Consider the following 55701-nt stretch of genomic DNA (forward strand, 5'->3'; position numbering starts at 1 on the left):
GCCGACGACCCGCTCTCGGAGGAGGCGCTGCAGGGCGCGCTGGCCGGCGTACCCGTCGTCTGAAGGAGCTAGCCGGGGAGTGGGCCCGGCCGGTCCAGCCGCGCGTCCTCGTGCAGCGCCTCGGCGGCCAGGATCGCCTCGTCCTCGAGGGCCGGGACCTCGAACACCGCACGCTCGGCGTCCTCTCGCTCGGGCGAGGGCACGGCGTGCAGCTGCTCCTCGTCGGCGGCGACGAGGGATCCGTGCACCGTGGACAGCACGAGCGCGGCGGCCAGCACCGTGACGGCGCCGAGCACGAACGGCACGTGGACGTTGGTGACCTCCACCAGCTTGCCGGCGGCGAACGGCGCCAGCCCACCGCCGATGAACCGGACGAAGCCGTAGGTCGCCGAGGCGACCGGCCGCGGGACCGGCGAGACGCTCATGACGGCCGTGGTGACCAGGGTGTTGTTGAGCCCGATCACGATCCCCGACGCGACGACCGCGCCGATGACCACCCATCGGTCGGCCGACCAGACGGCGATCGTCAGCGACACCGCGGCCATGAAGGCGAAGCTGGCGTAGAGGGTCCGGGGCGTGCCGAACCTGGCCTTGAGGGCCGGCGCCCCGAAGACCGCGAACACCGCGACCATCAACCCCCAGCCGAAGAAGACCAGGCCCAGGTGGATCGGTGAGAGGTCCATCAGGAACGGGGCGTAGCCCAGGATGGTGAAGAAGCACCAGTTGTAGAGCAGACCGGTGAGGCTGGTCATGGCCAGCGGGCGGTGTCGCAACGCGACGAGTGGCTCCTTGATCGACGACGGGGTCTCCGGCCTGGGCGTCGGGTCGACCAGCACCACCGTCGCCACCAGCGCGATCAGCATCAGCACGGAGACGCCGAAGAAGGGCCCTCGCCAGCTGATCTCGCCGAGCAGCCCGCCGACCAAGGGTCCACACGCGATCCCGACGCCCAGCGCGGTCTCGTAGAGCACGATCGCACCGGCGAAGCCACCCGCGGCGGAGCCCACGATGACCGCCAGCGAGGTGGCGATGAACAGCGCGTTGCCGAGCCCCCAGCCGGCGCGGTAGAGCACGATCTCGTGGATGCTGCCGCTGGCTCCCGCGATCGCCGAGAACGCCACGATCAGCACCAGTCCGGCGACCAGCGTCCTCTTGGCGCCGATCCGGCTGGACACCCAGCCGGTCACCAGCATGGCCACGGCGGTGACGACGAGATAGCTCGTGAACAGCAGCTCCACCTGCGCGGGCGTGGCCTCCAGCTGGGACGCCAGCGACGGGAGGATCGGGTCGACCAGGCCGATGCCCATGAAGGAGATGACGCAGGCGAAGGCCACCACCCAGACGGCCTTCGGCTGCCGGAAGGGGCTCGCTGCCACGGACGTCGGGTGCGATACGGCGGCTCCGGACGCTGACATGCAGGGGCCTCCTGGGCGATCGCAAGGATCCATAGACTGTTCTATCTATCCAGAAGCATAGAGCCATCTATGTATTCACCGCCAGCACGCCTATGCTGTGGCCATGTCGCCGGCGTCGTCGTCACCGTCACGGTCGGCGCCGCAGGCTTCCGGAGAGGCGGAGCGGGTCGCCACCGACCTCTACGGGTTGCTGGTGGCCGCGCTCCGCGCCGTACCCCGCGACCTCAGCCTGACCGCGCTGTCGACCCTGGCGAGCGTCGAGCGCGCCGGGCCGCAGCGGCTCAGTGACCTGGCGGCGGCCGAGGGCGTGGCCCAACCGTCGATGACCGCGCTGGTCAGCAACCTCGAGCGAGCGGGCTACGTCGAACGCGCCCCGGACCCCACCGACGGACGGGCGATCCTGGTCCGGGCGACGGCCCGCGGCGCCCGACTGATGGCTCGGCGGCGCCGGGCCGGCGCGGCGGCGATGGCCGAGCTGATCGAGCAGCTCGACGACGACGAGCGGCGCAGCCTGCTGGCCGCCGGCGACGCCCTGACCCGGCTGCGGGCCCTCGACGAGGAGCGCCGCGACCGCCGCCGACGGGGATAGCCCCGGGCCCGGTGGCCGGGCCGGCTCAGGAGGCCGAGTCGTCCTCGGCGCCGCGGCGAGCCTCGAAGCGCTCGGCGGCCCGGTGGGCACGGGTTTGGACCTTGCGGGCGAACGCCTCGCGAGGCCGGTTGAGCAGGAAGACCGACAGCACCCCGGACAGCAGGAACGACACCAGCAGCGGCCACAGCACGGACGCCTCGTGCCCGAAGACGAGGATCCACAGGCCGAGGACCACGGCGAGCACCGCGACGAACAGCAGCAGGCGCATCAGGGTGTAGACCACGAACTCCTTCACGAGGCCCACCCTAGGTGGCAACCACGAGGCGTCTACCCTGGAGGTGTGCTGAAGGTGATGATCGTGGTGCTCATCCTGGGCGCGGTCATCTATGCCGTCGTTCGCCTGGTCCAGGGTCCGGGCCCCGGCCGCACCCCCGCGAGGCCGTCGCGCCCGGTCGCCCCCGACGACGACCCCGACTTCCTGCGCGACCTCGACCGGCGCCGCCGGCAACGCGACGATTCCGACCCCTGAGCCGCGCCGTCCGACTACCGTGAGGCCCATGCCTCGCCTGCTCGCCGTCGCCGCGCCTCTGGCCGCTCTCACTGCGCTGCTGAGCGGCTGCGGTGCTGACGCGCCGACCCCCGCCAGCGAGTCGCTGCCCTCGTGCGACCAGGTCTGGGTCGCGGGCGAGGACCTGCCCGAGGACTACGCCGGCTGCAAGGACGGCGACGGCGTGCTCCAGGTCTCGGAGATCAAGGAGTGCACCAAGACCGACCAGCGCTTCACGGCGTACGGCGACACCTACTACGCCATCCTCGGCGCACCGATCCACGACGACGGCCAGACCTCGTCGACCTACCAGGAGCTCTACGCCGGCTGCTTCGGCACCGACTGGTAGCCCGCCCGGCCGCCGGAGCCCGCGGCGTCAGCGCTCGACGACCACCGACGTGCCGACCTCGGGCGCGGCGTAGGAGTGCTGCGACGTCGTGGAGAAGTAGTTGATCCCGATGAAGTTGAACCACAGCGTCGCGGTGCCGAGCAGCGCCAGCCAGGCGGCGTTGCGGCCCTTCCAGCCGGCCGTGGTCCGGGCGTGGAGGTAGGCGGCGTAGACCACCCAGGTGATGAACGCCCACACCTCCTTGGGGTCCCAGTTCCAGTAGGAGCTCCACGCCTGGTGGGCCCAGATCGGCCCGGTGATCAGCACCGCGAAGGTCCACACCGGGAAGCCGAACGCGTGCAGCCGGTAGGACACCCGGTCGAGCACCGGCAGCTCGGGCAGCCGGGCGAGGTAGCCCGCCGGTCGATCGCCGGCGCGCGCCTTGAGGAGGTAGAGGGCGGAGGTGAAGCCGCCCAGCGTGAACGCCCCGGTGGCGATGATCGCCGCCACCACGTGGATGACCAGCCAGGTGGAGTTGAGGGCCTCGGTGAGCGGCGCGACGGGCTCGTAGAGCCACACCACCGCCACCATCAGCAGGGTGACCACGAAGCCGGTGACCAGCGGCCCGAGCCACGAGAGACCCAGCCGGCGGTAGAAGACCAGATAGAGCAGCGCCACCACGAACGTGCCCGACAGGGTGAACTCGTACATGTTGCCCCACGGCACCCGGTTGGGGTCGGCGGCCATGCCGCGGCCCAGGAGCGCCACGGCGTGCAACCCCACGGCCAGCCCGGTGAGCAGCAGCGCCAGGCGCGCGAACATCGCGACCCGCCGGCTCACGTCCGCCGGCTCGCGCTCCAGCACGGCGACAGCGGACCCCTGGGGTGACTCACCGGCAATGGCTCTCCGTGCGGCGGCGCCGACGGCCCCTGTCGCACGTCGCGCGACGGAGCCGACCGGCACCTTGCGCAGCGCGCTCCACTGCACCAGGTGCGCCAGCAGGGCGAGGAAGTAGACCACGCCGGCCGCGGCGACCGCCTGGTTGGAGATCGTCTCCCACTGTGCGTTGCTCACGCCTCCGGCTCCTCTCGCTGCGGGTCGCCCGGCCGGTCGGGGGCCGGCTCACCGCGCAGTGCGGCCACGATAGCCGCCACCTCGTCGGCCGGGTCGCCCCCCTCGGTCCGGTCGAGCCCACCGACCTCCACCAGGGTGCCGCCCTCGCCCGTGCGGGCCCGCACCCACAGCCGTCGCGGCCGGATGAACAGCGATCCGAGCAGCCCGAGCAGCGCGGCGATCACCCCACCCAGTGCGAGGTGGATGCCCGGCTGGCGGCTGATCTGCACCCGCACCCAGGGCTGCAGCCCGTCGAAGCTGACCTTGCCGAGACCGTCGGGCAGCTCGACCGACTCACCGGGGCGCAGGTCGACCCGGAACGGCGCCCCGTCGTCCTTCTTCAGCATCGTCATCTGTGCGGTGTCGAGGGCATAGACCGACTGCGGCGTCCCGTTGGACAGGCCGAGGTCACCGGTCCACACCGTCATCGAGATGAACGGGTCGAGTGCCTCGCCGAACGTGGAGTAGGGGCCGTGGTCGTGGTCGAAGGCATACGTCGGGTAGAGCTCACCCTGCAGCCCGATCTGGGTCGGGCTGGCGTTGGCGGCCTTGACCACACCGAAGGAGCGGAACGTCCGTCCGTCGGTGGGCAGGAACGGCCTCGGACCGCTGGCCGCGACGTTGCCGTCGCCGTCGGTCACGGTGATCACCGGCGCATAGCCGTGGCCGATCAGGAAGATGTCGGTCCCGCCGATCGACAGGGGGTGGTTGACCCGCAGGTCGTAGTGCTCCTCCTGCGCGCCGGGCTCGGTGCGGTAGGTCAGCGGCGCCTCGAACTTCTGCGCCATCCCGGCCCGCGGCCCGGTGTAGAGCCACTGGGCGGAGAAGTCGTCGACGGTGAACGTGAACGGCTCCATGACGTCGGGGTCGAACAGCCGGCCCGGGGCGAGGTCGTCGTACGACGTGAGGGTGTTGGAGAACCCGTCGCCGACGACGATGATCGCGCCGCCCTTGTAGCCGTAGAGGCTGCCCAGGCCGAACCCGGCGAGCACCACCAGCAGCGCCAGGTGGAAGACCAGGTTGCCCGCCTCGCGCAGGTGGCCCTTCTCGGCCGAGACCGCCCCGTCGCCGTCGGCGAGCCGATAGCGGCGCCCCCGGAGGACCCCCCGGGCCCGGTCCAGGACCTCCTCGACGCTCTGCTCCGAGGTGTACGACGCGTGCGCGGGCAGCCGGTCGAGCCGACGCGGTGCCGAGGGTGGCGCGGCGCGCAGGGCCCGCCAGTAGACCCCGAGCCGCGGCACGATGCAGCCGACCAGCGAGATCATCAGCAGCAGGTAGATCGCGGAGAACCAGGCGGAGCTGTAGACGTCGAACAGGCCGAGCCGGTCATAGATCGGCGTCAGGGTCGGGTGCTGGTCCTGCCAGCGCGAGGTCTTCAGCGAGTCCACGCCCTCCTGCGGGATCAGCGACCCCGGCACCGCGGCGAGCGCGGTGAGCAGCAGCAGGAGCAGGGCGGTGCGCATCGAGGTGAGCTGCCGCCAGATCCAGCGGGCCAGCTCACGGACCGACAGGTCGCGGGGCCGCGGTTCGGGGGCTTCGGGGGCCTCGGGCTCGACGGTGGTCGTCACACCGACACCTCGAATCCGCCGATCAGGTGGATCTGCAGCCAGGTGACCAGGTGGCCCCACCACCCGGTGACGAGCAGCAGCCCGACCGCGATCATCATCAGCCCGCCGATCCGGGTGACCCACACCTGGTGCTCGCGGACGAACCGCACGGTGCCGAGCATCCGTTCGTAGGCGACCCCCGCGACGATGAACGGCAGTCCCAGCCCGAGGGCGTAGAACGCCGAGAGCAACGCGCCGCGCGCGGCCGTGCCCTCGTTGATCGAGAGGCTGGTGATCACGCCGAGCGTGGGACCGATGCACGGCGTCCAGCCGAGGCCGAACAGGAAGCCGAGGAACGGAGCCGCGGCGAGACCGACCGCCGGCACCCGGTGCACCCGCCAGTCACGCTGCAGGAACGGGACGGCGCCCAGGAACGCCAGCCCGAGCAGGATGCTCAGCACCCCCAGCGTGATCGTGAGTGCGTCCTGCCAGCGGACCAGCCACGCCCCCGCCGCGCCCGACGCGACACCGATCAGCACGAAGACCGTGGAGAAGCCGAGCACGAAGAGCAGCGACCCGGCGAGCATCCGGCCGCGACGCTCGCGGGTGACCTCGGCGTCCTGGAGGTCGGCGCCGGACAGACCGGTGGCATAGGAGAGGTAGCCCGGCAGCAGGGGGATCACGCACGGCGAGAAGAACGAGACCAGCCCGGCGATCAGCGCCACCGGCACGGCCAGGGCCAGGGACCCCGACAGCGCCTGCTCGCGGAACCAGTCGCCCACGGCTCAGGCCTCCCCGGCGTCGGTGATCACGTCGCGCAGCGTCTGGGCCGAGGGCAGCGGGCCGCTGATCTGAGCCGCGATCCGCCCCTGCGCGTCGAGCACCAGCGTGGTGGGGGTGGTGCGGAGCAGGGCGACCGGGAACGCGAGCAGCACCTGGCCCTTCGGGTCCCAGAAGGTCGGGAACGGCACGTCGTGAGCACGCACGAACGCCTGCGCGTCGTCGACCGAGGAGTCACCGACGTTGACGCCGACGAACCCGGCGTCGACCTCGGGGTCGTCGGCGACCTCGACCAGGTCGGCCGCCTCCGCCTGGCACGGGCCGCACCAGGAGCCCCAGACATTGACCACCACCACCTGGCCGCGCAGGTCGGCGAGGTCGAGCGGCTTGCCGTCCAGGTCGGTGCCCCGGGCCTCGACCGGGGCGTCGCGGTCGGCCGCGGGGAACTGAACGACCTGGCCGTTGCCGGAGATGTAGCCCTTGTCGCCGGTGCTCCCCACCGAGTCGCAGCCGGTGAGTGCCAGGGCGAGCATCAGGACCGGGAGCAGCACCCGCCTCACGGACGCTGCTCCTCGGCGCCACCGGCGGAGAAGGTGTCACGCTTGTCCTTGACCGGGATCAGGTCGCCGGCAGGCTCGGAGTAGCTCACCCGGTCGAGCCGGCCGCCGGTGAAGTGGAACGACGTCAGGGAGCACAGCGTGCACTGCCGCTGGCGCGGGTCGTGCAGGAAGGGCGGCCCTCGGCGGAGAGGCGGGCGACCAGATCGGCAGCTGGTGGCTGACCAGCACCGCCTCGTGCCCGGCGGCCGCGGCTCGGGCGTCGAGCACGGCGGCGCGCATCCGGGCGGCGACCTCGGCGTAGGGCTCGCCCCAGGAGGGCTTGAACGGGTTCCAGAGGTGTCGCCAGCTGACGTCGCAGCAGCGCCTTCGGGACCGGGCCGTCGCCCTTGGCGAAGCTCAGCCCTCGAAGACGTTGGTGGACTCGATGATCCGCTCGTCGCTGGCGATCTCCAGACCCCGGGCCGCGGCGAGCGGCGCCGCCGTCTCCTGGGCGCGCTCCAGCGGAGACGCCACGAGGTGGACGATGTCGCGTTCTCCGATCGTGTCGGCGACCCGCTGCGCCATCCGGCGGCCGAGCTCGGAGAGGTGGAAGCCGTCGCGGCGGCCGTAGAGCACGCCGTCGGGGTTGTGCACCTCGCCGTGCCGGAGCAGGTGGACGGTCGTCTCGAGACGCGACTCGACGCTCATGCGGCGCCTCCCGCGGCGGCCGCGACGCGGGCGGCCTCGGGGAGCGCGTCGAGGATCGTCTGCACGGCGCGGTCGTCGTGGGCCGCCGAGACGAACCACGCCTCATAGGCCGACGGCGGCAGATAGACGCCCCGGTCGAGCATGGCGTGGAAGAACGCGGCATAGGCGGCGGTGTCCTGGGCCGAGGCGTCGGCGAAGTCACGGACGGGCGAGTCGGTGAAGAACACGGAGAACATGGTGCCGGTGGCCTGCACGCGGTGGGGGCAGCCGGCCGCGTCGAGCGCGTCAGCGGCGGCCTGCTGGATGGTGGCGGCGGTGGCCGCGAGGCCGGCGTAGACCTCCTCGGTGGCCAGCCGCAGCGTGGTCAGCCCGGCGGTGGTGGCGACCGGGTTCCCCGACAGCGTGCCGGCCTGGTAGACCGGCCCCTCCGGGCTCAGCCGGGCCATCACGTCGGCGCGGCCCCCGAACGCCGCCGCGGGCAGCCCGCCACCCATCACCTTGCCGAAGGTCATCAGGTCGGGACGCCAGCCCTCGACCGCGCCGTCGAGGCCCCACTGCCCCTGGCGGGTGACCCGGAAGCCGGTCATCACCTCGTCGCTGACGAACAGGGCGCCGTGGGCCCGGCAGGTCTCGGCCAGGAACGCGTTGAAGCCCGGGTCGGGAGGCACCACGCCCATGTTGCCCGGAGCGGCCTCGGTGATCAGGCACGCGATCCGGTCGCCGTGCTCGGCGAAGGCGGCCTCAACGGCCTGCCGGTCGTGGTAAGGGAGCACGATGGTGAGGGCGGTCGACGACTCCGGCACCCCCGGGGTGCCCGGGACGGCGAAGGTCGCGAGCCCCGACCCGGCCGAGGCGAGCAGCGCGTCGACGTGGCCGTGGTAGCAGCCGGCGAACTTCACGACCAGGTCGCGGCCGGTCGCACCCCGGGCCAGCCGGATCGCCGACATCGTCGCCTCGGTGCCGGAGGAGACGAAGCGCACCTGGTCGACCGGGGTGCGGGCGACGATCTCCTCGGCGAGCTCGACCTCGGGCTCGGTGGGCGTGCCGTAGGACGTGCCGCGGGCCACGGCCGCCTGGACGGCGGCCTGCACCTCGGGGTGTGCGTGACCCAGCAGCATCGGCCCCCAGGAGCAGATCAGGTCGACGTACTCGTTGCCGTCGACGTCGGTGAGCCAGGCCCCCTGGGCGCTGCGGATGAACCGCGGGGTGCCGCCGACCGCGTTGAAGGCGCGGACCGGGGAGTTGACCCCACCCGGCGTCACCACCCTGCCCCGCTCGAAGAGGGCGCGCGACTGGATGGGCTCGGACCGACTCACCCCGACATTGTGGCCGACGCCCCCAGCGCCCCCCTCATCGGTGCGGGCTGGGGTGTTGCTGCTTCACCATGCTGAGTGGGCGAAACCGCACTTCGCACGACGAATTGGCCGTGCCACGTGCAGCTCCACCTACTCAGCATGGTGAAGCAACAAACCCTCACAGGAAGTCGCGCGGGTCGAACTCGTCGATGGGGATGATCCGGATCCGCGGGAGGCTGCCGTTGAAGGCGCGGACGTCGTACTCCAGGTCGAAGAACTCCACCCCGAGCTCGCTGAAGCCCAGGTTGCAGAACTCCCGGAACCCCATCACGCCGACCCGGCGGCCGTCGCAGACGTCCTTCAGCTGCGGCAGGAAGTCGCCGTCGTGGCTGACCAGCACCACGTCGTCGCCGGTGTCGCGCAGCGCCTCGAGGGTCCGCTGGATGGCCAGGTCGACGACCTTCTGGTTGCCCGCGCCGGACAGCGGCACCGGCTTGTAGCCGATCGCCAGCAGTGCCTGCACGAACGACATCGGCAGCGGGTCGTTGGCGGCCAGGAAGAACAGCCCGACCACGTCGTCGGTGTCCCAGTGGTCGCGGCAGAACTGCAGCAGCCGCTCCCACCGCGGCCGCTCCTCGGGCTGCGGTCGGCGACCGAGGATCGAGGCACCGAGGGTGGCGTCGACGTTCTCGCCGTCGACGAGCAGGACGGTACGCCGGGTGGCGGCGCCGGCGGCTGGCTCGGACATGACCCCGACCCTAGCGGGCCGGCCGGTCGACCCGCCCCGGTCAGCGCAGCAGCCGCGCCGCCTCGGCGGCCCAGTAGGTGAGGACCACGTCGGCGCCCGCCCGGCGGATCGACGTCAGCGTCTCGAGGATCGCGGCCTCCCGGTCGATCCAGCCGCGGGCGGCGGCCGCCTCGACCATGGAGTACTCGCCCGAGATGTTGTAGGCGGCCACCGGGACGTCGACGGCGTCGCGCACCCGGCGCAGCACGTCGAGATAGGCCAGCGCCGGCTTCACCATCACGATGTCGGCGCCCTCGGCGACGTCGAGCAGCGCCTCGCGGACGCCCTCGACGGCGTTGGCGGGGTCCTGCTGGTAGGTCCGCCGGTCGCCCTCGAGGCAGGAGTCGACGGCCTCCCGGAACGGGCCGTAGAACGCGGAGGCGTACTTCGCGGAGTAGGCCAGCACCCCGACCTCGGCGTGCCCGGCCGCGTCGAGCGCGGCCCGGATCACCCCGACCTGGCCGTCCATCATCCCGCTGGGGCCGACCATGTCGACGCCCGCGTCGGCCTGGGCCAGGGCCATGTCGGCATAGAGCTTGAGCGTCTCGTCGTTGTCGACCCGGCCGTCGGGGGTGAGCACGCCACAGTGGCCGTGCGAGGTGAACTCGTCGAGACACAGGTCGCTCATCACGGTGAGCGCGTCGCCGACCGCCGACACCACGTCGGCGATGGCGAGGTTGAGGATGCCGCCCGGGTCGACGGCGCCGGTGCCCCGCTCGTCGCGGGTCTCGGGGACGCCGAACAGCATCACGCCGCCGAGGCCCAGCTCCGCGGCCTCCTCGGCAGCCCGCACCAGCGTGTCGCGGGTGTGCTGGACGACCCCCGGCATCGACGCGATGGGCCGCGGCTCGGCAAGCCCTTCGCGGACGAACATCGGCAGCACCAGCTGCCCGGGCGCCAGCGTGGTCTCGGCCACCATCCGGCGCAGCCCGGGGGTACGCCGCAAGCGACGCGGGCGGACCACGGGGACGGCCACCGGGTCGCCGGGCAGGCGACGGGCGGCGGCCTCCTGGGCGGCCACGGCTACTTCGAGCTCGCCCGGCGCCGGGCCGAGGGCTTGCGCTCCGACGGCTTGGTCACCGGCAGCCCCTCGTCGAGCAGCGCCCGGCGCCGCGCGGCACCGAAGTCGGCGAGCGCGTCGACCAGCACCTCGACGTCGGGCTTGGCGGCCAGCACGTCGACCCGCAGGCCGTGCTCCTCGGCGGTCTTGGCGGTGGCCGGCCCGATCACGGCGATCACCGTCGACGCGTGCGGCTTGCCGGCGATGCCGACCAGGTTGCGCACCGTCGAGGACGACGTGAACACCACCGCATCGAACTTGCCGGTCTTGATCGCGTCGCGCGTGGGAGCCGGCGGCGGTGCGGCGCGGACCGTGCGGTAGGCCGTCACGTCGTCGCACTCCCAGCCCTTGTCGATGAGCCCGGCCACGAGGTTCTCGGTGGCGATGTCGGCGCGCGGCAGGAACACCCGGTTGATCGGGTCGAGCAGCTCGTCGTACTCCGGCCAGTCCTCGAGCAGGCCGGCCGCCGACTGCTGCCCCGTCGGCACCAGGTCGGCGCGCAGCCCCCAGGCGGCCAGCGAGGCCGCGGTCTTGTCGCCCACGCAGGCGATCTTGAGACCGGAGAAGGCGCGGGCGTCGAGGCCGTACTCCTCGAACTTCTCACGCACCGCCTTGACCGCGTTGACCGAGGTGAACGCGATCCACTCGTAGCGGCCCTCGACCAGGCCGTGCAGCGCCTTGTCCATCTGCTGCGGGTTGCGCGGCGGCTCGACGGAGATCGTCGGCACCTCCTCGGGCACCGCGCCGTAGCCACGCAGGCGGGCCGACAGCGAGCCGGCCTGCTCCTTGGTGCGGGGCACCAGCACCCGCCAGCCGAACAGCGGCTTGCTCTCGAACCACGAGAGCGCCTCGCGCAGGTCGACCACGTGGCCGACGACGACCACCGCGGGGCAGCCGACCACGGCCGAACGGGCGTCGGCGGCGAGCTGGGCCAGCGTCGAGGTGACGGTGGTCTGCTGCGTCGTGGTGCCGTGCTGGGTGACCGCGACCGGGGTGTCCTCGTCGAAGCCGGCCGCCACGAGCGAGTCCGAGAGCTCGGCGAGGTGCTCCCCCGCGCCGAGGACGACCAGGGTGGCCGGGTGGGCGTAGCGGGTCCAGTCGAGCTTGGGGGCATAGGCCACGACCGCGACCTCGCGGGTGGACTTGGTGGTCAGCGGGATGCCGGCGTACGCCGGCACGGCGCCGGCGGCGCTGACCCCCGGCACGATCTCGAAGGCGATCCCGGCCTTGACGCAGGCCTGGGCCTCCTCGGGGCCGCTGGCGTGCAGGAACGGGTCGCCGGCCATCAGCCGGACCACCGCGTCACCGCGCTTGGCCTCGCGGACGACGACCTTGGCGCGCGCGGCATGGGTGAGCGGCTGGCCGTCCTCGCCGAAGCCACCGTCGACGAACACCGGGCCCTTCTCGTCGGGGGTGGGCTCGAGCGGCAGGCCGAGCAGCGCGCGCACCATCGGCTCGTGCGCGGCCACCTCGGTGACCACGACATCGGCCGAGCGCAGCAGCGCCGCGGCGCGCACGGTGAGCAGGTCGGGATCGCCGGGACCGCTGCCCACGAACGACACCCAACCGCGCGGCGTGGCGGGAGTGGCGACCTGGGTGGACGGACGGCTCTGCCGGGAGGCGGAGGCCGGGCGCGAAGAGGATCGACGAGTCATGCGTGCTGCCTTCTCGTGCTGCTGGCGGCGGCGCCCTGGCTGGACGCCGTGGTCATCAGATCGGCGGCGCCGTCGTCGAGCATCTGCTCGGCGAGGCGGACCCCGACGCCGGAGGCGTCGCCGAGGGGGCCGGAGGCTGACATGCGGACGCTGAGCGCGCCGTCGAGGGAGAGCACCATCGCGCGCAGCCACAGCTCGTCGCCGTCGTCTCCCTCGACGACCTCGGCGAGCGCTCCGACGGGGGCGGAGCAGCCGGCCTCGAGCCGAGCCAACAGCGCCCGCTCGGCGAGCACGGCGGCCCGGGTGGCGGCGTCGTCGAGAGCCGACAGCGCCGCGACGAGGTCGGTGTCGTCGGCGCGGCACTCGACGGCCAGCGCGCCCTGGCCGGGTGCGGGAAGCATCTGCAGCGGGTCGAGGGTCTCGGTGATCTCGTCGACCCGGCCGAGCCTGGCGAGGCCGGCGCGAGCCAGCACCACCGCGTCGAGGTCGCCCTCGGCGACCCGGCGCAGGCGGGTGTCCACGTTGCCGCGGAGGTCGGTGATCTCCAGGCCCAGGCCGAGCGCGGCGAGCTGGGCGGCCCGTCGCGGTGATCCCGTGCCGATCGTGGAGCCGACCGGCAGCTCGCCGAGGGTCAGCCCGTCGCGGGCCACGACGGCGTCGCGCGGGTCCTCCCGCAGGGGTACGGCGGCCAGGGCGATGCCCGGCTCGTCGGCCGTCGGCAGGTCCTTGAGCGAGTGGACCGCCAGGTCGACCTCGCCGCGCAGCAGCGCCGCCCGCAGCGCGCTGACGAAGACGCCGGCACCGCCCAACGACGCCAGCGGCGCGTCGGTGAGGTCACCCTCGGTGGTCACCGGCACCAGCTCGACCTCGCGCCCGAGCCGGGCGGTCACCTCCGCGGCGACCGCCTCGGACTGGGTGCGGGCGAGCGTCGAGGCGCGGGTGCCGAGACGCAGCGGAGCCGTCATCAGAGCCCCTCCCCACGCGATGCCTCGTCGGTGACGACCGGCCTGGTGACGGCCTCGACGGCATCGGGGTCGAGGGCGAAGAGCTCGGCCAGCGCCGCGGCGTAGGAGACCGCGCCCCCCTCGTCGGCCAGCTCCTTGACCCGCACCGTCGGCTGGTGCAGCAGCTTGTCGGCCAGCCGGCTCATGGCCTGGGCCACCTCGCGGCGCAGCGCGGGGTCGAGCTCGGGGAGCCGCGCGTCGAGCCGCTCGAGCTCGGCGTCGACGAGGCCGGTGGCCATGGTGCGCAGCGCGACCACGGTGGGGGTGACGCTGGCCTGCCGGCGGGCGGTGAGGTAGGCCGACACCTCCTGGGCCACGATCGACCGGACCCCCTCGACCTCCTGCCCCGCCGAGGAGGCGGACAGCCGCTCCCCGAGGAGGGCCAGGTTGACCAGCCGGACACCGGGGAGTGCGCCGACGGCGGGGTCGATGTCGTGGGGCAGGGCCAGGTCGACCAGCGTGAGGGGCCGCCGCGGGAGCATCTCCGGGGTGACCATCAGGTCGGCCGAGCCGGTGCAGGCGATGACCAGGTCGGCGACCGCGAGCTCCTCGCCGAGGGCGGCCAGCGGCGCCACCCGGCCGGCGTACTCGGCCGCGAGGCGCTCGGCGCTCTCCGCGGTGCGGTTGACGATGACGACGTCGACGGCGCCGGAACGCGTGACCGCGGCGACCGCCAGCGAGGCCATCGAGCCCGCGCCGAGCACCAGCACCCGGGCGCCGGCGACCGGCGTGGTCTCGGCGGCCGCCTCCAGAGCGGCACTGACCAGCGAGGGCGCGGCGCGGTCGATGTCGGTCTCGGCGTGGGCGCGCTTGCCGACCCGCAGCGCCTGCTGGAAGAGCGAGTTCAGCACCGGTCCGACGGTGCCGCCCTCCTGTCCGAGGCGGAGCGCGTCGCGGGTCTGGCCGAGGATCTGGCCCTCGCCCACGGCCATCGAGTCGAGGCCCGACGCCACCTGGAACAGGTGCGAGACCGCGCCGTCGTCGTAGTGGACGTAGAGGTGCGGCAGCAGCGCCTCGGCGGGCTCGTCGGCACGGTCGAGCAGCAGCCGCGAGAGCTCCTCGACGCTGCCGTGGAAGCGGTCGACGACGGCGTAGATCTCCAGCCGGTTGCAGGTCGCGACCACGGTCGACTCCGCGACGTGCGCGCCGGCCGCGGCGTCGGAGAGCAGCTTGGCGACCCCGTCACCGTCGAGGGCGAGCTGGTCGAGCAGCGCCACCGGCGCCGTCTTGTGGGAGATGCCCACCACGAGGACGCTCATATCGCGGCCTCCTCGATCGGGGTGAGCGGGAGGTGCGGCGACTTGCGCTGCTCGTGGTAGGCGAGGATCTGCAGCTCGATGGACAGGTCGACCTTGCGGACGTCGACACCGTCGGGGACCGAGAGCACCGTCGGTGCGAAGTTGAGGATGCTGCGGATGCCGGCGGCCACCATCCGGTCGGCGACGTCCTGGGCGGCGCCGGCGGGCGTCGCGATCACGCCGATCGCGACGCCGCAGTCGGCGACGATGGTCTCCAGGTCGTCGAAGGGACGTACGTCGACTCCGGCGACGACCTCGTGCTGGCGCTGCGGGTCGGCGTCGAGCAGCGCGACGACCCGGAAGCCGCGGCTGCGGAAGCCGGAGTAGTTGGCCAGCGCGTGACCCAGGTTGCCGATGCCGACGATGACGACCGGCCAGTCCTGGGTGACCCCGATCTGCCGGGCGATCTGGTAGCGCAGGTAGGCGACGTCGTAGCCCACCCCGCGGGTGCCGTAGCTGCCGAGGTAGGACAGGTCCTTGCGCAGCTTGGCGCTGTTGACGCCCGTCGCCTGGGCGAGCTCCTCGCTGGAGCAGGTCGCGACGCCGTCCTCCGTGAGCGTGGTGAGCGCCCGGAGGTAGACCGGAAGTCGCGCCACGGTGGCCTCGGGAATGTCCCGGGGCTCGGCGGACGGGCGTGAGGTCACTGGCGTTCCGTTTCTAGCCTTGCGGCCCCGGGGCGGGCGCAGTGCTGCTGGGCGCCCACGAACGAGGCCCTGACATGCCCCGTCCGGTTTCCCGGGTCGGCTTCCGCTCGGCGAACTCACTGTAGGAGTTTGTGAACGTGAGAACAAAACCGAGCGATCACGGGCGGATCACGATGTGACCTACCCCACACCCGAGGCGGCGGTCAGCGCGCCAGTGCCGCCCGGAGGCGAGCCTCGTCGACCCGCCAGAAGTCGTGCTGCCGACCGTCGACGAAGGTCACCGGGATCTCCTCGCCGAAGCGGTCGAGGAGGGCCGCGTCGGAGTCGATGTCGACCTCGCTGAAGGACTCCCCCAGCTCGGCGCAGACCCGCTCGATCACCGCGCGGGCGTCGTCGCACAGGTGGCAGCCGGGCCGGCCGTAGAGCGTCACCCGCGCGGTCACGCGAGCAGCCCCAGCGCCCGGCGCCGCTCGAGGTGCCGCAGCCGGCCCTTCTGCACGCGGCCGGTGACACCGACGGGCAGCCGGTCGACGACCTCGATGCGCCGGGGTCGCTTGAACGACGCCAGCGCGGTGGCCGCGTGCTCCTCCACCGCGGCGCGCAGCTCGTCGGCCGACTCCCCGCCACCGCCGGGGACGACGTACGCCACGACCGCGTCGGCCTCGTCGTCGCCGGCGATCACCGCGACATCGGCGACCCCCGGCACCTGCCGCAGGGCGTCCTCGACCTCCTGCGGATAGACCGAGAACCCGGCGACCACGATCGTCTCGCGGACCCGGTCGACCAGGCTCAGCGAGCCGGCGTCGTCGAGCACGCCCAGGTCGCCGGTCGGCCACCAGCCGTCCGCCGCCGGACCGTCGTCGCCGTCGGGCCAGTAGCCGCTGAAGAGGTTGGCGCCGCGGATCTCGATCTCGCCCGGGTCGCCGGGCTCGACCGGGTCGCCATGATCGTCCAGGACGCGCATCTCCACGCCGGGGATCGGCAGTCCGAGGCTCCCGCCGGCCGGGGACCCCCCGTCCACCCCGGACACGGCGGTGCTGGTGACGACCGGAGCGGCCTCGGTCAGCCCGTAGCCCTGGTGCACCGGCACGCCCGCGGCCTCCTGGAAGCGCTGCCAGGTGACGCGGTCGACCTGGGCCGACCCCGAGAGCACCAGCCGGACGCCGGACATCCGGTCGGCCAGGTCCTCGCGCGCGAGCCATCGCTCCAGCGCGCGCGGGGCCACCGGCACCACGGTGCAGTGGTGGTGCGCCACCTGGTCGAGGGCCTGGTTGGCGACGAAGTGCTGGACCAGCACGAGCGTCGAGGCCTGGCGGAGCACGCCGCCGAGCACGGCCGCCAGGCCATAGACGTGGAACAGCGGGAGCACCCCCAGCACCACGTCGTCGGGGAGGGTCAGCGGCGGTTCGAGGGCGCCGACCTGCTCGAGGTTGGCGGCCAGCGCCCGGTGGCTCAGCATCACGCCCCGGGGCGGTCCGGAGGTGCCGCTGGTGTAGAGCAGCACGGCCAGGCGCTCGGGGTCGAGCAGCGGTGGCAGCGGTCCGTCGCCCGCGAGGGCGGCGAAGCGGCGCTCGGTCTCGGCGACCGGGGCGACGTCGTCGGTGACGACCAGGAGCGGCGCGCCGGGGGCGGAGCGCAGCGCGTCGACGGCGCGCGCGTCGGTGACGGCGTACCGGCTGCCGGAGTCGGCCAGCACGGTGGCCAGGTCCTCGGCGCGCCCTTCGGGGTCCACGGGTACGGCGACCGCCTGGGCCCGCAGCACGGCGAGGTAGGCGGTGACCATCTCCAGCCGGTTGCCGAGCGCCAGCAGCACCCGCGTCCCCGCGACCACGCCCTCGGCAACGAGCCCACCGGCGAGCCGGGTGACCTCGCGGTCGAGCTCGCTCCAGGTGAGCCGACGACCACCCGGCTCCACGACCGCGACCCGGTCCGGCCGCGACCCGGCGGCCCGGGTCAGCAGGTCGGGAAGGTCCAGCGCGGCCATGTCTTCGATGGTCGCACAGCGCCCGGGCATCGGTCCGGGGAACCTCGCTTCCCGCCGCTACGCTGGCGACGTGAGCCCGTCGCGCGATCGACCCCGCCGCCTGGACCTGCAGCAGCGCAGCGTGCTCGCCGGCGAGGCGGCGGCCTCGATCACCGAGGTCGAGTCGGCCCTCGACATCCCGGCCGACCCGACGGCCGCTGCGTTCTTCGACGTCGACAACACGGTGATGCAGGGGGCCAGCATCTTCCACCTCGCCCGGGGCCTGCACCGGCGCAAGTTCTTCAGCACCCGCGACATCCTGGACGCCGCCTGGAAGCAGGCCTACTTCCGGGTCGTCGGCGTCGAGGACCCGGAGCACGTCGCCGAGGCGCGCGCGTCCGCACTCGGCTTCATCGCGGGTCACACGGTGGCCGAGCTGGAGGCGCTCGGCGAGGAGATCTTCGACGAGGCGATGGCGCACCGGATCTGGCCCGGCACCCGCGCCCTGGCCCAGCTGCACCTCGACGAGGGCCAGCGGGTCTGGCTGGTCACCGCCGCACCGATCGAGATCGCGAGCATCATCGCCAGACGGCTCGGGCTCACCGGCGCGCTCGGCACCGTCGCCGAGCACGTCGACGGCGTCTACACCGGTCGCCTGGTCGGGGACATGCTGCACGGACCCGCCAAGGCGGAGGCGATCAAGGCGCTGGCGGCCCGCGAGGGGCTCGACCTCGGACGGTGTGCGGCCTACTCCGACTCCGTCAACGACCTGCCGATGCTCTCGCTCGTCGGCGAGCCGTGCGCGGTCAACCCCGACCAGCGGCTGCGCGCGCACGCGCGCGACCACGGCTGGCAGGTGCGCGACTACCGCACCGGCCGCAAGGCAGCCCGCGCCGGCCTGGTGGCCGCGGGCGTGGCAGGCGCCGTCGCCGGGTCGCTGGCCGCGGGCGCGGCGCTGCGCGGGCGCGGCTCGGGCACCGTGTAGCCGCCACGTCACAGTCACGTTTCGTGACGCCTGCAGGGCTGTTCAGCCGTCTGCCGCTCTGGCATCCTGCACGCAACGCGCACTCGGGGCTCGCGACGAAATCCCATCCAGAACGAGGTGTTCCATGCGGATCCGCCATCTGTCCGTCATCCTGACCGCTGTTCTGGGCCTGAGCCTGGCCGCCTGCGGCGGCGACGACGGGGGCGGCGGGTCCGCCGGCGAGGCCAGCAGCTCCGCGGCCGCGGGCGACGGCGTGTGCGCGACCACCGACGCCAGCGGCGACCTGCTGGCCGAGATCTGCGACCGCGGCAAGATCGTGGTGTCCACCGACCCGAAGTACGCCCCGCAGTCCTCGCTCAACGTCGAGACCGGTGAGTACGAAGGCTTCGACATCGACGTCGCCACCGAGATCGCCAACCGGCTCGGCGTCGGCATCGGCTGGGAGGCGCCCAAGTGGGAGGTCCTCACGGCCGGCTCGTGGAGCGGCCGCTGGGACATGAGCGTGGGCTCGATGACGCCGACCAACGACCGCCAGCAGGTGCTCGACTTCACCCAGCCCTACTACTTCACCCCGGCGGTCGTCGTGGTCAACTCGGCCAACACGACGATCAACGACCTCACCACCGACCTCGACGGGAAGACCATCGGCGTCTGCTCGGGCTGCTCCTACGAGCAGTACCTCGACAAGACGCTGGCGATCGACGGCTTCACCTTCGACTTCGTGGTCGACGACGCGGTGATCAAGGGCTACGACACCGACACCACCGCGCTGGAGGACCTGGCCCTCGGCGACGGCACCCGGCTGGACGCCGCGATGACGTCGGTCACGACCGCCCAGGGCTTCATCGACACCGGCAAGCCGGAGAAGATCGTCGGCGACCCGCTGTTCTACGAGCCGCTGGCCGTCGCCTTCGACAAGAGCTCCTCGCTCGACGACGCCAGCCTGCTGGCGGCGGTCGACCAGATCGTGGCCGACATGCACACCGACGGCACGCTGACCAAGCTGTCGGAGAAGTGGTACGACGGCATCGACCTGACCGTGCAGCAGTAGGACGGCGCGGCCCGTGGACGCGGGGCAGTCGGCGGCGACGGCTCCCGAGCGACCGGGGTTGCGGGAGCGCCTGGAGCTCGCGAGCGCCGGCGTACCGTTCCGGGTGAAGGTGGCGGTCATCTGGGTCGTCATCTTCGCCATCCTCGGTGTCCTGCTCTGGGTGGCGTCCTACGACTGGGCCTGGATGGGCGACCGGTTCAGCTTCATCGCCGGGGGCCTGAAGTACACCCTCTATCTCGCGCTCGGCGGCATCGCGCTGGCCTTCACCCTCGCCTGCTTCGGCGCCCTCGCCCGGATCTCGTCGAACCCGGTCGCCTACGGCATCGCGGGGTTCTACACCAGCTTCTTCCGGGGCACGCCGCTGATCGTCCAGCTGTTCCTGATCTATCTGGCGCTCCCCCAGTTCGCGCTGGGACTCAGCGCGCGCTTCCCGGACACCCTCGGCCAAGGGTTCGTCGACTTCTTCATCCTCGACTACATCGTCGTCGGGATCATCGCGCTGGGGCTCAACTACGGCGCCTACATGACCGAGATCTTCCGGGCCGGCATCCAGTCGGTCAGCGGCGGCCAGACCGAGGCGGCGGAGGCGCTCGGGATGACCTACGGCCAGAAGATGCGCAAGGTGATCCTGCCCCAGGCGCTGCGGGTGATCATCCCGCCGACCGGCAACGAGTTCATCGCGATGATGAAGGACACCGCGCTCATCTCGGTCCTGGGGTCGCAGGTCCAGAGTGCCGAGCTCTTCCGGCGGGCGCAGATGGTCGGCCCCAACGAGGGCAAGGTGATGGAGGCCTTCCTGATCGCCGCCGGCCTCTACTGGCTGCTCACGATCATCTTCACCTTCTTCCAGGGCAAGCTGGAGGCGCGGCTGGCCAAGGGCTACAGTCGGACCACTGCCGACCCGAAGAAGGTCAAGGCGATCGACGACCCGACGCTGACGGGTGGGCAGCACTGATGAGCGTCCCGATGAACGAGCGCGAGGTCGTCGTCCGCTGCCGCAACGTGCACAAGCGCTTCGGCGCCCTCGAGGTGCTCAAGGGGGTCGACCTCGACCTGCACAAGGGCGAGGTGATCGTGATCTTCGGCCGGTCCGGGTCGGGCAAGTCGACGCTGCTGCGCTGCGTGAACTTCCTGGAGGACCCCACCGAGGGCACCATCGAGGCCGCCGGCATGACGCTGACCGGCGGCCACCGCACCACCCGCAAGCGGTCCCAGATCCGCCAGCTGCGGCTCAAGGTCGGCATGGTCTTCCAGCAGTTCAACCTGTTCCCCCACATGACCGTGCTCGACAACCTGATGGTCGCCCCCCTGCTGGTGAAGGGCACCGACAAGGCAGAGCTGAGGCAGCGCTCCCTCGACCTGCTCGACTCGGTCGGCCTCGCCGACAAGGCCGACGAGCACCCGATCCGGCTCTCCGGCGGCCAGCAGCAACGCGTCGCCATCGCCAGGGCGCTGGCGATGAGGCCCGAGGTGATGCTGTTCGACGAGCCCACCTCGGCCCTCGACCCCGAGCTCACCGGCGAGGTGCTGTCGGTGATGAAGCGCCTCGCCACGGAGTTCCACATGCCGATGATGGTGGTCACCCACGAGATGGGCTTCGCCCGCGAGGTGAGCGACCGGATGGCCTTCTTCCACGAGGGCAAGATCCTCGAGCAGGGACCGCCCGACCAGATCTTCAACCACACCGAGCACCCCGAGACCCGGGCGTTCCTCGACGCGGTGCTGTAGCCGTCGTACGCCGACCCATGAGCGACCCCGAGCGATCAGCCGAGGGCAGGGTCGTCACGCTCTGCGGCTCGACCAGGTTCGAGGCCGAGTTCGCCGCGGTCAACCGGCGGCTGACGCTGGAGGGCTGCGTGGTGCTCGCCCCCGGCATGTTCAGCCTCCCCGACCTGCCTGGCGACGGGGAGGCCGACGAGGCGGGCCTGCGGGAGCGGCTCGGCCGCGTGCACCTCCAGAAGATCCGGATGGCCGACGAGGTGTTCATCGTGGACCCCGGCGGCTACGTCGGCGAGTCGACCCGGCGGGAGATCGCCTACGCGGAGTCACTCGGCAAGCCGGTGCGCTACCTCAGCCGCGAGCAGGCCCCTCGCGACCACGCCGGCCCGCCGGGGTGACGCCGGCAGCTGGCGCCGTCGTAGCGTGGGGAGATGATGTTCAGCCGAGACCTTCGGGCGTCGGTTGCGCGTGGCGAGGTCAGGCCGGCAACCAGTCGGACAGACAATCGGAGCCCGTCGACGACGCCCCCCGCGGGAGGGGCGGCGCAGCAGGGTCGATTGTCTGTCCGAGCGGTGGCAAGGGCGGGTCAGCAGAACCGTCAGGTAGACCAGCTGCCGGCCCTCCTCGTCCTCCCAGAGCCCGGCGTTCCACCTCTCGTGCTTGCCCAGCTGCTTGGTCGTGGGCTCGGCCGAGACGACGTACGGACGAACCTCAGCCCACCTCTCCGGCGCTTCCTCCCCGTCGAACCACTCGAGCTGGCTGCTGCTGAACATCTCCAGAACGAGGGGAGCCCCAGCGGAGACCCATCCGTCGGCCACGCTGCGCTTCGCCTTGGTGCTCCGTCGGGCGTACCCCCGGCCGTCAGCACCGGTGATCTTGCCCTGCCCCCGATGCTGAGCCAGTTGACGCCTGACGAGGTCGATGCCCATGAGCGCAACAATAGGAGGCAACGGGCCGTCTCAGCCGAAGACCGAGCCCCGCTCCCGCAGCAGCGCGAAGAGCGTCTGCTGGATGGTCTCGCGCACCTGGTCGGTCACGTCGAAGACCAGCATCGGGTCGTCGGCCGCGCCCTCGTCGAGCTCGTCGGTGCGGATCGGCTCGCCGAACTCCATCAGCCACTTCGACGGCAGCGGCACCAGGCCGAGTGGGCCGAGGAGCGGGAAGGTCGGCGTGACGGGGATGTAGGGCACGCCGAGGACCCGTGCCAACACCGACAGGTTGCCGACCATGGGGTAGATCTCCTCGGCACCCACGACCGACAGCGGCACGATGGGTACGCCGGTGCGCATCGCCGCGGAGACGAAGCCGCCCCGGCCGAAGCGCTGCAGTCGGTAGCGCTCGGAGAAGGGCTTGCCGATGCCCTTGAAGCCCTCCGGCCACACGCCGACCAGTTCGCCACTGCGCAGCATCCGCTCGGCGTCCTCGTTGCAGGCCAGCGTGGCGCCGGTCTTGCGCGCCATCGCGCTGACCATCGGGAGCCGGAACACCAGGTCGGCGCCGAGGGGACGCAGGAAGCGGCCGGTCTCGTCGTGGACGACGACCCCGGTCATCATCGCGTCGACCGGGAGCGTCCCGGAGTGGTTGCTGACGATCAGCGCGCCGCCGTCGTCGGGGATGTTGTCGGCGCCGCGCACCTCGATCCGGAACCACTTGTGGGCGATCGGTCGCAGCACCGCCAGCACGAACTGCTCGGTGAACTCCGCGTCGAAGCCATAGTCGTCGACGGTGTAGTCGCCCTCGAGTCGGCGCCGCCACGAGGCCAGCAGCGCGGCCAGCGCGCCCTCCCAGTCGTGGCCCCACAGCTCCAGCGCCGCCGCGCGGATCGCGGCCCACCACTCCTCGACGGGGATGCCCGGGATCGCGCCGCGCTGCTCGGTGGCGACGGGCTCGGGCGGCTCCCCGGGCGCCTCGTCGGCCGGCGACGCCGCCACGGCGTCGGGCTCGGGCTCGGCCTCCGACTGAGGCCCGGCCTCGGGTCCGGGCGGCGTCCGCGACGCGGCGAGGCCGCGGGCCGCCGACGACGGATGCATCGAGCCGCTGCCCCGGCCGGGCCTGCCCCGCGTGCCGATCGGGATGATCTCTGCGTCAGCCACCGGCCACCGCCTCCGCGGGCTCGGAGTGCCGGATGCCGGCGGCGAAGTCGGCGAACGCCTCGGTCGTGGTGTACGCCGGCTCGAAGCCGAGCTCGCTGCGCATCCGGGTGGTGTCCATGCCGCGACCGAAGGTGAGCACCGCCAGCTGCTCGGGCGAGTAGTCGGCCACCCGCGAGGACCGCAGCATCTGCCCGAGCCCGCCCAGCGCCGCACCCGGCATCGGCAGCGACTGCTTGCCGAGCATCCGGATCGCCTGGGAGAGCAGCAGCACACCGTCACCGGCGACGTTGAACGTGCCGGACTGCTCGTGGTTGACGCTGTGCTGCAGCACGGAGAACAGGTCGTCCTGGTGCAGGAACTGCAGCCGAGGGTCGAAGCCCAGGACCCGAGGGATCACCGGCAGCTGGAAGTAGGACGACATCGGGCTGATGACGTCGGGCCCGATGACATTCGCGCAGCGGAGCATGGTGACCCGGACGTCGGGACGGCGCCGGGCGAAGCCCCTGACGTAGCCCTCGATCTCGTAGACGTCCTTGGCGTAGCCCGAGCGCGGCAGCTTCTTGGGGTGCATGTCCTCGGTGAACATGGCGGGGTCGCGCGAGCTGGCGCCGTAGACGGTGCCGGTCGACTTCACGACCAGGTGCTCGAGCCCGGGGGCGCGCTGGCAGGCGGCCAGCAGCTGCATCGTCCCGATGACGTTGAGCTCCTTCATGGTGCCGCGCCCCCCGGCGCTGCCAGGGGTGGCGATGACACTCATGTGGACGACGGTGTCGACGTCCTCCTTGGCGATCACCTTGGCGATCACCGGGTTGCGGATGTCGGCGCGCACGAACGACATCTCGCCGATGTCGCCGCGTGGTGGGACGACGTCGACGCCGATCACCCGGTCGATCGCGGGGTCGGCGGCGGCGTACCGCGCGAAGCGTCGCCCCAGGTCACGGGAGACCCCGGTGACGAGCACGACCCTGCCCATGGGAAACGCTCCGGCCGGCGACTACTTGCCGAGCTTGCGACGCTGGACGCGCGTCTTCTTCAGCAGCTTGCGGTGCTTCTTCTTCGCCATGCGCTTGCGGCGCTTCTTGATGACCGAACCCACGGGGAACCTTTCACGAACTTCACGAACTCACGACGTCGAGCGCGCGAGGCTCGCGCGGACCACGACAGCCTAGCCGCCGGGGTCAGGTGGGCGACAATCGCGCCGTCCGGGCCGGCTCGTCGTCGGGGCCGAGGGGTGGCCGGGTCGTGACGCCGTCAGCCGGCGGAGTAGTAGCTCTTGCGGAGGTACTCGTTGACCTCGTCCTCGGGCACCCGGAAGGAGCGGCCGACGCGGACCGCGGGCAGCTCGCCGGAGTGGACCAGGCGGTAGACCGTCATCTTGGAGACGCGCATCATCGCCGCAACCTCGGCCACGGTCAGGAAGGTCACGCCGGAGACGTCTCCGGACAGGTCCTTGTGCGGGCTGTCAGCCATGGTGCACCGATCCTTCTGCGCGGCACGCCCCCGGCTTCCCCACCGGCGACCAACATGCACGCTGAGGTGAGAATAGAGCCTGCTGTGACTCGTGGGAAGGGAATGACGAAAGATTGACCGAGTTTGCGGCGTGTTGGCTTGAAACTCGTGATGTTGCCGTGACTTTTGGGGCGATTCGCGGTCGTCAGGGCATCGGGTCGAGGCCGTGCAGCGGGAAGGCCTCCTGACGGGTGGCGAAGATCGCCCGGTCCAGCCAGGTGTCGGGATCGTAGCCCTGGGTCCAGTCGCGCCACTGGGGCCGGCGGCCGTCGGTCAGCCGGTGCGGCGCGTGCCGGCCGAGCGTCTCGCGGACGTGCTCACGCCACGACAGCGGGGTGTCCGTCTCGGGGTCGAGCGGCTGCCCGCCCAGGATCGCCAGCAGATGGCTCCAGGCCCGCGGCACCACGTCGACCACGGCGTACCCCCCGCCACCGGTGGCCACCCAACGGCCGCCGGCCGTCTCATGGGCGAGCTCGTGCAGAGCGAGGTACGCCGCGCGCTGGCCGTCGACGCTCAGCATCAGGTGGGCGAGCGGGTCCTCCATGTGGGAGTCGCAGCCGTGCTGGGTCACCAGCACCTCGGGCTGGAACTCGCGCAGCAGCGGCGGCACGACCGCATGGAAGGCCCGCAACCAGCCGGCGTCGGAGGTGCCCGGCGGCAGCGCCAGGTTGACCGCCGAGCCCTGCGCGCCCTTGCCGCCCAGATCGTGCGGGAACCCGGTGCCGGGGAAGAGCATCTGCCCGGTCTCGTGCAGCGAGATCGTCAGCACCCGTGGGTCGTCCCAGAAGATCCGCTCCACCCCGTCGCCGTGGTGCACGTCGACGTCGACGTAGGCGACCCGCTCGGCGCCCTGGTCGAGGAGGTACTGGATGCCGACCGCCACGTCGTTGTAGATGCAGAAGCCGCTGGCGTTGCCGCGCATCGCGTGGTGGAGGCCTCCGGTGATGTTCGCGGCGTGGAGCGACTCGCCGGTCCACACCTGGCGGAACGCCTCCAGGCTGGCGCCCACGACGTGGGACGCCGCCTCGTGCATCCCGAGGAAGACGGGGTTGTCGTCGGTGCCCAGACCGCGGGCCAGGTCGACGTGACCTCGCTGGTTGCCGCAGGCCGTCACCGCCTCGATCAGGGCCGGGTCGTGGACCGTCGCGATCTGGTCGATGGTCGCGATCGGCGCGGGCGCGATGCGCAGCCGGTCGAGGACCCCCAGATCGTCGGCCAGCCGCATGGTCAGGTCGACGCGGACTGGGGCCATCGGATGGTCAGGGCCGAAGTCGTAGTCGGTGAGCGTCTTCTCGAACACCACGGTGGCTGGGCCCTGGCACTCCATGTCCTGAATCTACTCGGGATGTCTGTGGCGGCCCTCACAGCCCTGTCGTACCCTGGGGCGGTGCTCGCTCACCTGACCAGCTGGTGGCCCGCCTGACGGCGGACCACCGATCGAGCACACCCTCATCCCACGGCCGCCTTCGGGCGGCCGTTCGTCGTCGTACGACGTCCGGGTGCCCGCGGCCTCGACCTCAGGAGCACCCGATGACCCTTCTGGACCACCCCACCTCCACCCGGACGCTGTCGCTGCTCAAGCCGACCGGCCACCTGACGCTGGGCAACTACCTCGGCGCGCTGCGCCCGATGGCGCTGGCCCAGCCCGACACCGACGGCATCTACGGCGTCGCCGACCTGCACGCCCTGACCGTGCCGCACGACCCCGGCCGGCTGCGGGGACTGGTCCGGGAGACGATGACCCTGCTGCTGGCGGCCGGCCTCCACGACAGCACGCTGTTCGTCCAGAGCCGGGTGCCGGCGCACGCCGAGCTGGCCTACCTGCTGGAGTGCACGGCCACGACCGGCGAGCTGAACCGGATGATCCAGTTCAAGGAGAAGGGCCGTGGCCGCTCCTCGACCCGGTGCTCGCTGTTCACCTACCCGGCCCTGATGGCCGCCGACATCCTGCTCTACCGGCCGGCCGCGGTGCCGGTGGGCGACGACCAGCGACAGCATCTGGAGCTGACCCGGGACCTGGCGATGCGCTTCAACCGGGACTACGGTCCGGTGTTCGTGGTCCCGGAGATCGCCACCCCGCCGGTGGCCGCCCGGGTCATGGACCTGGCGGATCCCACGCGCAAGATGGGCAAGTCGCACGACGACGGCTCGGGCATCGTCTACCTGCTCGACCCTCCGGACGTCGTACGCCGCAAGGTGCAGCGCGCGGTCACCGACTCCGACACCGGCGTCTCGGCCGTGCGGCGCTCGCCCGAGAAGCCGGGCGTGACCAACCTGCTGGAGATCCTCGAGGCCTGCGCCGGCCCCGGTGCCGCGGCCGGGCTGCCGACGTACGGCGCGCTGAAGTCCGCAGTGACCGACGCCGTCGTGGCGACCCTGGAGCCGGTGCAGCGCCGTCATGCCGAGCTGGCCGGCGACCCCGGGTTCGTGGACGAGGTCTATGCCCGCGGCGCCGCCCGATGTCGCGACCTCACCGAGCCGGTGGTCGCCGCGGCCCGGGGCGCGATGGGGCTCTGATGAGTTGAACATGTTCAAACACGGGTGTAGCGTCGTTCTTGAACACGTTCAAGAAAGGTGTTGTCATGACCTGGATCGCCGCCACCTACCTCGGCTACCTGCTCGTCGCCGTCCCGTTGACCATCTGGGTGGCCCGGGTGCTCTCGACCAACGGCCGGGTGTTCCTCGCCGACGTCTTCGCCGACAAGGACGGGCTGGCCGACGCCGTCAACGCCCTGCTCGTCGTCGGCTTCTACCTGCTCAACGTCGGCTTCGTGCTGCTCTTCCTGCGCACCGGCGCCGAGGTCGCGTCGTTGCGCGAGCTGCTCGAGGTGCTCAGCCGCAAGATCGGCGTCGTGATGGTGGTGCTCGGCGTGCTGCACTTCGCCAACGTCTACGTCTTCAACGCGATCCGCCGCCGCGGCCGCACGGAGGCGCTGCGCACTCCGCCGCTGCCGCCCCAGGGCTACCTGCCGCCGATGCCGGCTCCCCAGCCTCGCTGACGGGCTCCGACGATGGTGCTCACCGTCCTCTTCGACCCCGACTGCCCGCTGTGCTCGGCCTTCCGCACCCGGCTCGCGGCGGAGCCGCAGCTGGTGCCGCTCCGGTTCGTCCCGGCCGGCTCGGCGCAGGCCCGGGCGGAGTTCCCGGCCCTCGACCACGCGCGCACCCTCAAGGAGATCACCGTGGTCGGCGACCGCGGCGAGGTGTGGACGCACGAGCGCGCCTGGGTCGTCTGCCTGTGGGCCACCGTGCGGCACCGGGCGCTGGCCGAGCGGCTCGCCGAGCCGCACCTGATCGGGCTCACCAAGGTGATCGCCAGCGCCGCGGCCGGGCTCCGCGAGCTGCTGCCCCGCTCCTCCGAGGGAGGGAGCGGGGCAGCGCCCTCGCCGTCGGGAGGTGGTTACGCTGACGGCTGTGCCGGACCGCAGTGCGTCGCCCCCTGACTCGCCGACCGGGGGCCTGACCCCCAAGGCCGAGCAGACCCGGACGCAGATCCTCCGCGCCGCGCTCGACCTCTTCCGCGAGTCGGGCTACGACGGCACCACGATGCGCGCGGTGGCCAAGGCGGCCGACGTCTCCCTGGGCAACGCCTACTACTACTTCGCCTCCAAGGAGCACCTGGTCCAGGGCTTCTACGACCAGATCCAGGTCGATCACGCGGCCGCGGCGGAGTCCGCCCTGGCCGCCGAGACCGGCTTCTCCGGCCGACTGCTGGCGGTGCTGGACAGCTGGGTCGACGTGGCCGCGCCCTACCACGAGTTCGCGGGTGCCTTCTTCAAGAACGCCGCGGAGCCGCGCAGCCCGCTCTCGCCCTTCAGCGGCGAGTCGGCCGCGGCGCGAGAGGCGAGCATCGCGCTGCACCGGCGCGCGGTCGAGGGGTCGGACGTGAAGGTCGCCGCCGCGCTGCGTGCCCAGCTGCCGGAGCTGCTCTGGCTGCTGCAGATGGGCGTGGTGCTCTTCTGGGTGCACGACGACAGCCCCGAGCAGCGTCGTACCCACGACCTGGTCCGGCAGATCGTCCCCCTCGTCGACCGGCTGATCCGGCTCACCCGGCTCCCCGGCGCCCGCGGGCTGGCCGAGGACGTGGTGGCGCTGGTCGCCAAGGTGCGTGGCTGAGGTCGTGGAGGTTCCTCCAAACCCCTACGACCCCGCCGCCAGCTCCCGGGAGCGGTCGCGCGCGGCCTCCATGGCCGCCAGGAACGCCGCGCGCACCTTGTGCACCTCGAGCTCGCGCAGCGCGGAGGCGGTGGTGCCGCCGGGCGAGGTGACCTGCTCACGGAGCACCACCGGGTGGGTGCCGGTCTCCCGCAGCATCTTGGCCGACCCGACCACGGTCTGCACGACCAGCTCGGTGGAGGTCGCCCGCGGCAGGCCGAGATGGACGCCGGCCTCGATCATCGACTCCACCACGAAGAAGAGGTACGCCGGCCCGGAGCCGCTGATCGCCGTCACGGCATCCTGCTGCTTCTCGGGGATGCGCAGCACCCGTCCCGTCGAGCCCATCAGCGACTCCGCCTCCTGCAGGTGTGACTCGTCGCAGTGGGAGCCGGGGGAGATCGCGGCCATCCCCTCGTCGACGAGCGCCGGCGTGTTGGGCATCACCCGCACCACGGCCACCCCGGCCGGCACCCGGGCCTCGATGAACGCCGTGGTGATCCCCGCGGCGAGCGACACCACCAGCTGGCCGGGACGCAGCTCCGGTGCGATCTCGTCGAGCACGGCGCCCATGTCCTGTGGCTTGACCACCAGCGCGACCGTGTCGGCCTTGCGGGCCGCCTCGACGTTGGAGACCACCGCGACGCCGTACCTCTCCTCGAGCTCGACGGCGCGGTCCGGCCGCTTCTCCCCGACCAGCAGGTTGTCGACCCGGCGACCGGCGCGGACCAGGCCGGAGAGGAGGGTCTCGCCCATCACACCGGCGCCGATGATCGCGGTCTGACCCGACCCGGGTGCCTCGGACTCGGACTCACTCATGGGGACCTACTTCTTGGAGATCAGGGAACGCAGGAAGAACGTCAGGTTCTGGGGACGCTCGGCCAGCCGCCGCATCAGGTAGCCGTACCACTCCCGACCGTAGGGGATGTAGACCCGCACCGTCTCGCCACTTTCGACCAGCCGGCGCTGCTCCTCGGGCCGGCAGCCGAACAGCATCTGGAACTCGTAGGACCCCTGGGCGCGGCCGTAGCGGCTCACCAGCGACGCGGCGATCTCGATCATCCGCGGGTCGTGGGTGGCGATCATCGGGTAGCCCTGGCCGCCGAGCAGGACCTTGAGACAGCGCACGAACGACCGGTCGACGTCGAGCCGCGACTGGTAGGCGACCGACTCGGGCTCCTGGTAGGCCCCCTTGCACAGCCGCACCCGCGACCCCTCGTAGGCCAGCGCCCGGCAGTCGGCCTCGGTGCGGTGGAGGTAGGCCTGCAGCACCGCGCCGGTCTCGGGGAAGTCCTTGCGCAGCTCGCGCAGGATCCCGAGCGTCGAGTCGGTGGTGGTGTGGTCCTCCATGTCGAGGGTGACGGTGGTGCCGGCGTTGCGCGCCGCGCGGCAGATGGCGCGGGCGTTGTCGAGCGCGATCTCCTCGCCGCTGCGGCCGCCGACCGGCGGCAGTGCCTGGCCGATCGCCGACAGCTTCACCGACACCTCGGCCTTGCGCGCCAGCCCGGCGGCGGCCAGCCCCTCGAGCAGGTCGAGGTACGCCGCGACGCCGGCCTCGGCCTGGGCCAGGTCCTCGACGTCCTCGCCGAGGTGGTCGAGCGTCACGTGCAGGCCATCCGACACCAGGTCGCCGGTGGCGGCGACGGCGGTCTCGGTGGTCTCGCCGGGGACATAGCTGTGCACGATCCCCGCCGAGACCGGCATCGTCTCGACGAGCCTCTTCACCTGTCCGCTTCGGCTGAGCAGCAACAACGGCTCACGCAGCAGTGCCATGGTCCTCCTGTCACTGCGCCTCTCGGCCCCGTGTCCCGCCGGAGACGTCGCGAGACAGGCTACGCGTCCCGTGACCGGCCCGGGGGGTGGGTGTGGTCCTCAGGGAGTACGCCGGCGCAGGGTGGCCGCCCCGAGAGCCAGCCCACCGATCGCGAACACCGCCACGACGGCCAGCTTCTGCCACACCTCGCCGGTGGAGTCGCTGACCATCAGGTGCTGCATCGCGTCGACGGCGTAGGACAGCGGGAGCACGTCGCTGATCTCGCTGAGCACGCTCGGCAGCTGGTCGCGGGGCACCAGCAGCCCGCAGAGCAGCATCTGAGGCACCACGACGGCGGGCATGAACTGCACGGCCTGGAACTCCGTCTGTGCGAACGCCGACACGAACAGTCCCAGCGCGGTCCCGAGGACGGCGTCGACCACCGCCACGACCGACAGCAGCCACACCGGCCCGGTGATGTCCATGCCGAGCAGGCCGACGCTGACGCCGACCGCGATCACCGACTGGAGCGCCGCCATCAGCCCGAAGGCCAAGGCATAGCCGAACAGGAAGTCGAGCTTGCCCATCGGCATCGCCAGCAGCCGCTCGAGGGTGCCGCTGGAGCGCTCGCGCAGCGTGGTCACGCTGGTGACCAGGAACATAATGAAGAACGGGAACATCGCCAGCAGGCTCGGCCCGATCGCGTCGAAGAGCTGGCTCGGTGCGTCCTTGTACATCCACCACAGCAGCGTCATCAGCAGCGTCGGCAGCAGCAGGAGCATCGCCATCGTGCGACGGTCGCGACGCAGCTGCGTCAGCACCCGGCGGGTGACCGCCATCGTGATCCGCGGGTTCATGACCGCCCCTCCTCGTCGCGGCGCGCGTGGCGGCCGGCATGGCGGGCGACCAGCTCGAGGAAGGCCCGCTCGGCGTCGGGGGCGCCGGTGCTCTCCTTGATCTGCTGCGGGGTCCCGTCGGCGATGATCTCGCCCTCGCGCATCAGCAGCAGCCGGTCACAGCGCTCGGCCTCGTCCATCACGTGGCTGGAGACGAACATCGCCGACCCGGCGTCGGCCAGCCGGTGGAACAGCTCCCACAGCTCCTGCCGCAGCACCGGGTCGAGGCCCACGGTCGGCTCGTCGAGCACCACCAGGTCGGGCTCGCCCAGCAGCGCCACCGCCAGGCTGGCGCGGGAGTGCTGGCCGCCGCTGAGCCGGCCCACCACGTGGTCGACGTGGCTGGTCAGGTCGACCGCCTCCACCGCCCGGTCGACCGCGTCGCGGCCGAGCCCGCGGACCCGGGCGAAGAAGACGAGGTTCTCGCGCACCGTGAGGTCGTCGTACACGCTGGCGGCCTGGGTGTGGTAGCCGATCCGGTGCCGCAGCCCCGGACTGCCGGCCTCCTCACCGAAGACCGTGACCGTGCCGCCCTCGATCCGCTGGACGCCGACCAGGCAGCGCATCAGCGTGGTCTTGCCGCATCCGGACGGGCCGAGCAGCCCGGTCACGCCGCCGTCGATGTCGAGGTCGAGCCCGTGCAGCACCGGCAGCGAGCCGCGGGTCACCCGCAGGTCGCGCACCTCCACCACGTTGGTCGTCATGGGATATTCACCATGCGATGAATGCTGCTCCTGTCGACCGCGCGATGCAAGCCGGCAGCCCCCGCCGGCCTGGGTCGTGTGTCCCAGCCGTCGTGGTCCCCGCGGGGCGAGACACACAACCCCCTCCAGGCACGAGCGCGCGAGCCCCGGCCGCTCAGTCGAGGAAGCCCAGGTCGCCGGTGAGGTAGCGCTGCAGCGTGGGGGCGTACGCCGCCACGACGTCGTCGACGGGCATGGAGGCGAGCGGCTCGGCCTCCAGGAGGTAGCGGAGCATGATCAGCCCGACGATCTGGGAGGCGAACAGCGGCATCCGGATGTCGGGATGGTCGATGCCCAGCATCTCCCCCAACGGCTCGATGACCACCGGCAGGAACCCCCGCCCGATCAGCTGCTCCCCCGACGGCTCCAGGATGCTGCGCGCCATGGCGAGGAGCGGCAGCCGGTGCTCGTCGTTGTCCCAGACACCCAGGATCACCCGGAGCATCCGCTCACCGGCACCGTCGGGACCCTCGGCCAGCGCCGGCGCCACGATCACCCGCGGGTCGACCGGGAGCTCCAGGGCGGCCACGAACAGGTCGTCCTTGCTGCCGAAGTAGTGGTGCACCAACGCCGGGTCGACGCCGGCGCCGGCCGCCACGGCCCGCACCGAGGTGCCGGCGAAGCCGCCGGACGCGAACAGCTCGCGGGCCGAGTCGAGGATGGCCGCGCGGGTGTCGGGCGCGCCCGGCCGCCGGCCCCGCTTGGCACCGCGGGACGGTGTCGGGGAGGCACTCATCTGGCCGGCACCCGGAAGTGCGCGCGGGCGAACTCCAGCGACTCGGTCAGGTCGCGCTCGCGCTCCTCGGCGCTCTGGCAGCGCCGGGTGTTGATCTCCACGACGATGTGGCCGGCGAAGCCGCGGTCGGCGAGGTGCCGCAGGAACGCGTCGGCGCCCATCTGGCCGCGGCCGGGCACCAGGTGCTCGTCCTTGGCGGAGCCGGTGCCGTCGGTGAGGTGGACGTGCCGCAGCCGCTCGCCCATCCGGTCGGCCAGGTCGATGACGTCCTCGCGCGCGATGGCGGCGTGGGAGAGGTCGAGGGTGAGGTTGGCGTAGGTCTCCTCCGAGGGGTCCCAGCCGGGGAGGTACATCTCCATGCCCCGGCGGGAGGTGGCCCGCCAGGGGTACATGTTCTCGACGGCGAACGCGATGCCGGTCGACTCCTCCAGCGCCGCGATGCCGTCGACGAACCCGGCGGCGTACTCCTTCTGCCACCGGAACGGCGGGTGGACGACGACCACCTCGGCACCGACCTCGTGCGCCATCTCGGCGGACTTCTCGAGCTTGCCCCACGGGTCGGTGCCCCAGACCCGCTGGGTGAACAGCAGGCAGGGCGAGTGGACCGCGAGCACCGGCATCTCGTGGTGGGCCGACAGCTCCGCCACGGCGGAGATCTGCTGGCTCAGGGTGTCGATGCCGACCATCACCTCGACGCCGTCGTAGCCGAGCCGCGCGGCCCAGGCGAAGGCGTGCGCGGTGGACTCGGGATAGGTCGAGGCGGTGGACAGCGCCACGGCCACGTCGTCGGACCCGCTCAACGCATCACCGTCGACCCGGGCCGAGCACGCTGATCTGGTCGAGCCGCTCGAGGATGACGCCCTCGCGCAGCGCCCACGGACAGATCTCCAGCTCCTCGAGCCCGAAGATGTCCATGCAGGCCTCGGCCACCAGCGCCCCCGGCACCACCTGGTGGGCGCGGCTCTGCGAGACGCCGGGCAGCTTGGCGAGCTCGTCGGTGCTCTTGGTGAGCAGCTCGGGGATCAGCTCGTCGAGCCGGTCGGCGGGGAGCATCCGGGCCACCAGCGGCCCGTCGCCGGAGGGCGCGGCCCCGCAGATCCGCGCCAGCGAGCGGAACGTCTTGGAGGTGGCCACGGCCCGGTCGGGGGCGCCCGCCCGCAAGAGGTGGCCGGCGTCGCGGGCGATCTCGCTCCTGATGTGGCGGCGCAGCCCGCGCCAGCCCTCGTCGTCGAGCGGCTCGCCCGTGAACCACTGACGCGACAGCCGGGCCGCGCCGAGCGGGACCGACCAGGCCACGTCGGGCGCCTCGTCGGAGCCGCCCGCGATCTCGAGCGAGCCGCCACCGATGTCGAAGACCGCGAGCCGGCCGGCGGACCACCCGAACCATCGGCGGACGGCCAGGAAGGTCAGCCGCGCCTCGTCCTCCCCCGACAGCACCGAGATGTCGACGCCGGTGCGCTTCTCGACGGTGGCGAGCACATCGTCGGAGTTGACGGCGTCGCGGACCGCGGAGGTCGCGAAGCCGAGCATCTCCTCGCAGCCCTTGTCCTCGGCGACCACGAGCGCGGAGGCCACGAACGACGAGAGCGCCTCGATGCCGGTCTCGGAGACGGCCCCGTCGGCGTCGAGGTGCTCGGCGAGCCGCAGCGGCTGCTTGTGGGAGAACGCCGGCAGCGGCGCGGCACCGCCGTGCGCGTCGACCACCAGCAGGTGACCGGTGTTCGAGCCGATGTCCAGGACGCCCAGGCGCATGGGGACAAACTACCGCTCACCCCGTCCCCGGGGCCTGCCGTCACGCTCCGCGGACGTGGTCGCGGCACCCTGCGCGCCTGCCAGTAGCGTGGCGCCGTGCCGGAAGTCGACCTGGGGTTCCCCCGCGCGTTCGTGGAGTTCACCGACCCTGCCGACGAGGGGCAGGTGTTCCGCTGCGACCTCACCTGGCTCACGTCGCGGTTCACCTGCATCTTCGGACGCGGCTGTCAGGGCATCTACGCCGACTCCCCCGACACCGGCTGCTGCACCCTCGGCGCGCACTTCTCCGACAAGGACGACGAGAAGCGCGTCGCCGGCTGGGTCGACCGGTTGACCCCCGACCTGTGGCAGCTGCGGCCCGACACCAAGCGGCTGACCCGCAAGGACTGGGTCGAGACCGACGAGGAGGGGGCGCGCAAGACGCTGGCCGTGGAGGTCGACGGCCAGTGGGGGTGCGTGTTCCACAACCGGACCGACTTCGCGCTGGGCGCCGGCTGCGCGCTGCATGCGCTCGCGCTGCGGGAGGGGCGGCATCCCCTGGAGGCCAAGCCCGACGTCTGCTGGCAGCTGCCGATCCGCCGCACCTTCCGGACCGTCGAGCGGCCCGACGACACGTCGTACACCGAGGTGAGCATCGGTGAGTACGACCGCCGGGGCTGGGGCCCGGGGGGCCACGACCTCGACTGGTACTGCTCCGGCAACACCGAGGCGCACGTGGCCGCCGAGCCGCTCTACCTCGGCAGCGCGGCCGAGCTGATCGAGCTGATGGGCCAGCCGGCGTACGACGTCCTGGCCAGGCTGTGCGAGCAGCACCTGCACGCCCGCGGGGTCGCGCGGCATCCCGCCGACCCGCAGGACTCTTGACGTCAAGACAAACGGCACCCCCCTGTCCGCATCGCGTCGGCGGCGAGTCAGAATGACTGACATGCGCCTGGACCATCTGTCGTTCGCCGCGGGACCCGACGGCCTCGCGAGCACCGCGCAGCGCATCGGCGACCTTCTCGGGTGTGAGTTCGTCGACGGCGGGGTGCACCCCCGCTTCGGCACGCGCAACATGACGCTGCCGCTGGGCGGTGGCACCTACCTCGAGATCGTCGAGGTCCTCGACCATCCCGCCTCCGACAAGGCGCCGTTCGGTCAGGCGGTGCGCGCCCGGTCGGCGCTGGGCGGCGGGTGGCTGGCCTGGGTCGTCGCGGTCGACGACATCGCACCGATCGAGGCGCGGCTCGGCCGCGAGGCGGCCCCGGGCAACCGGTTCCGCCCCGACGGCACCGAGCTCACCTGGCGGCAGATCGGTGTCAACGGCCTGATCGCCGACCCACAGCTGCCGTTCTTCGTGCAGTGGCTCATCCCGAGCGAGCTGCACCCCAGCGTCGGCGCCGACCCCGACTACACCCTGCACTGCCTGGAGATCGCCGGCGACCCGCAGCGCGTCAGCGAGTGGCTCGGCGAGGCCGTCGAGGCCCCGCTGGAGGACGTCAAGGTCGAGTGGGTGGCCCCGCACGGCACCCCCGGGCTGCTGGCCGTGCAGGTGCAGACCCCGCGCGGGCTGGTCCGCATCTGACCGGGCGCCCGCCCGGCCCCGACCGCGCATCCCCGGCACTTCCGCGGGGCGCCGTCGCCAGCCCGAACATCTGGCGACACCCCGGCACCTACGAGACCGAGAACCGCGCCTTCGACCCCGACGGTCTGGTCGCCGCGGCGATGCACCAGGTCGCCGACTGGTCCGGGCTCGACGTCGTCGACATCGGCTGCGGCACCGGCTTCCATCTCCCGTGGTTCGCCGAGGCGGCCCGGTCGGTGGTCGGCGTGGAGCCCCATCCCGACCTGCTGCGGCTGGCACAGCGACGGACGCGGCACCTGGAGTCCGTGCGCGTGCTGCAGGGCACGGCGCAGCAGCTGCCGGTGCCCGACGGGTCCGTCGACGTCGCGCACGCCCGGTGGGCCTACTTCTTCGGACCCGGCTGCGAGCCCGGGCTGACCGAGCTCTCACGGGTGATGCGACGCGGCGGGACGGCGTACATCCTCGACAACGACGCCGGCCGCTCGACCTTCGGTGCCTGGTTCCGCCGCGGCTACCCCCACCTGCCGAGCCCCGCCGAGGTGGAGCGCTTCTGGTCGACGCACGGCTGGACCCGCACCCCTGTGCTCACCCGGTGGGCCTTCGGCTCGCGGGCCGACCTGGAGGCCGTGGTCCGGATCGAGCTGCCCGACGCCGTGGCCGAGCAGGTGCTCGGGGTCTACGACGGCACCGAGGTCGACTACGCCGTCAACCTCTGGTGGCGCCACTTCTGAGCCGGCCTCCCGTGGCGGGAGCGGGCACCTAGCGCTCGCTGGAGCCGCGGACGACCAGGGTCGGGCCGAGCAGCACCCCGCCACCGACCCGGCGCGGGACCGACAGCAGGCCCTCCAGGGCCCCGACCACCTCGACGGCCACCTGCTCCAGCGGCTGCCGCACCGAGGTGAGGCCACCGGGGGTGAGCTGGGCGACCTGGGAGTCGTCGAACCCGACGACCGCGACGTCGGCACCCGGTCGCAGCCCCCGGGCCGCCACGGTGTCCAGCACCCCCATCGCCAGGGTGTCGGAGGCGCACACGAAGCCGGTGGGCGCGGCCTCGTCGAGCAGCAGTGCGGCGGCCTCGCGACCCGACGACACGGTGTCCTCCATCCGGCACGCGAGACCGGTCGTCGGCAGCCCGCGTGAGCGCAGCGCCCGGCTCCAGCCGGCGCGCCGGTCCTCACCGATCACGGAGTCCTTGCGCCAGCCCACCCAGGCGATCCGGGTGTGTCCGGCGTCGAGCAGGTGCTCGGTCGCCAGCCGGGTGCCGGCGGCGCCGTCCACGTCGACCCACGGGTGCCGTCGGCCCGCAGGCACACCGTCACCGTCGTCCCACGGCCGGCCGAAGGCCACAAACGGCACGCTGCGCCCCTCGAGCCAGGTGGCCTGGGGGTTGCCGAGGTAGGTGTCGGTGATGACGAAGGCGTCGACGGCGGTGGAGCGCACCAGCTCGCCGTAGCCCGAGACCGGGTCGTCGGCCTCGCCGGCGAAGAGCAGCACGTGGTAGCCCGCCTCGCGCGAGGCCTCGACCAAGGTGTGCACGAACCGGTCCATGGTGGCGTTGGCGGTGCCCTCCTGGGCGGGCGCGAAACGCATCCCGATCAGGTGGGTGGAGCGGGTGCGCAGGTTGCGAGCGGCGCGGTTGGGCCGGTAGCCCAGGTCGCGGATCGCGGCACGCACCCGGTCGAGGGTGTCGGCGCGCAGCAGCTCGGGGTTGTTGACCGCGTTGGAGACGGTCTGACGGGAGACCCCGGCACGCTCGGCCACGTCGGCCAGCGTCGGTGGCGCCGCGGCGTACGCCGTCGGCAACCGGCGGACGGTCCTGCCCATCACGCCCCCTTGATCGTTCCAATTCCAGGATACCGCCGCGCCTCCCTGGCCTGTCGGCGGCGCCGCCTAGCGTGCTGCCATGAGCCGTTCGACGCCCGCCCGGGCCCGCACCCGCGCCTCCTTCCGGTGCACCGAGTGCGGCTGGGAGACCGCCAAGTGGGTCGGTCGGTGCGGCGAGTGCCAGGCCTGGGGCTCGGTGGTGGAGGCGGGCGCCCCCACGGCCCGGGTCTCCGCGGGGCCGGTCACCGCGGCGGCGGTGCCGATCGGGCGGGTCTCGCTCGAGGAGGCGACGTTCCGCTCCAGCGGCGTGCCCGAGCTCGACCGGGTGCTGGGTGGGGGGTTGGTGCCCGGCGCGGCCATCCTGCTGGCCGGCGAGCCCGGCGTCGGCAAGAGCACCCTGTTGCTCGAGGTGGCCGCACAGACCGCCCGGCACGGACGCCGTGCCCTCTATCTCACCGGCGAGGAGTCGGCCGCCCAGGTGCGGCTGCGCGCCGAGCGCACCGACGGGGTCCAGGACGAGCTCTACCTCGCCGCCGAGACCGATCTCGGCGCCGTGCTCACCCACGTCGAGCAGGTCCGTCCCGAGCTCCTCGTGATCGACTCCGTGCAGACCATCGGGGCCTCCGACGTCGACGGCGTGCCCGGTGGCGTGACCCAGGTCAAGGAGGTCGCGGCCGCGCTGGTGCGGGTCGCCAAGACCCGCAACATCACCACCGTGCTGGTCGGTCACGTGACCAAGGACGGCTCGATCGCCGGCCCCCGCGTGCTGGAGCACCTGGTCGACGTGGTGCTCCAGTTCGAGGGCGAGCGCACCTCCCGGTTCCGGATGGTGCGGGCGATGAAGAACCGCTTCGGCCCGGTCGACGAGGTGGGCTGCTTCGACCTCGCCTCCGACGGCATCAACGCGGTCGCCGACCCCACGGGCCTGTTCGTCGAGAACCATCATCAGCGGGTGCCCGGCACCTGCGTGGCCGTGGCGCTCGAGGGCCGGCGGCCGCTGTTGGCCGAGGTGCAGGCGCTGGTCACCCCCACGACCGCCGAGCGGCCGCGGCGCACCACCTCCGGCCTCGACTCCTCGCGCGTGGCGCTGGTGACCGCGGTCCTGCAGCAGCACTGCCGACTCCGCTTCCACACCTCCGACGTGTTCGCCTCGACCGTGGGCGGGGCTCGACTCACCGAGCCGGCCGCCGACCTCGCGACGGCGCTGGCCCTGGCCTCGGCCCACCACGGCGTGGCGCTGCCCGGCGGCGTCGTCGCCATCGGCGAGCTGGGGCTGGCCGGCGAGCTGCGCAAGGTGCGCGACCTGCCGCAGCGGCTCGCGGAGGCCGCCCGCCTCGGCTTCGCGGTGGCCGTGGTGCCCGGGGCGCCCGCGACCGGACCCCGGTCGGCGGGAGCCGCCGGCGTCGACGGCATGCGGGTGATCGAGGTCCCCGACGTCGCCGCCGCGCTGCGGGTGCTGCACCTCACCGACGGATGAGCGCCGTTCGTCGCTCCCCGGCGGCGCGACGGGGGCCTTCTGGGCCAGGATGAGGGCATGGCGCTGCGCAAGAAGCCGGCCGGTCGGGCCCCCGACCTGCCTCCGGAGGTGCTGGCCGACATCACCGACGTCCTCGAGGCGTGCCCGGCGTTCCTCGGGGTGCACCGCGCCGACCTGGCCGGGCTGGCGGCTGCCGCCGAGATCGACTACCTCGCGGCCGCGCGGGAGCCGCTGAGCCCCGCGTTCGTGGTGCTCCGCGGGGCGATCTACCTCCACGACGCCGACGGTCGCAGCGTCGACGTGGTCGCCCAGGGCGAGTACGCCGCGCCGTCGGCCGGCGAACAGCTGGTGCCGGTCGACTCCGCCCTGGTCGTCTGGCTCCCCGAGTCGTCGCGCGACCTGGCCTGGTCGCTCCCGGCCGACGAGCTGCCGCGCCGGCTCACTCAGCCCGACCGCCCGGTCGCCGACCTGCAGCTCGCCGCGGTGCGCACCATCATGCGCTCCCCCGTGCTGACCGCGGAGCCGCACGAGACCTGCCGCGACGTCGCCCGCCGGATGAGCGAGCACGGGGTCTCCAGCGTGCTGCTGCAGGTGGGGGGCGAGGTCGGCATCGTCACCGACCGCGACCTGCGCACCCGACTGGTGGCCGAAGGACGCTCCCCCGACACGCAGGTCAGGGAGATCGCCACCGCGCCCGCGCGCACCATCGACGCCGAGACCTCCGTCTTCGAGGTGCTGGTGGAGATGATCGCGCTGGGGGTCCATCACCTGCCGGTGGTCGACGCCGGGCGGGTCGTCGGCATGGTCAGCTCGGGCGACCTCAACCAGCTCGGCGCGCGCTCGCCGCTCCACGTGCGCGTCGCCGTCGACCGCGCCCAGGACCTCGACGGCGTCGCTGCCGCCCGCGCCGACCTGCCCGACATGGTCGACACCCTGCTGGGCGCCGGGATGGGCGCCTCCGACATCGGACGCGTCGTCGCCACGGTCACCGACCGCATCCAGCGCAAGGTCTTCTCGTTGCTGCGCGCCGAGCTGGGGTCGCCGCCGACGTCGTACGGCTGGGTGGCCTTCGGCAGCCAGGCCCGCCGCGAGCAGACGCTGCTGTCCGACCAGGACCACGGCCTGTGGCTGGCCGACGACGTTACCGACGAAGAGCTCGCCTGGTGGGCGACCTACGCCGACCGGGCGGTCGCCGCCCTCGAGCGGTGCGGCTATCCCCGCTGCCACGGGGAGGTGATGGCCACCAACCCGCACTGGCGACGCACCGTGTCGGGATGGGAGCGAGAGTTCCACTCGCTGATCAGCCGGCCCACCGAGCGACACGTGATGGAGTCCTCGATCGCCTTCGACCTGCGCACCGTCGACGGCGACCTGATGGCGCGTGAGCTGATGCAGCCGATCCTGCCCGCTGCCCGGGCCTCGCAGCTGTTCCTCGGCCACCTGGCTCGCAGCGCGGTCAGCCACCGGCCGCCGCTGGGCTTCCTCGGCCGGTTCGCGGTCAAGCGCTCGGGCGAGCACACCGGATCCTTCGACGTGAAGGCCGGGGCGCTGCTGCCGATCACCGACCTGGCCCGGCTCTCGGCGCTGGCCCGCGGCGGCCCCGAGATCGGCACCGACGCGCGACTGCTCGCCGCCGCCGACGCCGGCCAGATCTCCGAGGAGCTCGCCGACACGCTGCGCGCCGGCTACGAGCTGGCCCTCCGGCTGCGGCTGCAACGCCACGTCGACCTCTGGCGCCGTGGCGAGCCGGCCGACAACTGGCTGGACCCCGACGAGCTGCACGCCGTCGACCGCTCCCGGCTGCGCGAGACGTTCAAGGCCGTGCGCGCCGGTCAGGAGTACCTCGCCCTGCGCTACCAGACCGACATGCTCGGCTGAGGCCGATGAGATCCCTGCGCCGGGCCCCGAGCGACGACCGCTCCTGGCGGGACGTCGCCATGGTGGCGCTCGACTTCGAGACCACCACCGCCGACCCCGACCGCGCCGAGCCACTGTCGGTGGGCTGGGTCGGCCTGGGCGATGGTCGGGTCCGGATGGCCGAGGCGGGCTACACCCTCGTCGACCACCGGGGAGAGGTCCCGGTCGAGTCGATCCGGATCCATCGGCTGGTCCCCGAGGAGCTCCGGGCCGGCGTGCTGCCCGACGAGTTGGGCGACGTGCTCCGCGGGGCGGTCGCCGAGCGGGTGCTGGTGGCGCACGGGGCCTCGCTCGAGCAGCGCCTGCTCGACCGGTGGGGGGTGCCCTACGCGGCCAGCCTCGACACCCTGCGGATCGTGCGCACCCTCGACCGGAGGGCCGGCCGCCCGACGGCCGACGCCCGGCTGCCGGAGGCCGCCCGCCGCTACGGCGTGCCCCGGCTGGCCGCCCACCAGGCCTTCACCGACGCGCTCACCACGGCGCTCCTCCTGGTCAGCCTGGCCGGCCGCCTCGAGGCCGACCGCGGTCGCTGCACGATGTCGGACCTGCTGCTCCTCTCCCGCGACTGAGCGTCGACAGAAACGGACGGACGCACCGCTCTCGGTGTCCCCTAGACTGGCGGCGGGCAGGCCTGCGGACCCGCGGGCAGGAAGAGACGGGGACGACGTGGCCACTGATCGCTCAGCCGCGACCTTGCGCCTGCGCGCGACCCTGGCGTCGATCGCCCCGGGCACCGCGCTGCGCGACGGCTTGGAGCGCATCCTGCGCGGCCGCACCGGAGCCTTGCTGGTGCTGGGCTACGACCGCACCGTCGAGGCGATCTCGACCGGCGGCTTCACCCTCGACGTCCCCTTCACCGCCACCGGGCTGCGCGAGCTCGCCAAGATGGACGGCGCGATCATCCTCGACCGCGACCTGACCCGGATCCACCGCGCCGCGGTCCACCTGATGCCCGACCCGACCATCCCGTCGGAGGAGACCGGCACCCGTCACCGCACCGCCGACCGGGTGGCCCGGCAGACCGGCTTCCCCGTCGTGTCGGTGTCCCAGTCGATGCAGATCATCGCCGCCTACGTCGACTCGACGCGGCACGTCCTCGAGGACTCCGGCCAGATCCTGTCCCGCGCCAACCAGGCGCTGGCCACCCTCGAGCGCTACAAGCTGCGCCTCGACGAGGTCGCCAGCACCCTGTCCGCCCTCGAGATCGAGGACCTGGTGACCGCGCGTGACGTGGCCGTGGTCGCCCAGCGGCTGGAGATGGTGAGCCGGATCGCCCGCGAGATCGAGGACTACGTGCTCGAGCTCGGCACCGACGGCCGACTGCTCTCCCTGCAGCTCGAGGAGCTGGTCACCGGCGTCGACGCCGAGCGTGAGCTCGTCGTCCGCGACTACCTCCCGACCGGCCGCCGGCACAAGTCGACCGAGGACATGCTGGCGCGGCTCGAGGCGCTGTCGTCCACCGAGCTGGTCGACCCCGGCGCGGTGGCCCGCGCCCTGTCGCTCAGCGGCGGCGAGCACCTCGACGCGGCGGTCACACCCCGCGGCTACCGCCTGCTGGCGAAGGTGCCCCGGCTGCCCTCGTCGGTGGTCGACCGCCTCGTCGACCACTTCGGCTCCCTGCAGAAGCTGCTCTCGGCCAGCGTCGAGGACCTCCAGGCCGTCGACGGCGTCGGCGAGCTGCGGGCCCGCAGCGTCCGGGAGGGACTGTCCCGGCTGGCGGAGTCCAGCATCCTCGAGCGCTACGTCTGACCCGACCGCGAGGGGTCGCAGGCGGTGCAGCGAGGCGTCGCAGACGGTGGCGTCAGCCGCGGCCGCTGGCCGAGGGCGACGCCGACGCCGAGGCGCCGCCGGTGTTCTTGCCGGAGCTCTTGTTCTTCCCCGAGTCCTGGCCGCCGGACTTGGCGCCCTTGTCCTGCTTCTGCTTCGGCGACGGCGAGGCCGTGATCACCTCGGGCTCCGGCTGGCTCAACCGGAACTGCACGTCCTCGGGCTCGCCGCCCAGCGAGGCCACGGACAGGTGGTACCACCCCGGGAGCGCCCAGTCGGTGAGCCGGCTGCAGGTCTCGTCGGAGCGGCGACCCGACCAGGTCATCCGCACCCAGCTCGCCTTCTCACGCCGCAGCACCAGGTCCTTGGTGGGCACCGCCTTGGGGCACTGCTGGCTGGTCCAGTAGAGGTCCTTGCCCGAGGTGACCTTCAGCGTCAGCGTCTCGGGCGAGGCCTGCCAGGTGCAGGCCGGGCTCACCCGGCTGACCAGGCGGAACCGGAAGGTGACGTCACGGCCGGCCACCGCGTTCTTGACGATCGGCGTGACGTCGACATCGGAGTCCAGGCAGGGGCCGCTGGGGAGCAGGAGAGCGTCCTTCTTCTTCTTGACCTTCTTGCGCTTCTTCGTCTTCTGGTCGGCGGCACTCTGGGCATCGGACGGCGCGGACCCACTCGACTCGCCGGCGGCAGCGGGCTGCACCGCGCCGCCACCACCGCCGGAGCCGTCGGAGAAGCGGGACAACGTCATGCCGAGGCCGACCACCAGCGCGAGGGCCGTGCCGAGCACCAGCATCCGGCGTACCCAGTAGACGCGGGCCGGCAGCGGCCCGCGCGGTCGGGTCACGGCGCTCATGCCGTCACGGTAGTCAGCGGCGGTGCTCGGATCCGGCTGACACTCCGGGCCGCCCACGCCCCGCTGTGCTGCGCCACCTACGATCGTCGGCGATGGAGGACCGCCCCCGCGAGCCCGACGCGCTCGTCGACACCCTGGTTCGGTGGTACGACGGCCACGCACGTGACCTGCCCTGGCGGGCCAGCAGCGCCTCACCCTGGGCCGTGCTGGTCAGCGAGCTGATGCTGCAGCAGACCCCCGTCGCCCGGGTGCTGCCGGTCTACGCCGCCTGGTTGGACCGGTGGCCGACGCCCGCGTCGCTGGCCGCCGAGGCCCCGGGCGAGGCGGTGCGGGCCTGGGGCCGACTGGGCTACCCGCGTCGGGCGCTGCGACTGCACGCCGCCTCGGTCGCGATCACCGAGCGGTACGGCGGTCGGGTGCCGTCCGACGTGGCCGAGCTGCGGGCGCTTCCGGGCGTCGGCGACTACACGGCGGCCGCCGTCGCGGTGTTCGCCTTCGGCCGACGACATGCGGTCCTCGACACCAACGTGCGCCGGGTGCTGGCCCGGCTGGTGCGCGGCGAGGAGCTGCCACCGGCGAGCGTGACCCGCGCCGAGCGCGACCTTGCCGAGCGGCTGCTCCCGCCCGACGAGCCCACCGCCGTCACCTGGTCGATCGCCCTGATGGAGCTCGGGGCGCTGCGCTGTCGCGCGTCCGCCCCCCGATGCGACGACTGCCCGGTGCGGGACCGGTGCGCGTGGCGGGCCGCCGGCTATCCGGCGTACGCCGGCCCGCCGCGGCGCGTCCAGCAGTGGGCCGGCACCGACCGGCAGTGCCGCGGGCGGCTGCTGGCGATCGTCCGCGAGGCCGAAGGGTCGGTGCCCCTCGAGCGGCTGGCGCAGGCCTGGACGGAGGAGGAGCAGCGCGAGCGATGCCTCCGGTCGCTGCTGGACGACGGGCTCCTGGTCACGAGCGGTGACCGGGTCGCGCTGCCCTGAGCCGAGGCGCCCGCCCCGACGCGCAGTGGCCCGCCCGGCAGGGCCGGGCGGGCCACTCGCGTCAGCGCCTCGCGCTCACTCGTTCTCGGCGGGCGGCTCGTCCTCGATCTGCCCCAGAGGGTCGTCGCCGAGGTCGACCACGGCGGTCTCGAGCGGCGGCAGGTCGGGCAGCTCGGCCATCTTGGACCCCGCGAAGGTGAAGGTGGCCTGCGGCCCCTCGCCCTCCACGTCGACCAGCACGATCTGACCGGGGCCGACCTCGCCGTAGAGCATCTTCTCGGCCAGCACGTCCTCGATCTCGCGCTGCACCGTCCGCCGCAGCGGCCGGGCACCGAGCACCGGGTCGAAGCCGCGGGTCGCCAGCAGGTTCTTGGCGGCCTGGGTGAGCTCGAGGCTCATGTCCCGGTCCTTCAGCCGGAGCTCGACGGCGGTGATCATGTTGTCCACCATCGAGATGATCTGCTCCTGCGACAGCGGCGGGAACACGATGATCTCGTCGACACGGTTGAGGAACTCCGGCCGGAAGTGCTGCTTGAGCTCCTCCGAGACCTTGTTCTTCATCCGCTCGTAGGAGCCGGCCGCGTCGCCGGACTGGGCGAACCCGAGGTTGACGCCCTTGGCGATGTCGCGGGTGCCGAGGTTGGTGGTCATGATGATGACGGTGTTCTTGAAGTCGACGACCCGACCCTGGGAGTCGGTGAGACGCCCCTCCTCCAGGATCTGCAACAGGCTGTTGAAGATGTCGGGGTGGGCCTTCTCGACCTCGTCGAACAGCACCACGGAGAACGGCTTGCGGCGCACCTTCTCGGTGAGCTGGCCGCCCTCCTCGTAGCCGACGTAGCCGGGCGGGGAGCCGAACAGCCGCGAGACGGTGTGCTTCTCGCTGAACTCGCTCATGTCGAGCTGGATCAGCGCGTCCTCGTCGCCGAACAGGAACTCGGCGAGCGTCTTCGAGAGCCAGGTCTTGCCGACGCCCGAGGGCCCGGCGAAGATGAACGACCCGCCGGGACGCTTGGGGTCCTTCAGGCCGGCGCGAGTGCGGCGGATCGCCCGGGAGAGCGCCTTGACGGCCTCCTCCTGGCCGATGACGCGCTTGTGCAGCTCGTCCTCCATCTTGAGCAGCCGGGTGGACTCCTCCTCCGACAGCTTGACGATCGGGATGCCCGTCGCCACGGCCAGCACCTCGGCGATCAGCTCCTCGTCGACCTCGGCGACCTCGTCCATGTCGCCGGCGCGCCACTGCTTCTCACGCTCGCCCTTCTTGGCGATGAGCTGCTTCTCCTCGTCGCGCAGGCGCGCCGCGGCCTCGAAGTCCTGGCCGTCGATGGCGGCCTCCTTGCGCTGCCGCACGTCGGCGATCTTGTCGTCGTACTCGCGCAGGTCGGCGGGCGCGGTCATCCGGCGGATCCGGAGCCGGGAGCCGGCCTCGTCGATCAGGTCGATGGCCTTGTCGGGGAGGAACCGGTCGGAGATGTAGCGGTCGGCCAGGGTGGCCGCCGACACCAGCGCCTCGTCGGTGATGGTGACCCGGTGGTGCGCCTCGTAGCGGTCGCGCAGCCCCTTGAGCATCTCGATGGTGTGCGCGATCGAGGGCTCGGCCACCTGGATCGGCTGGAAGCGGCGCTCCAGGGCGGCGTCCTTCTCGAGGTACTTGCGGTACTCGTCGAGCGTCGTGGCGCCGATCGTCTGCAGCTCGCCTCGCGCCAGCATCGGCTTGAGGATCGAGGCGGCGTCGATCGCGCCCTCGGCGGCGCCGGCCCCGACGAGGGTGTGGATCTCGTCGATGAACAGCACGATGTCGCCGCGGGTCTTGATCTCCTTGAGCACCTTCTTGAGGCGCTCCTCGAAGTCACCGCGGTAGCGCGACCCGGCCACCAGAGCGCCGAGGTCGAGGGTGTAGATCTGCTTGTCCTTCAGCGTCTCGGGCACGTTGCCCTTGACGATGTCCTGCGCCAGCCCGGCCACGATCGTGGTCTTGCCGACGCCGGGCTCGCCGATCAGCACCGGGTTGTTCTTGGTCCGCCGGGACAGGATCTGCATGACCCGCTCGATCTCGGGCTCACGACCGATGACGGGGTCGAGCTTGCCCTCGCGGGCGGCCTGGGTGAGGTTCTGCCCGAACTGGTCGAGCACCAGCGAGGACGACGGGGCCTCGCCACTGCCGGAGCCGGTGGTGGCCCCGGCCGTCGCCGACTCCTTGCCCTGGAAGCCGGACAGCAGCTGGATGACCTGCTGCCGCACCCGGTTGAGGTCGGCACCCAGCTTCTGCAGCACCTGCGCGGCGACGCCCTCACCCTCGCGGATCAGGCCGAGCAGGATGTGCTCGGTGCCGATGTAGGAGTGGCCCAGCTGGAGGGCCTCGCGCAGCGAGAGCTCCAGCACCTTCTTGGCGCGCGGGGTGAAGGGGATGTGGCCGCTGGGGGCCTGCTGGCCCTGGCCGATGATCTCCTCGACCTGGGCGCGGACCGCCTCGAGGGAGATGTCGAGGCTCTCCAGTGCCTTGGCCGCGACGCCCTCACCCTCGTGGATCAGCCCGAGCAGGATGTGCTCGGTGCCGATGTAGTTGTGGGAGAGCATGCGGGCCTCTTCCTGGGCCAGCACGACCACCCGCCGGGCTCGGTCAGTAAACCGCTCGAACATTCTCGCCTCGTTCCCTACCACTGAAATCCGTGAGTGTCCTCGGGATCACGACGACTCCGGCGGGACACCCTGGGTTCAACTCTGGTGACAGCCTACGTGTTCCCGGGGCGGCCGCGTCGGCGTCCGCCCTGAGCGAACGCGCGCTCCGAGCCGCCCGCCGACGTACGCCGCGGCTCAGGCCTTGCCGTAGACCACGCCGGGCACGCACTGGGTGGCTCCATCGGCCACCTTGGCGCGGATCGTGAAGTCCTGCGACTCGCCGGGCCCGACGCCCTTCAGCAGGGCGAACCCCCGACCCATCACGTCGCCGCTGCTGGTCGTCCAGGAGACCGTCACCAGGTAGTCGGCCCGCTTCTTCAGCGTGGAGGTGATGGTGCCCTTCACGGCCCGCTTCCCGGAGTCCGTGGGGCACTCGCCCAGCTCGAGGTCGTCGCGGGCCCCGCCCTGCTCCTTCTTCAGCACCGGGATGTCCGGCAGGTCGCTCGGCGACACGTTGCCGGGGTCGACGCCCGTGCTCGACGCCGACGGCGAGGTGCTGCCCTCGGAGCCCGGATCGTCGTCGCCCGAGCAGCCGGCCAGCGCCGCGGCCAGCAGACCGGCGGCGAGCGCCAACGACATGGTCTTCTTCGTCATGCGGGATTCCCTGTCCGTGCGTGCCCACGTGCCTCGTGGGTCCTGGTCGATTGCTGTCGATCGGTGCCGCGGCTCGGAGCGAGCCGTCCCCCGGCCAGCCAGCCGCGCAGCGACCCGGCGGACGTCGGATGTCGCTGTCGAGCATAGCCAGCGGGAGGAACCCGCTCGTCGGTCGAGCCTCAGGCGTCCTGCTCCTTGCGGCGTCGCCCGCCCACGATCAGGCCGAAGCCGAGCGTGAGCATCCCCAGCGCCACCCAGGGCACGATCGGGTCGACCGGGTTGCCGGTGTTGGGCAGCTCCCCGCCACCGGCGCTACCGCGGGTCTTGACCGTCACCTGGTCGTCGGAGCTCACCTTGGCGCCGCCACCGCCGCGACCCGTTGCCGTGGCGTGGTTGACGACCTCGCCCTTGCGGACGTCACTGGCCGTCACGGTGTAGGGCTTGGCCTTGCAGGTCATGGACGCGCCCGGCGCCAGCGTGGTCCTCGGACAGGTCACCTTGCCGACCATGCGGTCACTCACCGTGACGTGGGTGAGCGTGACGTTGCCGGTGTTGGTCACCTCGAAGCTGAAGACGATCTTGTCGCCCACCTTCACCGGACCCTGCGTGTCGGCCTTCTTCACCAGCTTGATGCCGGGGTGCTGGTCGATCGGCGTGGTCACGGTGTCCGTGTCGGTCACCGGCGTCGGGTTCGGGTCGGCCTGCGTGGCCGGCGGGGTGCCGCTGGCCGTCGCGGTGTTGACCACCTGGCCGGCGTCGACGTCGTCCTGGGTGAGCGTGTAGGTCGCCGTACACGTCACCGACTCGCCGGGCTCCAAGGTGTCGACCAGACAGCTCACCGGGCCGACCATCGGGTCGTCGACGGCGATCCCGTCCAGCGTCACGTTGCCGGTGTTGGTGACCGTGAACGTGTAGTCGACCGTCTCGCCCGCGGCGTCGCCCACGTTGGCAGCCGCCTTGACGAGGTCGATCTCAGGCGTCTGAGCGATCGGGGTGCTGGTCGAGTCGGTCGAGGTGACGTCGGTGGCGTTGGGGTCGGTGCCCGTCGCCGTCGCGGTGTTGTCGACCACCCCGGCGTTCACGTCGTCCTGCGTGAGCGTGTACGTCGCCGTGCAGGTCGTCGACTCCGCCGGCGCCAGCGTCGTCACCAGGCAGTCCACCGCACCGACCGCAGCGTCGTCGATGACGATGCCGGTCAGCGTGACATTGCCGGTGTTGGTCACCACGAAGTCGTAGTCGATGGTGTCGCCCGCGTAGTTGCCGCTGGGGACGCCCGCCTGCTTGTCCAGGCTGATCGACGGCGCCGCCGGGATGTCCACCGACGCCGTGTCGGTGTCGGTGACGTCGGTGCCATGGGGGTCGGTGCCCGTCACGGTCGCGGTGTTGTCCACCTGACCCGCATCGACATCGGCCTGCGTCAACGTGTACGACGCGGTGCAGGTCGTGGACTCCGTCGGCGCCAGCGTCGTGACCGGGCAGTCCACCGTGCCGACCATCGGGTCGTCGACCGTGATCGAGTCGAGGGTCACGTTGCCGGCGTTGGTCACCAGGAACTCGTAGTCGATCGTGTCACCAGCGTTGTTGCCCGACGGGGTACCCGCCGTCTTCACGAGGGTGATCGCGGGGCTCGCCGGGATCGACACCGACTCGGTGTCGGTGTCGGTGACATCGGTGGCGGGGGTCGGTGCCCGTCACGGTCGCGGTGTTGTCGACCACTCCGGCGTCGACATCGGCCTGCGTCAACGTGTACGACGCCGTGCAGGTGGTGTCCGCACCGGGTGCGAGTGTGGTGACCGGGCAGTCCACCGTGCCGACCATCGGGTCGTCGACCGTGATCGAGTCGAGGGTCACGTTGCCGGCGTTGGTCACCAGGAACTCGTAGTCGATCGTGTCACCAGCGTTGTTGCCCGACAGGGTCGTCTTCACGCCGTCTTCACGAGGGTGATCGCGGGGCCCGGGATCGACACCGACTCGGTGTCGGTGTCGGTGACATCGGTGGCGTTCGGGTCGGTACCGGTCACCGTCGCGGTGTTGTCCACCTGACCCGCATCCACATCGGCCTGCGTCAGCGTGTAGCTCGCCGTGCAGGTCGTCGACTCCGTCGGCGCCAACGTCGTCACCGGGCAGTCCACCGTGGTGAACATCGGTCGATGACGATGATCGTCGAGGGTCACGTTGCCGGTGTTGGTCACCAGGAACTCGTAGTCGATCGAGTCACCAGCGTTGTTGCCGTTGAGCGTGCCGTCTTGACCAGCGTGATCGCCGGCGTGGCCGGGATCGACACCGACTCGGTGTCGGTGTCAGACGTCGGTGGCGTTCGGGTCGGTGCCCGTCACCGTCGCGGTGTTGTCGACCACTCGGCGTCGACATCGGCCTGGGTCGCGTGTAGCTCGCCGTGCAGTCCGACTCCGTCGGCGCCAACGTGGTCACCGGGCAGTCCACGGCCGTGAACATCGGGTCATCGACGACGATGCCGTCGAGGGTCACGTTCCCGGTGTTGGTCACCAGGAACTCGTAGTCGATCGAGTCACCAGCGGCACTGCCGTTCAGCGTGCCCGTCTTGACCAGCGTGATCGCCGGGGCCGCCGGGATCGACACCGACTCGGTGTCGGTCGAGGTGACATCGGTGGCGTTCGGGTCGGTGCCCGTCACCGTCGCGGTGTTGTCGACCTGACCCGCATCCACATCGGCCTGCGTCAGCGTGTAGCTCGCCGTGCAGGTCGTCGACTCCGTCGGCGCCAGCGTGGTGACCGGGCAGTCCACCGTGGTGAACATCGGGTCATCCACGACGATCGAGTCGAGGGTCACGTTGCCGGTGTTGGTCACCAAGAACTCATAGTCGATCGAGTCACCAGCGGCACTGCCGTTCAGCGTCCCGGTCTTGACCAGCGTGATCGCCGGACCGGCCGGGATCAGCGTGTCGGTGCTGTCAGTCGCGTCGACATCCGTGCCGTTCGGGTCGGTGCCCGTCACCGTCGCCGTGTTGGCCACGTGCCCGGAGTCCACATCGACCTGGGTCAGCGTGTAGCTCGCCGTGCACGTCGTGTCGGTCGCCAGCGTCGTCACCGGACAGTCCACCGTGGTGAACATCGCGTCGTCGATCACGGATGCCGGTCAACGTGACATTGCCGGTGTTCTCACCACGAAGTCGTAGGCGATCGATGTCACCCGCGCTGTTCCCGCTCGGGATCCCGCCTGCTTGTCCAGCGTGATGTCCGGCGCCGCCGTGATCGACACCGACTCGGTGTCGGTGTCCGTCACGTCGGTGGCGTTCGGGTCGGTGCCCGTCACGGTCGCGGTGTTGTCCACCTGACCCGCATCCACGTCCGCCTGCGTCAACGTGTACGACGCCGTGCAGGTGGTGTCCGCACGACACCGGGCAGTCCACCGTCGTGAACATCGGGTCATCGACCGTGATCGAGTCGAGGGTCACGTTCCCGGTGTTCGTCACCAGGAACTCGTAGTCGATCGAGTCACCCGCCAGCCGTTCAGCGTCCCGGTCTTGACCAGCGTGATCGCCGGGGCCGCCGGGATCGACACCGACTCGGTGTCGGTGTCCGTCACGTCGGTGGCGTTCGGGTCGGTCCCGGTCACCGTCGCGGTGTTGTCCACCTGACCCGCATCCACATCGGCCTGCGTCAGCGTGTAGCTCGCCGTGCAGGTGGTGTCCGCGGCGCCAGCGTGGTGACCGGGCAGTCCACCGTGGTGAACATCAGGTCGACCGTGATCGAGTCGAGGGTCACGTTCCCGGTGCTCGTCACCAGGAACTCATAGTCGATCGAGTCACCCGTTCAGCGTCCCGTCTTGACCAGCGTGATCGCCGGGGCCGCCGGGATCGACACCGACTCGGTGTCCGTATCCGTCACATCGGTGGCGTTCGGGTCGGTACCCGTCACCGTCGCGGTGTTGTCCACCTGACCCGCATCCACATCCGCCTGCGTCAAGTGTACGACGCCGTACACGTCGTCGACTCCGTCGGCGCCAACGTCGTCACCGGGCAGTCCACCGTCGTGAACATCGCGTCGTCGATCGATGCCATCGATTCCGTCGGTGCTCATAGTCGATGAGTCACCCGCGGCGTGCCCGTCTTGACCAGCGTGATCGCCGGACCGCCAGCGTGTTGCCGTTCAGGATCAGCGTGTCGGTGCTGTCCGTCGCGTCGACGTCCGTGCCGTTCGGGTCGGTGCCCGTCACCGTCGCCGTGTTGGCCACGTGCCCGGAGTCCACATCGAGCTGGGTCAGCGTGTAGCTCGCCGTGCACGTCGTCGACTCCGTCGGCGCCAACGTCGTCACCGGACAGTCCACCGTGGTGAACATCGCGTCGTCGATCACGATGCCGGTCAGCGTGACATTGCCGGTGTTCTGCACCACGAAGTCGTAGTCGATCGTGTCACCCGCGCTGTTCCCGCTCGGGATGCCCGCCTGCTTGTCCAGCGTGATGTCCGGCGCCGCAGTGATCGACACCGACGGTGTCGGTGTCGGTGACGTCGGTGGCGTTCGGGTCGGTACCGTCACCGTCGCGGTGTTGTCCACCTGACCCGCATCCACATCCGCCTGCGTCAACGTGTAGCTCGCCGTGCAGGTGGTGTCCGCACCGGGTGCCAGTGTGGTGACCGGGCAGTCCACGGTCGTGAACATCGCGTCGTCGATGACGATGCCATCGAGGGTCACGTTGCCGGTGTTCGTCACCAAGAACTCATAGTCGATCGAGTCACCCGCCGAGCCGCCATTCAGCGTCCCGGACTTCACCAGGGTGATCGCCGGCGTGGCCGGGATCGACACCGACTCGGTGTCGGTGTCCGTCACGTCGGTGGCGTTGGGGTCGGTGCCCGTCACGGTCGCGGTGTTGTCCACCTGACCCGCATCCACATCCGCCTGCGTCAACGTGTACGACGCCGTGCAGGTGGTGTCACCACCGGTGCCAGTGTGGTGACCGGGCAGTCCACGGTCGTGAACATCGCGTCGTCGATGACGATGCCATCGAGGGTCACGTTGCCGGTGTTGGTCACCAGGAACTCGTAGTCGATCGTGTCGCCAGCGTTGTTGCCGTTGAGCGTGCCCGTCTTGACCAGGGTGATCGCCGGCGTGGCCGGGATCGACACCGACTCGGTGTCCGTGTCACTCACGTCGGTGGCGTTCGGGTCGGTACCCGTCACCGTCGCGGTGTTGTCCACCTGACCCGCATCCACATCCGCCTGCGTCAACGTGTACGACGCCGTGCAGGTGGTGTCCGCACCGGGTGCCAGTGTGGTGACCGGGCAGTCCACGGTCGTGAACATCGGGTCATCGACCGTGATCGAGTCGAGGGTCACGTTCCGGTGTTCGTCACCAAGAACTCGTAGTCGATCGAGTCACCCGCGGCACTGCCGTTCAGCGTGCCCGTCTTCACCAGCGTGATCGCCGGCGTGGCCGGGATCGACACCGACTCGGTGTCAGTGTCCGTCACGTCGGTGGCGTTCGGGTCGGTACCCGTCACCGTCGCGGTGTTGTCCACCTGACCCGCATCCACATCCGCCTGCGTCAACGTGTACGACGCAGTGCAGGTCGTCGACTCCGTCGGCGCCAACGTCGTCACCGGGCAGTCCACCGTGGTGAACATCGGGTCATCGATGACGATGCTGGTCAAGGTGACGTTGCCGGTGTTGGTCACCAGGAACTCATAGTCGATCGAGTCACCAGCGTTGTTGCCGTTCGAGCGTCCCGTCTTCACCAGGCTGATCGCCGGACCGGCCGGGATCGCGGTGTCGGTGCTGTCCGTCGCGTCGACGTCCGTGCCGTTCGGGTCGGTGCCCGTCACCGTGGCCGTATTGGCCACGTGCCCGGAGTCCACATCGACCTGCGTCAACGTGTAGCTCACCGGACCACAGGTCACCGAGTCGCCCGGAGCCAACGGACCAGCAGGACACGTCACCGACACCAGCGAGTCAGCCACCGTCACCGGATCCAACGTCACATTGCCGGAGTTGGTCACCACGAACGAGTAATCGATCGTGTCCCCCGCGGCGGCCCCCGACGGCACACCCGCCTGCTTGTCCAGCGTGATGTCCGGCGCCGCGGTGATCGGCACCGACTCGGTGTCGGTGTCACTCACGTCGGTGGCGTTCGGGTCGGTCCCGGTCACGGTCGCGGTGTTGTCCACCTGACCCGCATCCACATCCGCCTGCGTCAACGTGTACGACGCCGTGCAGGTCGTCGACTCCGCCGGCGCCAACGTCGTCACCGGACAGTCCACCGTCGTGAACATCACGTCGTCGATCACGATGCCGGTCAGCGTGACATTGCCGGTGTTGGTCACCAAGAACTCATAGTCGATCGAGTCACCCGCCGTTGGCCGTTCAGCGTCCCGGTCTTCACCAGGCTGATCGCCGGACCGGCCGGGATCAGGCTGTCCGTGGCGTCGACGTCCGTGCCGTTCGGGTCGGTGCCCGTCACCGTGGCCGTATTGGCCACGTGCCCGGAGTCCACATCGACCTGCGTCAACGTGAGCTCACCGGACCACAGGTCACCGAGTCGCCCGGAGCCAACGGACCAGCAGGACACGTCACCGACACCAGCGAGTCAGCCACCGTCACCGGATCCAACGTCACATTGCCGGAGTTGGTCACCACGAACGAGTAATCGATCGTGTCCCCCGCGGCGGCCCCCGACGGCACACCCGCCTGCTTGTCCAGCGTGATGTCCGGCGCCGCGGTGATCGGCACCGACTCGGTGTCGGTGTCACTCACGTCGGTGGCGTTCGGGTCGGTCCCGGTCACGGTCGCGGTGTTGTCCACCTGACCCGCATCCACATCCGCCTGCGACAACGTGTACGACGCCGTGCAGGTGGTGTCCGCACCGGGTGCCAGTGTGGTGACCGGGCAGTCCACCGCCGTGAACATCGGGTCATCCACGACCACCGAGTCCAGCGTCACGTTCCCGGTGTTCGTCACCAAGAACTCATAGTCGATCGAGTCACCAGCGTTGTTGCCGTTCAGCGTCCCGGTCTTCACCAGGCTGATCGCCGGACCGGCCGGGATCGGGGTGTCGGTGCTGTCCGTCGCGTCGACGTCCGTGCCGTTCGGGTCGGTGCCCGTCACCGTGGCCGTATTGGCCACGTGCCCGGAGTCCACATCGACCTGCGTCAACGTGTAGCTCACCGGACCACAGGTCACCGAGTCGCCCGGAGCCAACGGACCAGCAGGACACGTCACCGACACCAGCGAGTCAGCCACCGTCACCGGATCCAACGTCACGTTCCCGGTGTTCGTCACCACGAACGAGTAATCGATCGTGTCCCCCGCGGCGGCCCCCGACGGCACACCCGCCTGCTTGTCCAGCGTGATCGCCGGAGCAGGGTCGATGGTGACCGTCTCACTGTCGGTCGCCGAGGTGTCCACGCCGTTCGG

At 71.7% G+C, this 55701-nt stretch carries 62 protein-coding genes and 2 pseudogenes (1 of these 64 only partly in view); 20 read left to right on the forward strand and 44 right to left on the reverse strand.

Annotated features, from left to right (window positions below; all coding sequences use genetic code 11):
• Positions 1 to 68 precede the first annotated feature (68 nt).
• Positions 69 to 1376, reverse strand: a complete 1308-nt coding sequence (locus tag R2740_RS10585; protein ID WP_371302647.1) for an MFS transporter — start codon at positions 1374 to 1376, stop codon at positions 69 to 71.
• Between the two features lie 142 nt (positions 1377 to 1518).
• Here R2740_RS10585 and R2740_RS10590 point away from each other — a divergent pair, with 142 nt between their 5' ends.
• Entirely contained in the window at positions 1519 to 2004 is a 486-nt protein-coding gene (locus tag R2740_RS10590; protein ID WP_371302648.1) for a MarR family winged helix-turn-helix transcriptional regulator, read from the forward strand.
• A gap of 25 nt (positions 2005 to 2029) precedes the next feature.
• On the opposite strand, the gene R2740_RS10595 is transcribed toward R2740_RS10590, so the two are convergent.
• Positions 2030 to 2299: a DUF4229 domain-containing protein gene (locus R2740_RS10595; protein ID WP_371302649.1), complete on the reverse strand. Its 270-nt coding sequence runs from the start codon at positions 2297 to 2299 to the stop codon at positions 2030 to 2032.
• A 45-nt stretch (positions 2300 to 2344) separates the two neighbouring features.
• Between R2740_RS10595 and R2740_RS10600 the strand changes: the two genes are divergently transcribed.
• Both R2740_RS10600 and R2740_RS10605 read left to right on the forward strand, forming a co-directional pair.
• Entirely contained in the window at positions 2345 to 2533 is a 189-nt protein-coding gene (locus R2740_RS10600; RefSeq protein ID WP_371302650.1) for a hypothetical protein, read from the forward strand.
• Between the two features lie 28 nt (positions 2534 to 2561).
• Entirely contained in the window at positions 2562 to 2900 is a 339-nt protein-coding gene (locus R2740_RS10605) for a hypothetical protein (RefSeq protein WP_371302651.1), read from the forward strand.
• 27 nt (positions 2901 to 2927) lie between these two features.
• On the opposite strand, the gene ccsB is transcribed toward R2740_RS10605, so the two are convergent.
• The 14 genes and pseudogenes from ccsB to R2740_RS10675 form a co-directional block, all read right to left on the reverse strand.
• Positions 2928 to 3953 (reverse strand): c-type cytochrome biogenesis protein CcsB, encoded by a 1026-nt coding sequence (ccsB, locus tag R2740_RS10610; RefSeq protein WP_371302652.1) that lies wholly within the window; start codon positions 3951 to 3953, stop codon positions 2928 to 2930.
• The gene (locus R2740_RS10615; protein WP_371302653.1) at positions 3950 to 5560 is read right to left on the reverse strand and encodes a cytochrome c biogenesis protein ResB; all 1611 of its coding nucleotides are present in this window, start codon (positions 5558 to 5560) and stop codon (positions 3950 to 3952) included. Before R2740_RS10615 ends, ccsB begins: the two co-directional genes overlap by 4 nt.
• Complete coding sequence (locus R2740_RS10620; protein ID WP_371302654.1) at positions 5557 to 6321, reverse strand: cytochrome c biogenesis CcdA family protein; 765 nt, start codon at positions 6319 to 6321, stop codon at positions 5557 to 5559. Before R2740_RS10620 ends, R2740_RS10615 begins: the two co-directional genes overlap by 4 nt.
• Positions 6322 to 6324: 3 nt before the next feature.
• A complete protein-coding gene (locus R2740_RS10625; RefSeq protein ID WP_371302655.1) occupies positions 6325 to 6879 on the reverse strand; it encodes a TlpA family protein disulfide reductase in 555 nt (184 codons plus the stop codon).
• A gap of 258 nt (positions 6880 to 7137) precedes the next feature.
• Positions 7138 to 7566: pseudogene (locus R2740_RS10630) on the reverse strand (histidine phosphatase family protein); the annotation flags it as partial.
• Positions 7563 to 8882: a glutamate-1-semialdehyde 2,1-aminomutase gene (gene hemL / locus R2740_RS10635; protein ID WP_371302656.1), complete on the reverse strand. Its 1320-nt coding sequence runs from the start codon at positions 8880 to 8882 to the stop codon at positions 7563 to 7565. The pseudogene R2740_RS10630 and the gene hemL, both read right to left, overlap by 4 nt.
• A 157-nt stretch (positions 8883 to 9039) precedes the next feature.
• Positions 9040 to 9609 carry an NYN domain-containing protein gene (locus tag R2740_RS10640; RefSeq protein WP_371302657.1) on the reverse strand — a complete coding sequence of 190 codons (570 nt, stop codon included), beginning with the start codon at positions 9607 to 9609 and terminating at the stop codon, positions 9040 to 9042.
• Between the two features lie 40 nt (positions 9610 to 9649).
• Entirely contained in the window at positions 9650 to 10567 is a 918-nt protein-coding gene (gene hemB / locus R2740_RS10645; RefSeq protein WP_371302945.1) for a porphobilinogen synthase, read from the reverse strand.
• 104 nt (positions 10568 to 10671) lie between these two features.
• Entirely contained in the window at positions 10672 to 12363 is a 1692-nt protein-coding gene (locus R2740_RS10650) for a uroporphyrinogen-III synthase (RefSeq protein WP_371302658.1), read from the reverse strand.
• Complete coding sequence (hemC, locus tag R2740_RS10655) at positions 12360 to 13328, reverse strand: hydroxymethylbilane synthase (RefSeq protein WP_371302659.1); 969 nt, start codon at positions 13326 to 13328, stop codon at positions 12360 to 12362. The genes R2740_RS10650 and hemC overlap by 4 nt, the downstream gene beginning before the upstream one ends.
• A complete protein-coding gene (locus tag R2740_RS10660; protein ID WP_371302660.1) occupies positions 13328 to 14626 on the reverse strand; it encodes a glutamyl-tRNA reductase in 1299 nt (432 codons plus the stop codon). Before R2740_RS10660 ends, hemC begins: the two co-directional genes overlap by 1 nt.
• Positions 14623 to 15309 (reverse strand): redox-sensing transcriptional repressor Rex, encoded by a 687-nt coding sequence (locus R2740_RS10665; protein ID WP_371302661.1) that lies wholly within the window; start codon positions 15307 to 15309, stop codon positions 14623 to 14625. Before R2740_RS10665 ends, R2740_RS10660 begins: the two co-directional genes overlap by 4 nt.
• Before the next feature lie 203 nt (positions 15310 to 15512).
• Positions 15513 to 15752 carry a glutaredoxin family protein gene (locus tag R2740_RS10670; RefSeq protein WP_371302662.1) on the reverse strand — a complete coding sequence of 80 codons (240 nt, stop codon included), beginning with the start codon at positions 15750 to 15752 and terminating at the stop codon, positions 15513 to 15515.
• Complete coding sequence (locus tag R2740_RS10675; protein WP_371302663.1) at positions 15749 to 17293, reverse strand: class I adenylate-forming enzyme family protein; 1545 nt, start codon at positions 17291 to 17293, stop codon at positions 15749 to 15751. Before R2740_RS10675 ends, R2740_RS10670 begins: the two co-directional genes overlap by 4 nt.
• A gap of 70 nt (positions 17294 to 17363) precedes the next feature.
• On the opposite strand from R2740_RS10675, the gene R2740_RS10680 reads away from it, so the two are divergent.
• From R2740_RS10680 to R2740_RS10700, 5 genes are all read left to right on the forward strand, one after another.
• Complete coding sequence (locus R2740_RS10680) at positions 17364 to 18257, forward strand: HAD family hydrolase (RefSeq protein WP_371302664.1); 894 nt, start codon at positions 17364 to 17366, stop codon at positions 18255 to 18257.
• A 124-nt stretch (positions 18258 to 18381) separates the two neighbouring features.
• Positions 18382 to 19308: a transporter substrate-binding domain-containing protein gene (locus R2740_RS10685; RefSeq protein WP_371302665.1), complete on the forward strand. Its 927-nt coding sequence runs from the start codon at positions 18382 to 18384 to the stop codon at positions 19306 to 19308.
• A 13-nt stretch (positions 19309 to 19321) separates the two neighbouring features.
• The gene (locus tag R2740_RS10690) at positions 19322 to 20263 is read left to right on the forward strand and encodes an amino acid ABC transporter permease (protein ID WP_371302666.1); all 942 of its coding nucleotides are present in this window, start codon (positions 19322 to 19324) and stop codon (positions 20261 to 20263) included.
• Between the two features lie 11 nt (positions 20264 to 20274).
• Complete coding sequence (locus R2740_RS10695) at positions 20275 to 21036, forward strand: amino acid ABC transporter ATP-binding protein (protein ID WP_371302667.1); 762 nt, start codon at positions 20275 to 20277, stop codon at positions 21034 to 21036.
• A 17-nt stretch (positions 21037 to 21053) separates the two neighbouring features.
• Positions 21054 to 21425 (forward strand): hypothetical protein, encoded by a 372-nt coding sequence (locus R2740_RS10700; RefSeq protein WP_371302668.1) that lies wholly within the window; start codon positions 21054 to 21056, stop codon positions 21423 to 21425.
• A gap of 561 nt (positions 21426 to 21986) precedes the next feature.
• On the opposite strand, the gene R2740_RS10705 is transcribed toward R2740_RS10700, so the two are convergent.
• From R2740_RS10705 to R2740_RS10725, 5 genes are all read right to left on the reverse strand, one after another.
• Positions 21987 to 23120, reverse strand: coding sequence for a 1-acyl-sn-glycerol-3-phosphate acyltransferase (locus R2740_RS10705; protein ID WP_371302669.1), 1134 nt, complete (start codon positions 23118 to 23120; stop codon positions 21987 to 21989).
• Positions 23113 to 24093 (reverse strand): NAD-dependent epimerase/dehydratase family protein, encoded by a 981-nt coding sequence (locus tag R2740_RS10710; protein ID WP_371302670.1) that lies wholly within the window; start codon positions 24091 to 24093, stop codon positions 23113 to 23115. Before R2740_RS10710 ends, R2740_RS10705 begins: the two co-directional genes overlap by 8 nt.
• A gap of 21 nt (positions 24094 to 24114) precedes the next feature.
• Positions 24115 to 24216 (reverse strand): 30S ribosomal protein bS22, encoded by a 102-nt coding sequence (locus R2740_RS10715; RefSeq protein ID WP_008356322.1) that lies wholly within the window; start codon positions 24214 to 24216, stop codon positions 24115 to 24117.
• 155 nt (positions 24217 to 24371) lie between these two features.
• Positions 24372 to 24590 carry a helix-turn-helix domain-containing protein gene (locus tag R2740_RS10720; RefSeq protein ID WP_371302671.1) on the reverse strand — a complete coding sequence of 73 codons (219 nt, stop codon included), beginning with the start codon at positions 24588 to 24590 and terminating at the stop codon, positions 24372 to 24374.
• Positions 24591 to 24774: 184 nt separating this feature from the next.
• The gene (locus R2740_RS10725; RefSeq protein ID WP_371302672.1) at positions 24775 to 25956 is read right to left on the reverse strand and encodes an acetoin utilization protein AcuC; all 1182 of its coding nucleotides are present in this window, start codon (positions 25954 to 25956) and stop codon (positions 24775 to 24777) included.
• A 203-nt stretch (positions 25957 to 26159) separates the two neighbouring features.
• Here R2740_RS10725 and trpS point away from each other — a divergent pair, with 203 nt between their 5' ends.
• From trpS to R2740_RS10745, 4 genes are all read left to right on the forward strand, one after another.
• On the forward strand, positions 26160 to 27146 hold the full coding sequence (gene trpS, locus R2740_RS10730) for a tryptophan--tRNA ligase (protein WP_371302673.1): 987 nt from the start codon (positions 26160 to 26162) through the stop codon (positions 27144 to 27146).
• 65 nt (positions 27147 to 27211) lie between these two features.
• The gene (locus R2740_RS10735) at positions 27212 to 27628 is read left to right on the forward strand and encodes a hypothetical protein (RefSeq protein ID WP_371302674.1); all 417 of its coding nucleotides are present in this window, start codon (positions 27212 to 27214) and stop codon (positions 27626 to 27628) included.
• Positions 27629 to 27640: 12 nt separating this feature from the next.
• Positions 27641 to 28072 carry a DCC1-like thiol-disulfide oxidoreductase family protein gene (locus R2740_RS10740; protein ID WP_371302675.1) on the forward strand — a complete coding sequence of 144 codons (432 nt, stop codon included), beginning with the start codon at positions 27641 to 27643 and terminating at the stop codon, positions 28070 to 28072.
• Entirely contained in the window at positions 28044 to 28745 is a 702-nt protein-coding gene (locus R2740_RS10745) for a TetR family transcriptional regulator (protein ID WP_371302676.1), read from the forward strand. Before R2740_RS10740 ends, R2740_RS10745 begins: the two co-directional genes overlap by 29 nt.
• 24 nt (positions 28746 to 28769) lie before the next feature.
• Here R2740_RS10745 and proC read toward each other — a convergent pair whose 3' ends face one another.
• The 7 genes from proC to R2740_RS10780 all read right to left on the reverse strand — a co-directional run bounded on the left by proC (position 28770) and on the right by R2740_RS10780 (position 34664).
• On the reverse strand, positions 28770 to 29603 hold the full coding sequence (gene proC / locus R2740_RS10750) for a pyrroline-5-carboxylate reductase (RefSeq protein WP_371302677.1): 834 nt from the start codon (positions 29601 to 29603) through the stop codon (positions 28770 to 28772).
• A gap of 6 nt (positions 29604 to 29609) precedes the next feature.
• Positions 29610 to 30551: a proline dehydrogenase family protein gene (locus R2740_RS10755; RefSeq protein WP_371302946.1), complete on the reverse strand. Its 942-nt coding sequence runs from the start codon at positions 30549 to 30551 to the stop codon at positions 29610 to 29612.
• Between the two features lie 105 nt (positions 30552 to 30656).
• Positions 30657 to 31394 (reverse strand): ABC transporter permease, encoded by a 738-nt coding sequence (locus R2740_RS10760; RefSeq protein WP_371302678.1) that lies wholly within the window; start codon positions 31392 to 31394, stop codon positions 30657 to 30659.
• Positions 31391 to 32137, reverse strand: coding sequence for an ABC transporter ATP-binding protein (locus tag R2740_RS10765; protein ID WP_371302679.1), 747 nt, complete (start codon positions 32135 to 32137; stop codon positions 31391 to 31393). The genes R2740_RS10760 and R2740_RS10765 overlap by 4 nt, the downstream gene beginning before the upstream one ends.
• Before the next feature lie 154 nt (positions 32138 to 32291).
• A complete protein-coding gene (locus R2740_RS10770; RefSeq protein ID WP_371302680.1) occupies positions 32292 to 32912 on the reverse strand; it encodes a TetR family transcriptional regulator in 621 nt (206 codons plus the stop codon).
• A complete protein-coding gene (locus R2740_RS10775) occupies positions 32909 to 33712 on the reverse strand; it encodes a sugar phosphate isomerase/epimerase family protein (protein ID WP_371302681.1) in 804 nt (267 codons plus the stop codon). The genes R2740_RS10770 and R2740_RS10775 overlap by 4 nt, the downstream gene beginning before the upstream one ends.
• Positions 33713 to 33716: 4 nt before the next feature.
• Positions 33717 to 34664: a Ppx/GppA family phosphatase gene (locus R2740_RS10780; RefSeq protein WP_371302682.1), complete on the reverse strand. Its 948-nt coding sequence runs from the start codon at positions 34662 to 34664 to the stop codon at positions 33717 to 33719.
• Positions 34665 to 34760: 96 nt separating this feature from the next.
• On the opposite strand from R2740_RS10780, the gene R2740_RS10785 reads away from it, so the two are divergent.
• The 3 genes from R2740_RS10785 (at position 34761) to R2740_RS10795 (ending at position 36959) form a co-directional block, all read left to right on the forward strand.
• The gene (locus tag R2740_RS10785) at positions 34761 to 35528 is read left to right on the forward strand and encodes a hypothetical protein (RefSeq protein ID WP_371302683.1); all 768 of its coding nucleotides are present in this window, start codon (positions 34761 to 34763) and stop codon (positions 35526 to 35528) included.
• Positions 35529 to 35589: 61 nt separating this feature from the next.
• Positions 35590 to 36228 carry a VOC family protein gene (locus tag R2740_RS10790; protein WP_371302684.1) on the forward strand — a complete coding sequence of 213 codons (639 nt, stop codon included), beginning with the start codon at positions 35590 to 35592 and terminating at the stop codon, positions 36226 to 36228.
• Between the two features lie 140 nt (positions 36229 to 36368).
• The gene (locus R2740_RS10795) at positions 36369 to 36959 is read left to right on the forward strand and encodes a class I SAM-dependent methyltransferase (RefSeq protein ID WP_371302685.1); all 591 of its coding nucleotides are present in this window, start codon (positions 36369 to 36371) and stop codon (positions 36957 to 36959) included.
• 28 nt (positions 36960 to 36987) lie between these two features.
• Here the strand turns inward: R2740_RS10795 and R2740_RS10800 are convergent, their stop codons facing one another.
• Positions 36988 to 38052: a LacI family DNA-binding transcriptional regulator gene (locus R2740_RS10800; protein WP_371302686.1), complete on the reverse strand. Its 1065-nt coding sequence runs from the start codon at positions 38050 to 38052 to the stop codon at positions 36988 to 36990.
• Between the two features lie 79 nt (positions 38053 to 38131).
• Between R2740_RS10800 and radA the strand changes: the two genes are divergently transcribed.
• The 4 genes from radA to disA all read left to right on the forward strand — a co-directional run bounded on the left by radA (position 38132) and on the right by disA (position 43195).
• Entirely contained in the window at positions 38132 to 39529 is a 1398-nt protein-coding gene (gene radA, locus R2740_RS10805; RefSeq protein ID WP_371302687.1) for a DNA repair protein RadA, read from the forward strand.
• Between the two features lie 57 nt (positions 39530 to 39586).
• Positions 39587 to 41407, forward strand: a complete 1821-nt coding sequence (locus R2740_RS10810) for a DUF294 nucleotidyltransferase-like domain-containing protein (protein ID WP_371302688.1) — start codon at positions 39587 to 39589, stop codon at positions 41405 to 41407.
• Between the two features lie 5 nt (positions 41408 to 41412).
• Positions 41413 to 42015, forward strand: a complete 603-nt coding sequence (locus tag R2740_RS10815) for an exonuclease domain-containing protein (protein WP_371302689.1) — start codon at positions 41413 to 41415, stop codon at positions 42013 to 42015.
• Positions 42016 to 42112: 97 nt separating this feature from the next.
• Complete coding sequence (gene disA / locus R2740_RS10820; protein ID WP_371302690.1) at positions 42113 to 43195, forward strand: DNA integrity scanning diadenylate cyclase DisA; 1083 nt, start codon at positions 42113 to 42115, stop codon at positions 43193 to 43195.
• 52 nt (positions 43196 to 43247) lie between these two features.
• On the opposite strand, the gene R2740_RS10825 is transcribed toward disA, so the two are convergent.
• Complete coding sequence (locus tag R2740_RS10825) at positions 43248 to 44066, reverse strand: hypothetical protein (protein WP_371302691.1); 819 nt, start codon at positions 44064 to 44066, stop codon at positions 43248 to 43250.
• A gap of 92 nt (positions 44067 to 44158) precedes the next feature.
• On the opposite strand from R2740_RS10825, the gene R2740_RS10830 reads away from it, so the two are divergent.
• The gene (locus R2740_RS10830; protein ID WP_371302692.1) at positions 44159 to 45043 is read left to right on the forward strand and encodes an A/G-specific adenine glycosylase; all 885 of its coding nucleotides are present in this window, start codon (positions 44159 to 44161) and stop codon (positions 45041 to 45043) included.
• A 75-nt stretch (positions 45044 to 45118) separates the two neighbouring features.
• On the opposite strand, the gene R2740_RS10835 is transcribed toward R2740_RS10830, so the two are convergent.
• The 14 genes and pseudogenes from R2740_RS10835 to R2740_RS10900 all read right to left on the reverse strand — a co-directional run.
• Positions 45119 to 47683, reverse strand: coding sequence for an ATP-dependent Clp protease ATP-binding subunit (locus tag R2740_RS10835; protein ID WP_371302693.1), 2565 nt, complete (start codon positions 47681 to 47683; stop codon positions 45119 to 45121).
• A 174-nt stretch (positions 47684 to 47857) separates the two neighbouring features.
• A complete protein-coding gene (locus R2740_RS10840) occupies positions 47858 to 48316 on the reverse strand; it encodes a hypothetical protein (protein WP_371302694.1) in 459 nt (152 codons plus the stop codon).
• A 179-nt stretch (positions 48317 to 48495) separates the two neighbouring features.
• On the reverse strand, positions 48496 to 49926 hold the full coding sequence (locus R2740_RS10845) for a hypothetical protein (RefSeq protein ID WP_371302695.1): 1431 nt from the start codon (positions 49924 to 49926) through the stop codon (positions 48496 to 48498).
• Positions 49886 to 50242, reverse strand: a complete 357-nt coding sequence (locus R2740_RS10850; protein ID WP_371302696.1) for a hypothetical protein — start codon at positions 50240 to 50242, stop codon at positions 49886 to 49888. The genes R2740_RS10845 and R2740_RS10850 overlap by 41 nt, the downstream gene beginning before the upstream one ends.
• Complete coding sequence (locus tag R2740_RS10855; RefSeq protein ID WP_371302697.1) at positions 50239 to 50508, reverse strand: hypothetical protein; 270 nt, start codon at positions 50506 to 50508, stop codon at positions 50239 to 50241. The genes R2740_RS10850 and R2740_RS10855 overlap by 4 nt, the downstream gene beginning before the upstream one ends.
• A 22-nt stretch (positions 50509 to 50530) precedes the next feature.
• Complete coding sequence (locus tag R2740_RS10860) at positions 50531 to 51421, reverse strand: hypothetical protein (protein ID WP_371302698.1); 891 nt, start codon at positions 51419 to 51421, stop codon at positions 50531 to 50533.
• 9 nt (positions 51422 to 51430) lie between these two features.
• Positions 51431 to 51625 carry a hypothetical protein gene (locus R2740_RS10865; RefSeq protein WP_371302699.1) on the reverse strand — a complete coding sequence of 65 codons (195 nt, stop codon included), beginning with the start codon at positions 51623 to 51625 and terminating at the stop codon, positions 51431 to 51433.
• A 329-nt stretch (positions 51626 to 51954) separates the two neighbouring features.
• Positions 51955 to 52077, reverse strand: a complete 123-nt coding sequence (locus R2740_RS10870) for a hypothetical protein (RefSeq protein WP_371302700.1) — start codon at positions 52075 to 52077, stop codon at positions 51955 to 51957.
• Positions 52078 to 52107: 30 nt separating this feature from the next.
• Positions 52108 to 52374: a hypothetical protein gene (locus R2740_RS10875; protein WP_371302701.1), complete on the reverse strand. Its 267-nt coding sequence runs from the start codon at positions 52372 to 52374 to the stop codon at positions 52108 to 52110.
• A 10-nt stretch (positions 52375 to 52384) separates the two neighbouring features.
• Positions 52385 to 53170: a hypothetical protein gene (locus tag R2740_RS10880; protein ID WP_371302702.1), complete on the reverse strand. Its 786-nt coding sequence runs from the start codon at positions 53168 to 53170 to the stop codon at positions 52385 to 52387.
• Between the two features lie 26 nt (positions 53171 to 53196).
• A complete protein-coding gene (locus R2740_RS10885; protein WP_371302703.1) occupies positions 53197 to 53583 on the reverse strand; it encodes a hypothetical protein in 387 nt (128 codons plus the stop codon).
• Between the two features lie 41 nt (positions 53584 to 53624).
• Entirely contained in the window at positions 53625 to 54560 is a 936-nt protein-coding gene (locus tag R2740_RS10890; protein WP_371302947.1) for a hypothetical protein, read from the reverse strand.
• A 15-nt stretch (positions 54561 to 54575) separates the two neighbouring features.
• Positions 54576 to 54647, reverse strand: a pseudogene (locus R2740_RS10895) (hypothetical protein); the annotation flags it as partial.
• 145 nt (positions 54648 to 54792) lie between these two features.
• Positions 54793 to 55701, reverse strand: the end of a protein-coding gene (locus R2740_RS10900; protein WP_371302704.1) for a GEVED domain-containing protein. 4266 nt of this gene lie beyond the right edge of the window; only the last 909 of its 5175 coding nucleotides appear in the window; the start codon falls outside the window, past its right edge; its stop codon occupies positions 54793 to 54795.

The organism is Nocardioides sp. (assembly GCF_041393715.1).
In the GTDB taxonomy this organism is placed as follows: domain Bacteria; phylum Actinomycetota; class Actinomycetes; order Propionibacteriales; family Nocardioidaceae; genus Nocardioides.

Excerpts from the sequence above, each read along its gene's own strand:
- R2740_RS10590 (WP_371302648.1), top strand. The coding sequence starts at position 1,519 with ATGTCGCCGGCGTCGTCGTCACCGTCACGGTCGGCGCCGCAGGCTTCC.
- R2740_RS10605 (WP_371302651.1), top strand. The coding sequence starts at position 2,562 with ATGCCTCGCCTGCTCGCCGTCGCCGCGCCTCTGGCCGCTCTCACTGCG.
- R2740_RS10640 (WP_371302657.1), bottom strand. The coding sequence starts at position 9,609 with ATGTCCGAGCCAGCCGCCGGCGCCGCCACCCGGCGTACCGTCCTGCTC.
- hemB (WP_371302945.1), bottom strand. The coding sequence starts at position 10,567 with ATGGTGGCCGAGACCACGCTGGCGCCCGGGCAGCTGGTGCTGCCGATG.
- R2740_RS10650 (WP_371302658.1), bottom strand. The coding sequence starts at position 12,363 with ATGACTCGTCGATCCTCTTCGCGCCCGGCCTCCGCCTCCCGGCAGAGC.
- hemC (WP_371302659.1), bottom strand. The coding sequence starts at position 13,328 with ATGACGGCTCCGCTGCGTCTCGGCACCCGCGCCTCGACGCTCGCCCGC.
- R2740_RS10660 (WP_371302660.1), bottom strand. The coding sequence starts at position 14,626 with ATGAGCGTCCTCGTGGTGGGCATCTCCCACAAGACGGCGCCGGTGGCG.
- R2740_RS10675 (WP_371302663.1), bottom strand. The coding sequence starts at position 17,293 with ATGGCCGCGCTGGACCTTCCCGACCTGCTGACCCGGGCCGCCGGGTCG.
- R2740_RS10685 (WP_371302665.1), top strand. The coding sequence starts at position 18,382 with ATGCGGATCCGCCATCTGTCCGTCATCCTGACCGCTGTTCTGGGCCTG.
- R2740_RS10695 (WP_371302667.1), top strand. The coding sequence starts at position 20,275 with ATGAACGAGCGCGAGGTCGTCGTCCGCTGCCGCAACGTGCACAAGCGC.
- R2740_RS10700 (WP_371302668.1), top strand. The coding sequence starts at position 21,054 with ATGAGCGACCCCGAGCGATCAGCCGAGGGCAGGGTCGTCACGCTCTGC.
- R2740_RS10710 (WP_371302670.1), bottom strand. The coding sequence starts at position 24,093 with ATGGGCAGGGTCGTGCTCGTCACCGGGGTCTCCCGTGACCTGGGGCGA.
- R2740_RS10720 (WP_371302671.1), bottom strand. The coding sequence starts at position 24,590 with ATGGCTGACAGCCCGCACAAGGACCTGTCCGGAGACGTCTCCGGCGTG.
- R2740_RS10725 (WP_371302672.1), bottom strand. The coding sequence starts at position 25,956 with ATGGAGTGCCAGGGCCCAGCCACCGTGGTGTTCGAGAAGACGCTCACC.
- trpS (WP_371302673.1), top strand. The coding sequence starts at position 26,160 with ATGACCCTTCTGGACCACCCCACCTCCACCCGGACGCTGTCGCTGCTC.
- R2740_RS10735 (WP_371302674.1), top strand. The coding sequence starts at position 27,212 with ATGACCTGGATCGCCGCCACCTACCTCGGCTACCTGCTCGTCGCCGTC.
- R2740_RS10740 (WP_371302675.1), top strand. The coding sequence starts at position 27,641 with ATGGTGCTCACCGTCCTCTTCGACCCCGACTGCCCGCTGTGCTCGGCC.
- proC (WP_371302677.1), bottom strand. The coding sequence starts at position 29,603 with ATGAGTGAGTCCGAGTCCGAGGCACCCGGGTCGGGTCAGACCGCGATC.
- R2740_RS10760 (WP_371302678.1), bottom strand. The coding sequence starts at position 31,394 with ATGAACCCGCGGATCACGATGGCGGTCACCCGCCGGGTGCTGACGCAG.
- R2740_RS10765 (WP_371302679.1), bottom strand. The coding sequence starts at position 32,137 with ATGACGACCAACGTGGTGGAGGTGCGCGACCTGCGGGTGACCCGCGGC.
- R2740_RS10770 (WP_371302680.1), bottom strand. The coding sequence starts at position 32,912 with ATGAGTGCCTCCCCGACACCGTCCCGCGGTGCCAAGCGGGGCCGGCGG.
- R2740_RS10780 (WP_371302682.1), bottom strand. The coding sequence starts at position 34,664 with ATGCGCCTGGGCGTCCTGGACATCGGCTCGAACACCGGTCACCTGCTG.
- R2740_RS10790 (WP_371302684.1), top strand. The coding sequence starts at position 35,590 with ATGCGCCTGGACCATCTGTCGTTCGCCGCGGGACCCGACGGCCTCGCG.
- R2740_RS10795 (WP_371302685.1), top strand. The coding sequence starts at position 36,369 with ATGCACCAGGTCGCCGACTGGTCCGGGCTCGACGTCGTCGACATCGGC.
- R2740_RS10800 (WP_371302686.1), bottom strand. The coding sequence starts at position 38,052 with ATGGGCAGGACCGTCCGCCGGTTGCCGACGGCGTACGCCGCGGCGCCA.
- radA (WP_371302687.1), top strand. The coding sequence starts at position 38,132 with ATGAGCCGTTCGACGCCCGCCCGGGCCCGCACCCGCGCCTCCTTCCGG.
- R2740_RS10810 (WP_371302688.1), top strand. The coding sequence starts at position 39,587 with ATGGCGCTGCGCAAGAAGCCGGCCGGTCGGGCCCCCGACCTGCCTCCG.
- R2740_RS10815 (WP_371302689.1), top strand. The coding sequence starts at position 41,413 with ATGAGATCCCTGCGCCGGGCCCCGAGCGACGACCGCTCCTGGCGGGAC.
- R2740_RS10825 (WP_371302691.1), bottom strand. The coding sequence starts at position 44,066 with ATGAGCGCCGTGACCCGACCGCGCGGGCCGCTGCCGGCCCGCGTCTAC.
- R2740_RS10830 (WP_371302692.1), top strand. The coding sequence starts at position 44,159 with ATGGAGGACCGCCCCCGCGAGCCCGACGCGCTCGTCGACACCCTGGTT.
- R2740_RS10835 (WP_371302693.1), bottom strand. The coding sequence starts at position 47,683 with ATGTTCGAGCGGTTTACTGACCGAGCCCGGCGGGTGGTCGTGCTGGCC.
- R2740_RS10840 (WP_371302694.1), bottom strand. The coding sequence starts at position 48,316 with ATGACGAAGAAGACCATGTCGTTGGCGCTCGCCGCCGGTCTGCTGGCC.
- R2740_RS10875 (WP_371302701.1), bottom strand. The coding sequence starts at position 52,374 with ATGAGCACCGACGGAATCGATGGCATCGATCGACGACGCGATGTTCAC.
- R2740_RS10890 (WP_371302947.1), bottom strand. The coding sequence starts at position 54,560 with ATGTTCACGACGGTGGACTGTCCGGTGACGACGTTGGCGCCGGCGGAG.